Origin of the sequence: Pseudoroseicyclus tamaricis (assembly GCF_012070395.1) — a bacterium.
Classification (GTDB): Bacteria; Pseudomonadota; Alphaproteobacteria; order Rhodobacterales; family Rhodobacteraceae; genus Pseudoroseicyclus_A; species Pseudoroseicyclus_A tamaricis.
The window spans coordinates 547,100-602,950 of record NZ_JAAFYS010000001.1; the positions used below are offsets into that span (position 1 = coordinate 547,100).

Below are 55,851 nucleotides of genomic sequence, written 5' to 3' on the forward strand. Positions count from 1 at the left end.
GCACGACGATCTTGTCGGCGAGGGTCATCGCCTCGACCTGGTCGTGGGTGACGTAGATCATCGTGGAATCGAGCTGCTGGTGCAGGCCCGCCAGTTCGGCGCGCATGTCCATCCGCAGGGCGGCGTCGAGGTTGGAGAGCGGCTCGTCGAAGAGGAAGACGTCGGGGTCGCGCACGATGGCGCGGCCGATGGCGACGCGCTGGCGCTGGCCGCCGGAGAGCTGGGCGGGCTTGCGGTCGAGCAGCGGCTCCATCTGCAGGATGCGGGCCGCCTCGCCCACCGCCTGCTCGCGCTGCGCCTTGGGCACCTTGGCGAGGCGCAGGCCGAAGCCGACGTTCTCGCGCACCGTCATGTGCGGGTAGAGCGCGTAGGACTGGAAGACCATTGCCACGCCGCGGTCGCGCGGCTCGACATCGTTGACCAGCCGGCCGCCGATCTCGATGTCGCCGGAGGTGATGTCCTCCAGCCCGGCGATGAGGCGGAGAAGGGTCGACTTGCCGCAGCCGGAGGGGCCGACGAAGACGACGAACTCGCCGTCCAAGATGTCGAGGTCGACGCCCTTGATCACCTCGGTCTGGCCATAGGATTTGCGCACGTCGCGCAGCTTGAGGTCTGCCATCTGTCTTATCCTTTGACCGCGCCCTGCAGGAGGGCGGCGACGAACTGGCGCTGGAAGATCAGGAAGAGGATCACCGTCGGCGCCAGGATGATGAGGGAGCCCGCGCAGAGGAGCGGGATGTCGGTGCCCCACTGGCCCTGGAAGGCGCCGAGCGCCCCGGCCATGGTGCGGCGGTTGGGTTCCTGCACGAGCACGACGGGCAGGAGGAACTGGTTCCATGTCCACAGGAACAGAAGGATGCCGAGGGACATGATCGCGGGGCGCGCGAGCGGCACCTGCACCATCCAGAACTCCTGCCAGCGCCGCGCGCCGTCGAGCTGCGAGGCCTCGGAGAGGTCGTTCGGGATCGACATGAAATGCGCCCGCATCCAGAAGACCGAGAACGGCATGTAGAGCCCGATCAGCGGCAGGATGATGGCGCCGCGGGTGTTGAGCAGGCCGATCTCGCGGATCTCGAAGTAGAGCGGCGTGATCACCGCCTCGAAGGGCAGGGTCAGGCCGATGACGAAGACGAGGTAGAACCACGCCGAGCGCGGTGTCGTCAGCTTGGCGAGGCCGAAGCCCGCCATGGTGGCGAAGAGCACCGCCGCCGGCACGGTGCCGAGCACGATGAGGATGGAGGAGAGCAGCAGCTCGTCCATGTTCGCCACCTGCCACGCCTTGGCGAAGTTGCCCCATTGCGGGTCCGCCGGCCATTCAAGGCCCGAGGGGTAGGTGCCCGAGGGCGCGAGGGCTGCCGAGAGCATCGACAGGAACGGCAGCAGCGTCACCACCATGAGGAGGATGATGAGGCCGCGGGCGAAGAGCGGGCTGGTGCGGATGCGCGGGAATGTCATTGCTTGCGCTCCCTCAGCGCCCACTGGATCGGCAGCACGCAGGCGAGGACGAGGATCATCAGCACGATCGCCAGCGCCGAGGCGAGCCCGACCTGCCGGTGGGCGAAGGCGAGGCGGTAGATCTCCAGGCCCGGCACGGTCGTCTCGATGCCCGGGCCGCCGGCGGTGGCGACATAGACGATGTCGAAGGACGACAGCGCCTGGATGATGGTGACGGTCACGCAGATGCCGATCTCGTTCTTGAGGCCGGGCAGTGTGACGAAGCGGAACTCGTGCCGGGGGCGCGCGCCATCGAGCTTGGCGGCCTCGTAGAGAGAGCCGTCGATGCGGGCGATGCCGGTGACGAGGAGCATGGTGCAGAGGCCGAGGAGGACCCAGGCGCCGATGATGCCGACGGCGGGCAGCGCGTAGGTGAAGTCGCCGAGCCAGCCGCGCGTCCAGCTTTCAAGCCCGATCAGCGAGAGGAACTGGTTCACGACGCCATTGCGGTCGTACATCCAGCTCCAGGCGATGCCGGCGGCCACCAGCGGGATGACCTGCGGCAGGAAGAGGATGGTACGCGTCGCGGTGCCGAAGCGCCCGGCCATCTGGCTGCGGATCGCCGAGGCGACAGCAAGGCCGAGGACGACGGGCGGAATGGTGAACCACGCCGCGAGCTGGAAGGCGTTGCCGATGATCTGCAGCAGATCGTCGTCGGTTAGCACCTCGATGTAATTCTTCAGGCCATAGAAGGTGGCGCCGGAGATCGGCCCGATCCCGTCCCAGCGGAGCAGGGAGTAATAGACCGACATGCCGAGCGGCACGATCACGAAGGCCGCGTAGATCAGGAACGCCGGCCCGATGAACATGACCGCATCGCGCCGGCGGCGGCGCGCACGCCGCGTCGCCGCCGGACGAGGTGCCGGAGCCTTTGGGGCTCCGGCGGTTGCATTTTCAAGATGGGTCATCCGACCTCCTGAAAGGGGCTTGGGTTAGCGGGAGAGCTGGTCTTCGTACTCTTCCTGCACGTCGTCGAGCAGACCTTCGGGGTCCTGCACGCCGCCGACCATCTTCTGCAGCTCCGGCGTCCAGCCGGCGGCGAAGATGGCGCCCGTCGCGTTGGCGATGAAGTCCATCGCGCCGTTGTCGGCACCGATGACCTGGCCGGCCGCGAGGGTCTGCGCGATCAGCGAGCCCTCTTCCTGCGGCGGGATCTCCATGTCGGCGGGGCCGCCGGGGTTGGAGCCGCCGACGGCCACGTTGATCTCGCGGGCGGTCTCGTTGGTGGCAACCCAGTCGAGGAAGAACGCGGCGCAGTCCGGGTTCTCGGCATTGGCGCCGATGCCGAAGGTCAGCGGCGACGACATGGTGGCGTGACGGCCGCTCTCGGGGTTCGGCGGCATCAGGAAGAAGCCGACGCTGTCGCCCATGGCATTCTGCAGGTTGGCCGATTCCCAGTCGCCGTTGAACATGAAGAGGCCCTCACCGCCGGTGAAGCGGCTCATCATGGTGAAGTAATCCACCGCGTTGGCGTCTTCGGGGAAGTAGCCGGCTTCAATCCAGCCGTTGAGGTGCTGGGCGGCTTCGAGGTTCTCGGGCGTGTCGATCGTGGCGCCTTCCTGCTGGAAGATCCACGCGTTGATCGGCTCGGGGTCGCCATAGACACCCATCAGGTTCTGCAGCGGGAAGGCGAGACCGGCGGTGTCCTTGTTCCACTGGATGATCGGCAGGATGCCGGCCTCTTCGGCGGCGGCCAGCGCGTCATCGAGCTCGGCGAGGGTCGTCGGCGTCTCGGTCATCCCGATCTGCTCGGCGAGGTCCTTGTTATAGAAGATGCCGGTCGTCGAGTAGTTCAGACCCATCGCGTAGAGCGAGCCCACGCCGCGGGGGCGGCCCGACTCGTCGATGCGCAGCTGCACGAGGTTGCCTTCGGGGAACGAATCCCAGCCGAAATCCTCGTAATAGCCGTCGAGGTTCATCAGCAGGCCGTTGGTCACGAGATCCGAGATCGAGGGCAGGCGGACGAGGTCCGGCGCGTTTTCCTGGGAGAGCAGGCGCGGCGTGTTCTCCATCAGGTTGGCGAACTGGTCCTCGCGGATGTCGAAGGTGACATTCGGGAACTGGTTGGTGAACTCGGTGGCGAGCTCGGTGGGCAGCGGGAAGCCCGTCTCGAAATAGGCGTTCAGCGTCACCGGGTCGCTGCCGCATTCCTGCGCGGCGGCGGCCGTGGCCAGCACCGAGGTGCCAAGCGCGAAGCCGGCGATGAGTTTGGTGGTCGTCATGTCGTTTCCTCCACTGTGGTCCGGCAGGTGCCGGGGCTCGCGGGCGCGCGTCTAAAGCGCGTCCCGCAATTCTTCGATGATCCGGGTGGCGCGGTCGTCGCCCGCGCCCTCCATCCAGTTGGTGACGAAGGCAAAGCCGATGCCGGCCTCGCTGTCGGCGAAGGCGCATTGCCCGCCGGCGCCGTCATGGCCGAAGCTGGTGGGGCCGAGGTAGCGGCGCGCCTCGCTGTCGAGCTGCACGCCCATGCCCCAGGCCGCGAAGGGGCCGGGCCCCTCGAAGACATGCGGGCCTTCGGATTGTGTTTGCGTGGCGAGGGCCAGCGTCTCGTCGGTGAGCAGGCGCGTGCCGCCGGTCGGACGAACGGTGGCCGACCAGATGCGGGCCAGCCCGTCGGCGGTGGCGATGGCGCCGGCGCCGGGGATGACGGCGCGCTGCAGCATCGGGTCGTTCCAGCCGCCGTCCTCGGTGACGAGATCGGCGGGCAGGGCGGCACCGAAGGTCATGGAGCGATAGGGCCAGTAGGGCGCCTCGGGGCTGTCCTTCTTGGCCTCTTCAACCCAGGCCTCGCTGAGGGCGGGGTGCACGCGGACATGCGCGACGCGGGGCGCTTCCGCCTCCGGCAGGCCGAACCAGACATCGGCACCGAGCGGCGCGGCGATGCGGGCGGCGAAGGCCTCGGCCGGCGGCTGGCCCGAGGCGCGGCGGGCGATCTCGCCCGTCAGCCAGCCATGGGTCAGCGCGTGATAGGCGTGGCCCGTGCCCGGCTCCCACAGCGGCTTCTGCGCGGCGAGGCGGGCGGCCATGCCGTCGAAATCGGCGATCTGCTCCGGCGAGGTCAGCCAGTCGCGCACCGCGGAGAGGCCGGCGCGGTGCGAGATGGCCTCGGCGACGCTGGTCTCACCCTTGCCCTCGGCGGCATAGTCCGGCCAGAGGCTGGCGACCTTGGCGGCATAGTCGAGCCGGCCCTCCTGCACGAGCTGGGCCAGCAGGACGGACATCATGCCCTTGGAGCAGGAGAAGACCGGCGTCGCTGTCTGCGCCGTCCATGGCGCACCGCTGCGGGCATCGGCGACACCGCCGTGCAGGGAGATGACCGGGGTGCCATCGCGGTAGATGACGAGGCTCGCGCCCATCTCGGGGCGGCCCTCGAAGGCGTCGTGGAAGGCCAAGGCGACAGTGTTGAAGCCGGGGGCGACCTGCCCGTCGATGGTCAGCGCGTCGGCCTTCATGCCGCATTCTCCAGTGTCAGGCGGGGCAGGGCGCCGCTGGTATCTACCGTCAGGGGGCGCGGATCGGCGATGCCGCCCTTGAACTCAACGCCGCCCCGGTTGTCGAAGCCCATGAGCTGCGCCTTGCCGGCGCGGTCGATGACCACGCGGCCGGCGTAGAGATCCTGGTTCACGATCAGGCTCGCCTCGGCGACGGGCCAGCTGCCGTCGCGCTCCGCCACGGCCCAGATGCCGCCGGTCTCGCCGGTGCGGGCGCCGCCGAGCTTGGCCGTGTCGCAGGAGAAGATCAGGAAGCGGTGACCCTCGACCTCGACGATCTGGAATACCTCCAGATGCCCGAAGCCGGCGCCGGGGGCGCTGAGCGGCGGCTGGACCTGCCAGCTGTGAAGATCGTCGGAGGTCGCCAGCGCGATGACGCCGCGGTCGTCATCCGGGCCGTCGTTGGCGCGTCCGGTGATGAGCATATTCCACGGGCCGAAGCCGTCGCGGTAGACCCACGGGTCGCGCCAGGCTTCCTCCGGCCAGGAGGAACTCCCCAGCGTCTCGTACCAGCGCGGATCGGCGGTGCAGACGGGGCCGGGCCGCTTGACCCAGGCGTGCAGGTCCTCGGAGACAGCGTGGCCGATGGTCTCGACATTCTCGTGGTGCGAGGCGTCCGCCGGGTCTGTGAAGCGGGTGCCGGTGTAGAACAGGTGCCAGAGCCCGTCGTCGCCCCGGATGACGCTGCCCGTCCAGGTGCAGGTGGCGTCGAAGTCCTCGGGCGCGCCGGCGTCGAAGATGCGGCCGTGGTCCTGCCAGTCCCTGAGGTCGGCGGAGGTGGCGTGGCCGATGCGGGCGTTCCGGTGGCGCAGGTCCGGATGGCCGACGCTGCGGGGGGCGTGAAGGTAGAACATGTGGAAGAGATCGCCGTCGTCGGCGAACCACATGTCCCACACCCAATGATCGGCCTTGTCGAAGCCCATGCTGTCGTCACTCCTCCCGAGCAGTCTTGCTAAAACGATTTACCTATTTGGCATCGGAACTCAATCCCCCTAGTAAAACGATTGAGCAAAGGGAGGGGCCATGGGCCGCGGCAGAACGACGATGGCCGACGTGGCGAAGCGGGCGGGGGTCTCCTCCGCCACCGTATCGATGATCCTATCCGGCCGTCCCGACACGCGTTTTTCGCAGGAGACGCACCAGCGCGTCCACGAGGCGGCGGCAGCCCTGAGCTACCGCCCCAACGTCGCGGCCCGGGCGCTGCGCACCGACCGCAGCCACGCCATCGCCTTCATCTCCGACCACGTCGCCACGACGCGCTTCGCCAACGGCTTGATTCGCGGCGCCCTGCGCGCCTCGGCGAGCGAGGGGCAGACGCTGATGGTGATGGAGACGGGCGGCGAGCCGGGGCGCGAGGCGCGCACCATCGACGCCGCGCTCGACCGGCAGGTGGACGGCATCATCATCGCCTCGATGCGCGCCCGCGAGATCACGCTGTCGAAGACGCCGCCCGGCATCCCGATGGTGGTGCTCAACGGCACGTCCCGGCAATGCCCCGCCTCCGTCCTGCCCGACGAGGAGCGCGGCGGGCGCGACGCGGTGGCGCGGCTGGATGCGGCGGGGCTCCTCGGCTCCGTCGCGCTGGTCGGCCACGAGGCGGCGGCGGAGGAGGGGCTCTTCCGCTCGCTGCCGATCCAGCGGCGGCTGGACGGCATCCGCTCCGGCATGGAGGCGAGGGGTGCGACCTTCGCGCGCGAGCTGTCGATCTGGGAGTGGGAGCCGTCGAACGGCTACGCGGCGGCGATGGAGCTGCTGCAGGGGGCGGACCGGCCGCGTGCGCTGCTCTGCCTCAACGACCGGCTGGCCTTTGGCGCCTACCAGGCCTGCATGGAGCTGGGGCTGCGCATCCCCGAGGAGGTGTCGCTGATGTCCTTCGACAACGACGAGCTGGCGGCCTACCTGCGCCCCGGCCTGACGACCATCGCCCTGCCGCACGACGAGATGGGCGCCCGCGCCGTCGCCCGCGTCGTCCGCCCCGAAGAGGGCGAGGAGCTGGTGACGATGCCGCTGATCGAGCGAGGGTCGATCCGGGCGGCTCGGTAGGGGCGCTCGCACCGTCGCTGTGGTCTCTGCCTGACGGCGGACTTGACCGGGTGGGCCCAGCCTCCTCTTTCTTAAGGTCTGGGTTTCTGAGCTCCAGGCCATCAGGCATAGCGTGCAACGGCCGGGTGGTCTCGGAAGGTCAGACACGCCTGCCCAAACGTTCCTCCATGAGATCGCCGGCGGCCAGTCTGATCCGGGCGGGACGCCCGCCGAGGTCAGCCCGCCGCTTTCCCGGGCCCCACTCAATTAAGCTTGCGCGATAAAAGTCATACTATATTACTTATCTCGGGCAGCCGGCTCGCTAGGGTCGATCATGCCTCCGGCAGAGGGTCGTGACCGCTCGGTCGGACAAGGGAGGAGCGGCGCCGCCTCGTGCGCCGACACGTCTAAGGAGGACGATCACGTGAGACTGACCCGCCGTGCGGCCCTGGCCATGAGCCTGGCCACCGCCACCCTCGCCGCCGTTCCAGCTTTCGCGCAGGACATGGGCACCATCGGAATCGCGATGCCGACCCAATCCTCGGCCCGCTGGATTTCCGACGGCAATTCGATGGTCGAGCAATTCGAGGCCGCCGGATACGACACGATCCTGCAATATGCCGAGGACGATATCCCGACGCAGCTCGCCCAGGTCGAGAACATGATCACCCAGGGCGTCGACGCGCTGGTGATTGCCGCCATCGACGGCACCACGCTGTCGAACGCGCTGGAGAACGCGGCCGCCAGCGGCATCCCGGTCATCGCCTATGACCGGCTGATCCGCGACAGCGCCAACGTCAACTACTACGCCACCTTCGACAACTTCCAGGTCGGCGTGCAGCAGGCGGAAAGCCTCGTCGCCGGCCTCGAGGAGCGCTTCCCCGATGTCGAGCCGTGGAACGTCGAGCTCTTCGGCGGCAGCCCGGACGACAACAACGCCTACTTCTTCTACGACGGCGCCATGAGCGTGCTGCAGCCGCTCATCGATGACGGCAGCGTCAACGTCGTCTCCGGCCAGTCGGGGATGGACGTCGTCGGCACGCTGCGCTGGGACGGCGCGGTGGCGCAGGCGCGCATGGATAACCTGCTCTCCGCCAATTACGGCGACCAGCAGATCCACGGCGTGCTGTCGCCCTATGACGGGCTGTCCATCGGCATCCTCTCCTCGCTCAAGGGCGTGGGCTACGGCTCGGGCGACATGCCCATGCCGATCGTCACCGGGCAGGACGCCGAGATCCCCTCCGTCAAGTCGATGCAGGCCGGGGAGCAGTACTCCACCGTCTTCAAGGACACGCGCGAGCTGGCGCGGGTCACCGTCGGCATGGTGCAGGCGCTGCTGGAAGGCGGCGAGCCGGAGATCAACGACACCGAGACCTACGACAACGGCGTGATGGTCGTGCCGTCCTACCTGCTCGAGCCGGTGTCGGTGGACAGCTCGAACTATGAGGACGTGCTCCTCGGGTCCGGCTACTACACCGAAGACCAGCTGCAGTGAGCCAATGGCGGGGCCCCCGAGCCGGGGCCCCGCCGCGCGACAGGGGGGCACGCACATGGCCGCACTGCTGGAGATGCAGGCGATCACAAAGACATTTCCGGGGGTCCGCGCGCTCGACGAGGTGAGCTTCACCGTCGAGGAGGGCGAGGTCCACGCGCTGGTGGGCGAGAACGGCGCCGGCAAGTCCACCCTCATGAAGGTGCTGTCGGGGGTCTATCCGCATGGCAGCTACGAGGGGCAGATCCTCTACGACGGCGCCGAGGCGCGCTTCCGCGACATCGCCGACAGCGAGGCGGCGGGGATCGTCATCATCCACCAGGAGTTGGCGCTGGTGCCGCTGCTGTCGATCGCCGAGAACCTGTTTCTCGGCAACGAGCAGGCCCGCGGCGGCGTGGTGAACTGGCCGGCCACCTACCGGCGCACGGAGGAGCTGCTCGCCAAGGTTGGCCTCAGCGATCCGCCGACGCGGTTGGTCGGCAAGATCGGCGTCGGCAAGCAGCAGCTGGTGGAGATCGCCAAGGCGCTGGCCAAGGACGTGCGCCTGCTCATCCTCGACGAGCCGACGGCGGCCCTGCAGGAGCAGGACAGCGCCAAGCTGCTCGATCTCATCCTGGAGCTGAAGGCGCAGGGCGTCACCTCCATCATCATCAGCCACAAGCTCAACGAAGTGCGCAAGGTCGCTGACCGGGTGACCGTCCTGCGTGACGGCGCCACGGTGGGCACCATGCCCAACGCCGACCTCACCGAGGACAGGATCATCCGCGACATGGTCGGCCGCGACATGGCGCATCGCTACCCGCAGCGCACGCCGAAGATCGGCGAGACGCTGATGGAGGTGAAAGACTGGACGGTCTGGCACCCCGAGCAGGCCGACCGCAAGGTGATCGACGGGGTGGACCTGACCGTCCGCGCCGGGGAGATCGTCGGCATTGCCGGGCTGATGGGCGCCGGCCGTACCGAGCTGGCGATGAGCATCTTCGGCCGCTCCTACGGCACCAACATCAGCGGCGAGGTGCGCATGAAGGGCCGGCCCGTCGATACCTCGACGGTGCCGCGCGTCATCCAGGCCGGGCTCGCCTACGTGACGGAGGACCGCAAGGAGCTGGGCCTCATCCTCGAAGAGCCCATCGTGCGCAACATCACGCTCGCCAACCTTGCCGGCGTCTCGAACGGCGGTGTCCTCAGCAGCGGCGAGGAGCAGCAGGTGGCCGAGCGCTACCGGAGCGCGATGAACATCCGCACGCCCAATGTGCACCAGAAGGTGGTGAACCTCTCCGGAGGCAACCAGCAGAAGGTGGTGCTGTCGAAATGGCTCTTCGCCGAGCCGGAGGTGCTGATCCTCGACGAGCCGACGCGCGGCATCGACGTGGGCGCGAAGTTCGAGATCTACGGCATCATGAACGACCTCGCGGCGCAGGGCAGAGGGGTCGTCATGATCTCCTCCGAGATGCCCGAGCTGCTCGGCATGTGCGACCGCATCTACGTGATGAACCAGGGCCGGATCGTGGGCGAGCTCGCCGCATCCGAGGCGAGCCAGGAGGCGATCATGGGCCGCATCCTGGCCGATGAATGAGGGGGCAATAGGCAAGACATGAGCACCAGCGAACCCAATACCGGCGTGGCCGACGAGCGCCCCGCCGAGCATCCCAGCGGCATCGGCGCCTTCCTCGGCAGCCACCTGCGCGAATACGGGATGCTCTTCGCCCTCATCGCGATCATGGCTTTCTTCCAGATCGCCACGGACGGCACCCTCTTGAAGCCGGTGAACATCACCAACCTCTTCCTGCAGAACAGCTACATCATCATCATGGCGCTGGGCATGCTGCTGGTCATCGTGGCCGGGCATATCGATCTGTCGGTCGGCTCCGTCGTCGGCTTCGTCGGGGCGCTGGCGGCGGTGATGATGGTCAACTGGGACTGGGCGGTCTGGATCACCATCCCGGCCTGCCTGCTCGTCGGCGCCGCCATCGGCGCGGCGCAGGGCTACTGGGTGGCCTACTGGCGCATCCCCTCCTTCATCGTGACGCTGGCGGGGATGCTCGTCTTCCGCGGCGCCTCGCTCTGGCTGCTGGAGGGGCAGTCGGTCGGCCCGTTTGAGCGGTCCTTCCAGTCGCTCTCCACCGGGTTCATCCCCGACCTGCTGCCCTTCGTGAAGACATTCCTCGGCATGGAGCGGCTCAACGGCTTCGCGGTCGTCGTCGGCGTTCTCCTCGCCGCGGCGCTGGTGCTGAGCGGCCTGCGCACCCGCCGGCAATCGGCGCGCTACGGCATGGATATCGAGCCGATGGCCTTCTTCGCGCTGCGCAACGTGCTGGTGGCCGGGGCAATCGTCTTCATCGCGTGGAAGCTGGCGACCTTCCGCGGCCTGCCCAACGTGCTCATCACCATGGGCGTGCTGATCGTGCTCTACGCCTTCATGACGGAGAACACGACGCTGGGCCGGCGCATCTATGCGGTGGGGGGCAACCTCAAGGCCTCCAAGCTCTCGGGCATCAAGGCCGAGCGGCTGACCTTCCTGACATTCGTCAACATGGGGATGCTGGCGGCGCTGGCGGGGCTGATCTTCGCGGCCCGCCTCAACACGGCGACGCCCAAGGCCGGCAATGCCTTCGAGCTCGACGTGATCGCCGCCGTCTTCATCGGCGGGGCCTCGATGTCGGGCGGCGTCGGGCGGATCGTGGGAGCCGTGGTGGGCGCCTTCATCATGGGGGTCATGAACAACGGCATGTCGATCCTCGGCATCGGCATCGACTACCAGCAGGTCATCAAGGGCCTCGTGCTGCTCGCCGCCGTGATCTTCGACGTCTACAACAAGAACAAGTAGGGCAGGGCCCCTTGGCGGACGGCGCCGGACCCGGGAGGCGGGTGCGGCGCCGTTCCTGTCTGCGGGGGCCTCAGCCCGCCGCGCGGGCGCGCCCAAGTTGCGGCAGGGCCAGAGCGAGGAGCAGCAGCGCGACGGCGACGAAGACCAGCGCCCCGGCCCGCTCGTAGCCCCAGACACCCGCCACCCCGCCGAGGAGGAACGCCCCGAGCGTGGCGCCATGCAGCTTCAGCCGCGGGCGGACCTGCGCGGAATCGGCGCGGCCGGTGAGCAGCGCGAGGGCGATGCCGATGTCCGTCGCGACACCGGAGACATGGGTGCTGCGGACGCGGGCGTCGGAGATATGGGTGGTTGCCGCGTTCTGCAGGCCCATCAGCAGGCTGAGGCCGAGCAGCATCGTCCACCGCCCGATCTGCGGCGGCAGCGCGATGTCGAGGAGGGCGAGGGCGAGGAGGAGCAGCGCCTCCAGCAGGATGCTGAAGGCGTAGATCCCGAGGATCCGCCGGCGCCGCCCCGCCTCGATCAGCAGCGTCGAGACGAAGGCGCCGAGGATGAAGGCCGCGAGTAGCGCAGCGACGAGCAGCGCCGGGCGCCAAGTGCCCAGCGCGATCATGTCGGAGAGCGTCGAGACGTTGCCCGTCATGTTGGCGGAGAAGTAGCCCAGCGACCGGAAACCGGCGGCATTGATCGCCCCCGCCGCCAGTGCCAGCCAGGCCGCCAGCCGCAGGTCGATCGCGACCGTCCGCTCCCCTCCGACATGTATCAGCATCCCGCGCCCCCTTTGCCGGCAACCTAGGGGGCCGCTGCGCCGGGCGGCAAGGCCGGCGGGCGCGACATCTCCGCCGGAAGGGACGGGGCCCCGCCTCAGCGGGCGCAGTAGAGCCGGTGCAGCGTCTCGAGGATGGCGATGACCTCCTCCCCGGCGAGCCGGTAGTAGATGGTCTGCGCCTCGCGCCGCGCCTCGACCAGCCCGGCCTCCTTCAGCCGCTTGAGCTGCTGGGACATCGTCGGCTGCGGGATGTCGCACAGGCGCGCCAGCTCCCCCACCGATTGCTCCCTCTCGAGGAGGCGGCAGAGGATCCGCAGCCGCGTCTCCGACGAGAGCAGCCCCATCAGGGTGGCGGCGCCCTTGATGTCTCCCTGAAGGAGCGCGTCAGCTTCCATATATGCGGCCTCTTGTATATTCTGAATGATGCATATATTGGGCCTGTCAGTCGAGGCAAGCGCCGCGACCAATTATTGTTAGCACGGAGCGATGAGATGGAAACCGCCTTCACCCCCCTGGCCTCGCTCGGGGGCGGCCTGATGATCGGCGCGTCGGCCCTGCTGCTGATGGCCACCAACGGGCGCATCGCCGGGATCAGCGGGCTGACCTCGCGCATCTTCGCCCGCGCCACCGATGGCGAGGCGCGGGGCGTCTCGGCCCTGTTCATCCTCGGCCTGCTGCTCGCCGCGCCGCTGTGGTGGCTCGTCTCCGGCGGCTGGCCGGAGCAACGGGTGCCGTCCAGCCCGCTCCTGATGGCGGTCGCCGGCCTGCTCGTCGGCTTCGGCGCCATCCTCGGCGGCGGCTGCACCTCCGGCCACGGGGTCTGCGGAATCTCGCGCGGCTCGGCCCGCTCGATCGTCGCCACCGTGACCTTCATGACGGCGGCGGTGCTGACCGTCCTCGTCACCCGCCACCTGATCTGAGGCGCCCTCGCATGAAACAACTCTTCGCTCTCCTCTCGGGCCTGCTCTTCGGCGCCGGGCTGATCCTGTCGGGCATGTCCGATCCGGCCAAGGTGCTGAACTTCCTCGACATCTTCGGGTCGTGGGACCCGAGCCTCGCCTTCGTCATGGGCGGCGCCATCCTCGTCACCGCGCCGGGCTACGCCCTGCTCACCCGGGCCCGCAGCCGGCCGCTCTTCGACACCGCCTTCCGCATCCCCACCCGCCGGGACCTCGACGCGCGGCTGATCTCGGGCGCCGTGATCTTCGGCGTCGGCTGGGGGCTCGGCGGCTTCTGCCCCGGCCCGGCCCTCACCGCGCTGCCCCTCGCGGCGAGCGGGACGCTGATCTTCGTGCCCTTCATGCTCGCCGGCATGTGGGCGGCCCGCCGTGTCCCGGACCTCAGCCTGACCGCGAAAGGAGCGACCCGATGAGCGCCCCCCTCAAGACCCGTGTCGTCCGCCATTCCCCCTCGACGGGGGCGGGCAGCCCCGATGTCTGGGGCATCTACGAGCCCGATACCGGCTCCATCCAGTACATCTGCGCCGACCCGCCGACGAAGAAGGCGGCGCTGATCGACGTCGCGTGGAACTTCGATCCGAAGAACTACCGCTTCTCGACCGGCAGCATGGACCAGGTGCTTGATCTGGTGCGCGAGCAGGGGCTGACGGTGGACTGGGTGCTCGACACCCACCCCCATGCCGACCACGTCATGGCCTCGGCCCATCTGAAGGAGCGGACGGGCGCGCCCAACGCCATCGGGGCGCTCGTGCCCGACATCGCCGACATCTGGGCCGGCCTCTACAACCTGCCCGGCGCCTTCGCGCCGGAGCGGGATTTCGACCGGCTCTTCGAGGAGGGCGAGACCTTCCGCCTCGGCGAGCTGGAGATGAGCGTCATGCTCTCCCCCGGCCACACGCTCGGCTCGATCACCTATGTCTGCGGCGACGCGGCCTTCGTGCATGACACGTTGATGCAGCCCGATGTCGGCACCTCGCGGTCCGATTTTCCGGGCGGCAAGACCTCCGAGCTCTGGGACTCGATCCAGGCGATCCTCGCGCTGCCGGGGGAGACGCGGCTCTTCGTCGGCCATGACTACGGCGCCGAGGGGCGGGACGAGCCGCAATGGGAGGCGACGGTGGCCGAGCACCGGGCCGGCAACCGGCACGTGAAGAACGGCACTAGGCGCGGGGCCTACATCCGGCGCCGGCAGGAGCGGGATGCGACGCTGCCGCTGCCGGACCGCATCCTCGCGGCGCTGCAGATCAACCTGCGCGGCGGGCGGCTGCCGCCGGCGGAGGCGGATGGCCACCATTACCTCAAGCTGCCCGTGAACCGCTTCGAGTGACGCCCCGGGGGCGGCCTCCGCCCTCCTCTCCCAGCCCCGGAGTCCCCGCCATGTCCCTGCCGCAGCTGTCGCGCTACCTGCCGATCCTCGACTGGGGCCGGCGCTACGACCGGGCGGCCTTCACCGGGGATGCGGTGGCGGCGGTGATCGTGACGATCATGCTGATCCCGCAATCGCTGGCCTATGCCCTTCTGGCGGGGCTGCCGCCGGAGGCGGGGATCTACGCCTCCATCGCGCCGATCCTGCTCTACGCGCTCTTCGGCACCTCCCGCGCGCTCGCCGTCGGCCCCGTCGCCGTCGTCTCGCTGATGACGGCGACGGCAGTGGGCGGCGTCGCCGAGAGCGGCACGGCCGGCTACATGGCGGCGGCGCTGACGCTGGCGCTGCTCTCGGGGGCGATGCTGCTGGCGCTGGGGCTCTTCCGGCTGGGCTTTCTGGCCAACTTCCTCTCCCACCCCGTCATCGCCGGCTTCATCACCGCCTCCGGCATCCTCATCGCGGCGAGCCAGCTGCACCACATCCTCGGCATCGAGGGCGAGGGGGACACGCTGCCGGAGATCGTCGCCGGGCTCTGGGCGCATATCGGTGAGACCAACCCGGTCACGCTGGCGCTGGGCGTGGCGGCCACGGCCTTCCTCTACTGGGTGCGGGGCGGGCTGAAGCCGCTGCTGCGTCGGCTCGGCCTCGGCCCCCGCATGGCGGACCTCGGGGCGCGCACGGGGCCGGTCGTCGCAATCGTGGCGACGACGCTGGCGGTCTGGGGCTTCGACCTCGGCGCGCGGGGCGTGGCCATCGTGGGCGAGGTGCCGCAGAGCCTGCCGCCGCTGACGCTGCCGTCGCTGTCGCCGGCGCTCATCTCGGAGCTGGCGGTCCCGGCGCTGCTGATCTCCATCATCGGCTTCGTGGAATCGATCTCCGTCGCGCAGACGCTCGCGGCCCGCACCCGGCAGCGGATCGACCCGGATCAGGAGCTGATCGGCCTCGGCGCGGCGAACATCGGCGCGGCGATGACCGGCGGCTTCCCGGTGACGGGGGGCTTCTCCCGCTCCGTCGTCAATTACGACGCGGGGGCGGAGACGCCGGCCGCCGGGGCCTTCACCGCCCTCGGCCTCGCGCTGGCGGCGCTCTACCTGACGCCGCTGATCCACTTCCTTCCCAAGGCGACGCTGGCGGCGACGATCATCGTGGCGGTGCTGAGCCTCGTCGACCTGTCGATCCTGCGGCGGGCCTGGGCCTTCAGCCGGACGGACTTCGCCGCCGTCTCGGTGACCATCCTGCTGACGCTGCTGGCGGGGGTTGAGATCGGGGTGATGGCCGGGGCGCTCACCTCGATCCTCGTGCACCTCTACAAGACGTCGCGCCCCCACATGGCGGTCGTCGGGCGGGTGCCGGGGACGGAGCACTTCCGCAACGTGCTGCGCCATGACGTCGAGACGCAGCCGCACGTGCTGTCGCTGCGGGTGGACGAGAGCCTCTACTTCCCCAACGCCCGCTTCCTGGAGGACCGGCTGGCCGCCTTCGTGGCGGAGAAGCCGGAGCTGACGGATGTGGTGCTGATGTTCCCCGCGGTGAACGAGATCGACCTCTCGGCGCTGGAATCGCTGGAGGCGATCAATGCGCGCCTGCGGGAGGCGGGGATCCGGCTGCACCTGAGCGAGGTGAAAGGCCCGGTGATGGACCGCCTGAAGCGCTGCAAGCTGCTGGAGGAGCTGACCGGCGAGGTCTTCCTCAGCCAGCACGAGGCCGTCTGCCGGCTGGCGGAGGGCCGGCCGAGCCGCCCGGGCTGACGCCCCCCGCGCCAATCGGAGGACGCGCCGGCTTGGCAGGCGCGGTGGATGCCGTATCCTTGGCCGATGCAGAGCGTCATTCGGCCCATCTCCCTCTCCCGCCCGTCGCGGCTGACGCCGGCGGCGACGCTCGTCGCGGCGCTGCTCGTCGCGCTGGTGCTGGGGGCGGCGGCGCTTCTGGCCGTGCAGGGGGTGCTTCGCGACCGGGCGGCGGACGACGCCGCCTCCATCCTCGCGCGGACGGAAGGCACGGTGACCGGCTGGCTCGCCCGCCACCGCGCGCTCCCCAGCCTCTATGCCGAGGATCCGCGGGTGCGCGCCACGCTGACGCCCGACGTCACGCCGGCAGAGCTCATCGCCCTAGGCGAGGTCCTGAAGGAGTGGAACGACATTGCCGGCACGTCGGACACCTACGTCATGGGCCCCGACGGGACGACGCTGGCCGCCTCCAACCAGTTCGGCGAGGTCAGCTTCGTCGGGCGTAACTTCTCCTTCCGCCCCTATTTCACCGAGGCGATCGCCGGTCAGTCCGGGCGCTTCTTCGGGCTGGGGACCACCTCGGGCCTGCGGGGCTACTACGTCTCCGCCCCCATCCGCGACGGGGAGACGATCCTCGGCGTCATCGCCGTCAAGATCTCCCCCGACGTTCTGGAGGCGGCGCTGGCCGACGCCGCCAACCCGCTCTTCGTGACGGATGATGCCGGCGTCGTCATCCTCTCCGGCCTGCCGGAGCTGCGGCTGACGGCACTGCGCCCCGCCCCGGCGGAGGCGCAGGCGCGGGTGGAGGAGACGCGGCGCTACGACCTCGGCGCCATCGCGCCGGCCCCCGTCGCCACCGCCGGCGACTGGGCGAGCCTGCCCACCGTCACCGGCCCGGCGACGACGGAAGGCGGGCGCCCGCGCGACTACATCCGCTTCGATGCGCCGGTGCCGGGCGAGAGCTGGCAGATGCACCTGCTCTATGACACCGCCGCGCTCCGCAGCCAGATGCGCACCGCCCTCGCCGCCGTCATCGCCGCCCTCGTCGCCGCCGGCGCCCTCGCCGGACTGGCCATGCAGCGCCGCCGCCGGCTGGAGGACAGGCTGGCGGAGCGGGAGCGGGCGAGGGTGGAGCTGGCGCGCAAGGTGGAGGCGCGGACGGCGGAGCTCTCCGCCTCCAACCGCAGGCTGGAGGCCGAGGTGTCGGAGCGGATCGCGGCCGAGGCCTCGCTGCGCCAGACGCAAGGAGAGCTGGTGCAGGCTGGCAAGCTGGCGGCGCTGGGGCAGATGTCCGCCGCGCTGAGCCACGAGTTCAACCAGCCGCTGACCGCCATCCGCACCTATGCCGAGAATGCCCGCGCCTTCTACGACGCCGGCCGCAGCGAGCGGGCGGAGGACAACCTGCGCCGCATCCTGCGCCTGACCGAGCGGATGGCGCAGCTCTCCAAGCACCTCACCCGCTTCGCCCGCCGCTCGGACGGGGAGACGGGGGCGGTGGCGCTGGACGGCGTCATCGCCGAGGCGCTGGCCCTCCTCTCCGGCCGCATCACCCGGCGGGGCGCGGAGGTGCGGGTGGAGGGGGAAGGCGGGCTGGCGGTCATGGGCGGCGCGGTGCGGCTGCAGCACGTGGTGATGAACCTCGTCGGCAACGCGATGGAGGCGGTGCCGGAGGAGCGGGTGCCCCAGATCGCCATCCGCTGCGCGGTGGAGGGCGAGCGGGTGACGATGGTGGTGGAGGACAATGGCGAGGGCATCCCCGAGGAGGTGCTGCCCAAGGTGTTCGATCCCTTCTTCACCACCAAGGAGGTCGGCTCCGGCCTCGGCCTCGGCCTGTCGATCTGCTACAACATCGTCCGCGATTTCGGCGGCGAGATGCGCGCCGAGCCGCGCGGGGCAGGGGGTGCGCGCTTCGTCGTCACGCTCGCCCGTGCGGCCGAGGCGCCGCAGGTGGCCGCCCAGTGAGCCGCCGATGAGCGCCGCGCCCGAGCCCGACGTGCTGCTCGTCGACGACGACGAGGATATCCGCGCCTCCCTGTCGCAGACGCTGGAGCTGGCGGGCCTCACCGTCGCCGCCTTCGCGCGGGCGGAGACGGCGCTGGAGCGGCTGGGGCCCGATTTCGCCGGCGCCGTCGTCTCCGACATCCGGATGCCGCGCATGGACGGGCTGGCCTTCCTGCAGGCGGCGCTGCAGCGCGACGCCGAGCTGCCGGTGATCCTCATCACCGGGCATGGCGACGTGCCGCTGGCGGTCGATGCGCTCCGCCGCGGGGCGTGGGACTTCATCGAGAAGCCCTTCCCCTCGGAACGGCTGACCCATGCCATCGCCCGCGCGCTGGAGCGGCGGCGCATGAGCATGGAGCTGCGGGCGCTGCGCCGCACGCCGCCGCCGGATGCAGCGCTGGATGCGCTGGTGCTGGGGCAGAGCCCGGCGATCCAGGAGATCAAGCGCAAGCTGCCCACCATCGCCGCCAGCCCGCTCGACGTGCTTATCGTCGGCCCCACCGGCACGGGCAAGGAGCATGTGGCCCGCGCCATCCATGCCCTCGGCGGCGATCCGCGCCGGCCCTTCGCCACCATCAACCTCGCCGCCCTGCCGGCCGAGCAGGTGGAGGCGGAGCTCTTCGGCCATGTCGCCGGCGCCGGGCCGGGCACGGCGCGGGCGCGCACCGGCCGGCTGGAGCATGGGCGCGGCGGGACGATCTTCCTCGACGAGATCAGCTCGGCGCCGCTGCCCCTGCAGGCCAAGCTCCTGCGCGTGCTGGAGGACCGCGCCATCCTGCCCCTCGGCGCGCAGGAGCCGGTGCCGCTGGGCGCGCGCTTCATCGCCTCCAGCCGCGTGCCGCTGGAGGAGCGGGTGGCGGAGGGCGCCTTCCGCGACGACCTCCTCTACCGCATCAACCCGGTGACGCTCCGCCTGCCGCCGCTGGCCGAGCGGGGCAGCGACGTGCCGCGCCTCTTTGCCACCTTCGTGGCGCTGGCGGCGCGGGAGGTGGACAGGCCGGCGCCGGAGGTGACGCCCGAGCAGCTCATGCGCATCGCCGCCCGCGACTGGCCGGGCAACCTGCGCGAGCTGCGCAACGCCGCCGACCTTTTCGTGCTCGGCCTCTCCGACGAGCCCCTGCCGGAGCCGCCGGGCGTGACGCTCGCCGAGCAGGTGGAGCGCTTCGAGCGGGACGTCCTCGCGCGGACGCTGGCGGCCAACGACGGCAGCGTGAAGGCGACCTACGAATCCCTCGGGCTGGCCCGGAAGACGCTTTACGAAAAGATGCAGAAGCACGGCCTGCGCCGCGAGGACTTCAAGGACTAGGCGCCCGAGGGGTGGTCTGCCACCCACGCGAACGGCATCGCGGGTGGCGGCGGGAACATCCGGCCGCTTTTCTGCCCGGCAAGGCTTGCATGGCTGCCTTGAGCGGCTTGCATGGCGGCCTGCCCCCGTGGCCTTCCTTCGCCCAACCGGTCGGCCGCCGCCCCTCTCGCGGCGGACTGCCGGTCCCAACGGAGGAGAAGACCATGAAATTCACAGCCATTTCCGCCATCTCGCTCGCCGTCGTCCTGACCGGCGGCGCCGCCGTCGCGCAGGACCGCGAGGGCTGGCCCGACAGCTTCACCGTCGGCACCGCCAGCCAGGGCGGCACCTACTTCGCCTACGGCTCCGGCTGGGCGAACCTCGTGGCCGACGAGCTGGGCATCTCCGGCGGCGGTGAAGTCACCGGCGGCCCGATGCAGAACATGGCGCTCGTCCATACCGGCGACGCCGCCTTCGGGATGACGACGATGGGCCCCGCCGCCGAGTCCCTCGCCGGCACCAACCCCATCGCGCCGGGCCTCGAGATGACGGGCGCCTGCGCCATCTTCCCGATGTACCAGACGCCCTTCTCGGTGACGGCGCTGGCCTCCTCGGGGATCGAGAGCGTCTCCGACATCCCCGACGGCGCCCGCATCGGCTTCGGCCCCGCCGGCTCCACCTCCGACACCTACTTCCCGCAGATGATGGACACGCTCGGCGTCAACTACGACCGCCGCAACGGCGGCTGGTCCGACCTCGGCGGGCAGCTGCAGGACGGCCTCTTGGACGTCATCGCCTTCGCCGCCGGCGTGCCGGTGCCGGCCGTCAGCCAGCTGGAGGTGCAGACCGACGTGAACATCATCGAGTTCACCGAGGAAGAGCAGGCGCAGTTGCTGGAGGCCTTCCCCGTCTCCTCCTTCGAGATCGCGGCCGACACCTATTCCACGCTGGAAGAGCCGGCCCGCTCCGTCTCGATGTGGAACTTCGCCATCGCCGGCTGCGACCTGCCGGAGGACTTCATCTACGAGGTCGTGGACATCGTGATGTCCGACAACGAGCGGATGGTGAACATCCACCGCGCCGCCACTTCCACGCTGCCGGAGAACTGGGACAAGAACACCGTCCTGCCCTGGCACCCCGGCGCGGCGCGCTGGTTCGAGGAGAATGCCGGCGCCGACATCGCCGATGACATGATCGGCGGCTGAGGCGCGGCTGCGGGCCGCGCCCCTCACCGGCGCGGCCCGCCCATCGGGTGACACGGGCGCCCCGTGAGTTGTGGGCGCGACAACAGGGGGAGGGGAGAAAGACATGAGCGAGCGCAGGGACGAGACGATGGAGCCCATCGTCGCCGATGGGGTCGACGATGAGGTGATCGAGACCAACCGCCGCATCTTCGCCGGCTGGCGGTTCACGGCCGTGGGCCTTCTGGCGACGTTCTACGCCGCCTTCCACATGGCGGCGCTCAACGGGCTGTCGATCTACGAGATCACCGGCATCCGCATCCCCTTCCTGCCCACCTTCCCGATGGAGACGTGGAACTTCCGCATCGTGCACGTGGCCGGCGCGCTGTTCCTCGGCTTCATCCTCTTCGCCTCCGGCCCCTTCGGCGACGAGGAGGAGGACAGGCGGCCGATGATCGGGCGCATGGCGATGGTGTTGATGATCCCGGCGCTCATCGCCCTCGGCGCGGCCATCTGGTTCGCCACGCAGATCGCCGGCGGCGTGATGTGGAACGGCGTCGACGAGGCCATCCGCTCCCGCGAGATCTGGGCCTTCGGGGTGCCGCTGCTCATCGCCACCGGCGGGGCGATCCTGCTCTCATGGGCGCATCGGGGGCCGCGCGCGGGCGTGTCGCCGGCGGATTTCGTCCTCGGCGTCTGCGGTATCGCCGTCGCGGCCTATCTCATCACGATCTACGGCACGCTCATGCGCAACTCGACGGGCACGCCGTTTGCGCCCATCGGCATCTCCATCGCCGCCGTCGCCGGCGTGGCGCTGATCATGGAACTGACGCGCCGCGTCGCCGGGATCGCGCTCGTCATCATCTCCGCCGTCTTCCTCGCCTATGTCTTCCTCGGGCCGTTCCTGCCCGGCTTCCTGACGGCGCCGGCGATCAGCTGGCAGCGCTTCTTCAGCCAGGTCTACACGGATGCCGGCATCCTCGGGCCGACGACGGCCGTCTCCTCGACCTATATCATCCTCTTCATCATCTTCGCCGCCTTCCTGCAGGCCTCGAAGGTGGGGGACTACTTCGTCAACTTCGCCTTCGCCGTCGCCGGCCGGGCGCGGGGCGGGCCGGCCAAGGTGGCGATCTTCGCCTCCGGCCTGATGGGGATGATCAACGGCACCTCGGCGGGCAACGTTGTCGCCACCGGCTCGCTGACCATCCCGCTGATGAAGAAGGTCGGCTACCACAAGAAGACCGCCGGCGCCGTCGAGGCCGCCGCCTCCACCGGCGGGCAGATCATGCCGCCGATCATGGGCGCCGGGGCCTTCATCATGGCCGAGATCACCGGCATCCCCTACACCGAGATCGCCATCGCGGCGATCATCCCGGCGGTGCTCTACTTCGCCTCCGTCTACTTCATGGTGGATTTCGAGGCCGCCAAGCTGGGCATGCGCGGCATGCGCAGCGACGAGCTGCCGAAGGTCGGCGTCATGGCGCGGCGGGCCTTCCTCTTCCTGCCCATCGTCATCCTGATCGTGGCGCTGTTCATGGGCTATTCCGTCATCCGCGCCGGCACGCTGGCGACGCTCGCCGCCGCCGTGGTCAGCTGGCTGACGCCCTACCGGATGGGGCCGCGCTCCATCGTCAAGGCCTTCGACCTTGCCGGCATCATGTCCATCCAGATCATCGCCGTCTGCGCCTGCGCGGGGATCATCGTCGGCGTCATCTCCCTCACCGGGGTCGGCGCGCGCTTCTCCAACCTGCTGCTCGGGCTGGCGGAGGCGAGCCAGCTGCTCGCCCTCTTCTTCGCCATGTGCATCGCCATCCTGCTGGGCATGGGGATGCCCACCACGGCCGCCTATGCCGTCGCTGCCTCCGTCGTCGCCCCCGGCCTCGTCGAACTCGGCATCCCGCAGCTGACGGCGCATTTCTTCGTCTTCTACTTCGCGGTGCTCTCGGCGATCACCCCGCCCGTGGCGCTCGCCTCCTACGCGGCGGCGGGGATCTCGGGCGCCAACCCGATGGAGACCTCCGTCACCTCCTTCAAGATCGGCATCGCCGCCTTCGTGGTGCCCTTCATGTTCTTCTACAACAGCGCCCTCCTGATGGACGGCACGTGGATGGAGGTGCTGCGCGCCGGCCTGACGGCGACGATCGGGGTCTTCCTGCTCTCCTCCGGGGTGCAGGGCTGGTTCCTCGGGGAACGGACGGCCTGGTACATGCGGGTGGGGCTGCTCGTCTCGGCGCTGTTCATGATCGAGGGCGGGCTGATGACGGACCTCGTGGGCCTCGGCATCGCGGCGGTCGTCTACCTCGTCCGCCGCTTCGTCAACCCGGACCCGGATGCGCCGCTGGTGGTGAAGGGGGCGGACTGAGGGCGGGGCCAGCCGCCGACGGGGCCGCCTGAAGAGAATCCCTCTCGCAGATCTTCTGCGGGAGGGATTGTCATGTGGGGTTTGGGGAGCGTTGGCTTCGGACGTCTCCGACGGCCGGGGGCCTCGGCGCCGGTCATAGCAGCGTCTTCAGATCCTGCTCCGCCCGGTCCAGCCGGTCCGTCAGACCCGGTTCGCTCTTCTCCAGCCAATCCACGGTGACGTGGGCGAAGACGGCCATCCCGATCTGCGCGGCGAACGCGGCCCTGTCATCCGGCACGCCGCGCGCGCGCAAGGCCTGCGCCAGGGCCGCGGCGAGAGCGGCCGTCTTCGCCAGTTCGCGTTCCTGCAGAGCCGGCGTCGCCGAGATCACCGCCTGCCGGGGCTCGGAGAAGGGTCGGTTGGCGTCGAGGAGCGGACAGACCGACCGGAAGGCGCGGAACAGGGTGCCCAGCGGCGGCGCATCCGGCGGGATGTCGTCGATCGCGGCAAGCAGCGCCTCCAGAAGCACCGCCTGCCCGTCGAACAGGACTTCGCGCTTGTCGGCGAAATGCCGGAAGAAGGTGCGCTCCGTGACGCCGGCACGGGCGGCGATCTCGGCGGCGGTGGTGCTGTCGAACCCCCGTTCGCCGAACAAGTCTACCGCCGCCTGCTGCAGCCGCGTCCGCGCCGTATCCGCCAAAACTCCGATCTCCCCTGTCAGTCACTGACGTTCTTGCTTGTCAGTCACTGACATCGGCTCTATGTCAGTGACTGACAGGGATCATAGGATCCCCGCCACCATGTGCAAGGAGATCAATCATGCATGTCTTTCTGACAGGGGCGAGCGGCTGGATCGGCTCGATGATCGCGGCCGACCTGCTGGCCGCGGGCCATACCGTCACCGGGCTGACGAGCGTGCCGGCCAAGGCCGCCGCGCTGAGCGCCGCGGGTGTGACACCGCTCGTCGGGACGCTTCAGGATATCGACGTCCTGCGCCGCGGCGCCGAAGAGGCGGACGGGATCATCCACACGGCCTTCGGGCTCGATGTCTCGAAAATCGCCGAACTGGCTGCCGAAGACAGCGCCGCCATCGAAACCTACGGCGAGGTGTTCGCGGGATCGGCGCGGCCCATCATCGTCACGGACGGCTTCCTCCACCTGACGGGCGAAAAGGCGAAGGAAACGGACCGGCCCGAGGTGATGCCGGCGTTCCCCCGTGCCTCGCAGCAGACGGCGTTCGCGCTGGCGGACCGCGGCATCCACGCCAGCGTCATCCGCAATCCGCGGTCGGTGCATGGCAAGGGGGAGAAGCACGGTTTCGTGCCGATGCTGGCCGCCGTCGCGCGTGAGAAGGGCGTCTCCGCCTATATCGGCGAGGGGCCGAACATGTGGCCCTCTGTCCACCGCCTCGACGCCGCGCGCGTCTACCGGCTGGCACTGGAGCGCGGCGCCCAGGGCGAGGCCTATCACGCCGTCGCGGAGGAGGGCGTGCCGTTCAGGGACATCGCCGAGGCGCTCGGCCGCCAGCTCGGCCTGCCGGCCGTGTCGCTGACGCCCGAGGAGGCCGAGGCGCATTTCGGGCCGCTGGCGATCTGGGTCGGCAACGACGGCCCCGCCTCCAACGAATGGACCCGGGACACGCTCGGCTGGCAGCCCGAACAGCCCGGCATCGTGGCCGATATCGAGCAGCCGGATTATCAGGGGTAACGACCGTCCGGGATGCCGACGACCCAGAGATCCGGCAGGGGGCGGCGCAGTTCGCGCCGCCCCGTTTGCCGTCACTTTGAAAGCAGCACGGGCAGGGTGGCGCCCTCGACGAGGTGCCGCGTGACCGCGCCGACGACGAAGTCGTAGGTGCGCGAGTGGCCATAGGCGCCCGTCGCCACCAGCTCCGCCTCCGTCTCCAGCGCGGCGGAGAGGAGGGTCTTCGCCGTCTCGCCCGCCGGCGCCTCGCGGTCGACGAGGCTGACGGCGTAGCCCTGCCTATCGAGCGCGGCGGCGAGGTCGTGGCGGGAATCGAGGGCGAGCGCCGAGGGCGTGGCGTGGTTGTGGACGCGCAGAAGGTCGATCGTCGCGCCCGGAGCCGCCAGCGCCAGCGCGTCATGGGCGGCGCGCGTCGCCTCCCGCGTCGGGCTCCAGCCGATCATCAGGCGGCGCACGGGGGCGGGGAGGCCGCGGCCCTCGGGCAGCATCAGCACGGGGCGCCCGCCATGGCGGATCGCCGCCTCCTGCGCCCACTTGTCCTCCGGGCGCATCGCGGCCGGGTCGGCGCGGCCCAGCACCACCAGATCGGCGGCGCGCAGCGTCTCCAGCAGCCACTCGCGGGCGGAGATGGCACCGGGGCCCTGCGAGCGGAATTCGGCGCCGAAGCTCTCGCCCCGGGTCGCCGCCTCGAAGCTGGTGCGGATCGCGGCGCTCTCCTCCAGCTGCCAGTCGAGGAGCGTCGGCTCGAAGAGCGGGCCGTAGGGCGCGCCCATGGCGGAATAGGGGATGACCGCCTGCGCCGGGTGCACGCCCGTGAGGTGCGCGCCGTGGCTGCGGGCGACCTCGCAGGCGAGCGGGATCAGCCACGAGGCTTCATGGGCAGAGAAGAGGCCGAGGGCGATGGTCTTGATACTCATGGGAAGCGTCTCCGGTTGGCCGGGGCCGGCCCGGCACTGGAAGTCTGCCACTGCGCGCGGTGCGCGTCCTTGACCGGGATCAAGTGTCGCCGCCCGAGCCCGCACTGGACGCGGCGGAAGGGAGCGGCGCAGAATGGGGCGGGGCGGGCGGTGCCGGCCCGCTGGTTTGTACGAGTTGAGGGGCGCCATGAGCCGCGACGTGGCGATCATCTTTGGCCTGAAGGTGCTGGCGGTCGGCCTGAACGCGCTGGGGCTGGCGGCGCTGGCGAGCGCCTCCAGCGTGGCGGCCTTCGGCGCCTTCGCAGCGCTCTTCAGCGCGGGAATGCTGATCTCCATCCCCGCCATGGCCGGGCTCAACCTCTCGCTGGTGCGCCACACGAGCGGCGCGGGCCCGGGCCGGCTGGCGCTGGCACGCCATGGGCTGGGGAGGCTGGCCGGCGGGCTGGCGGCGGCAGGGGTGCTGGGCGGCGTGGTGCTCCTGCTGGCAATGCGGGAGGCGGCGGCGGGGCCCCTCGCCGCTCTGCTCTTCGGGCTCACCTACGGCTTCTCGGAGGTGCTGCAGAGCACTGCGCGCGCCTTCGACGGGCCGGTGCGCGCCTTTGTCTGGCGGGAGATCGCCTGGCGGGCCGCCTTCTTCCTCACCGCGCTGGCGGCGGCGCTGGCGGGCGGGTTGCCGGCGCCGGCGATGCTGGGGCTGCTGACGCTGGCGCTGCTGCTCGTCACTGCCCTGCAGGCGCGGCTGAGCGCCCTCTGGCCGCTGCGCGCGCCGCGGGTGGCGGAGGCGGGGCGGCTCTGGCGGCATGCGCCCGGCTTCATGGGCGTGTCGCTGCTGTCGACGGCGGCGCAGCACCTCGTCGTCCTCCTCGCCGGGGTGACGCTGAGCCTCGAGGCCGCGGCCTATTTCTTCGCGGCGTTAAAGGTGGTGCAGATTCTCTCACTCAGCGTTGTCGCTGTAAACTTTGTCTTAACCACTCACCTGAGAGACTTCAGGAAAGGAAAGACAGGAGAGACGGATACCAAAACGCTCACCGCGATCTGCGCCACGGCGGCGTGGGGAAATCTCCTCTTCTGGGGCGCAGGAATGGCGGCATTGCTGGTCTTCGGCCGGCTGATCCTGTCGCTCTTCGGCGCGGCCTATGAAAGCGGAGGTGTGTATCTGGCCATTCTCGGTGTTGCGGCCGGGCTGAATGCGGGCACGGGGCCGGCGGGCTTCGTGCTGGTGATGTTCGACCGGCAGAGACAGTTCAACCTGGTGTCGGCCTTGGCGGCATCAGGCGGGGCGGGTTTGTGCCTCCTCCTCGGGGGGGCGTTCGGTCTTGTAGGGTTTTGTTGGGGTTACGTGTGTTGGATCGGTCTGCAGAATACGGGCGCCGCGTGGATGGCCTGGCGGACTCTCGGCATCAACCCGACCGCCCTCGCCCGGCCCGACTGGCGACTCCTGCGGCGCTGAGACGGACGATTCTGGCGCCCGTCGGGGCGTTCCTGCATCTCGCCCGCCGCATTGGCCGGCGGGCCGTGGCGGAATATCAGGCGGGGCAGATCGCGCGATATACGGGAGCGCCTTCGCTGGCGGGCCCGGGATATATCACCGGCCTCAATCGGCTGCAGATCGGGGGAAATGTCCATATCGGGGCCGATTTCCTCATCCGCGCCGAGGGCGGCCTCGCGATCGGCGAGAACGCCCATATCAGCCACCGGCTGACGGTCTACACGATCAACCACGTCTACGAGGGCAATCGCCTCCCCTATGACGAGCGGCTGGCGGAGCGGCCCGTCGCCATCGGGCGCAACGTCTGGATCGGCGTCGGCGTGACGCTGCTGCCCGGCGCCCGCATAGGCGAGGGCGCGATCATCGGCGCCGGCGCCGTCGTGGCGGGGCAGGTGGCGCCGGGCGCCATCGTCGGCGCGGCGCGGGCGAGGCCCCTCAAGACGCGGAACGCGGAACATTACGCGGCGCTCGACGCCGCCGGGGCCTTTGGCGGCGCCGGCGGGCAGGCGCTGCAGCGAACTTCCTGGTGGGACAGGTGACGGGGTGAGCAGTGACATGGTGAAGAGTGATGGTCATTACCCTATCCAAGGCCGGCCTCGAGACCGAGGCCCGCAGGCTCGCCCGCCGGGTGCGTCTCGACGGTTACGTTCCTCAGCTGGTCGTCGGCATCCGGCGGGGCGGCGAACACGTCGCCCGCATGGCGATGGAGGAGTTCCCCGAAGGCCGGCTGGCGCTCGTCAATCGCCAGCGCCCCGGCACGAAGATCAAGGGCGGGCTGCGGCTCGGCGCCGTGCTGCCGCATCTGCCATACACGGTGACGGACAGCATGCGCCGGCTGGAGCATCGCGTCCGCTTCAGGCGCCACGCGCGCAGGCCGGCCGGGGCCGACACCGGGCGCCACGCCGAGCCGGAGGGGCACGGGCTGGGCGCCGGCAACTTCGACGAGCGGCGCATCCTGGTCATAGATGACGCGGTCGATAGCGGGGAGACGATGACGGATGTCGTCTCCTACCTCGGCGAGCGCTTCCCGCGGGCCGAGATCCGCACCTTCGCCATCGCCCACACGATGCCGCACTCGGTGCTGCGCCCCGATTACGCGGCCTTCGCCTGCGGCAACCTCGTGCGGTTCTTCTGGTCGGAGGATTACCATGCCCGGGCTTGAGCGGGGGGACCTCTTGGTCCTCGATCTCGACGGTACGCTCCTGCCCGGCAACAGCTTTCACCGCTGGCTGGCGGAGCTGCTGCTGCGCGCGCCGGCGGGGCTGAAGCTGGTGGTGCTGCGGGCGGTGGCGGGCCGGGTGGCCGGGCGGTGGAGCCATGCGCGGATGAAGCAGGAGGTCATGCGCGGGTGGGACGATTTCTCCGCCCGCGCGCCGGGGCGGGCGGAGGCGCTCGTGGCGCGCTTCGCCGCGGGCCTGCGCGCCCGCTTCCGGCCGGAGCTGACGGAGCTAATGGCGGAGGCGCGGGCGCTGGGCGTGCCGAGCCTCCTCGCCACCGCCGCGCCGGAGGATTACGCGGCGGCGCTGGGGCAGGGGACGAGCGGCGTCATCGCCAGCCGCCTCGCCGGCGGGACCCTCGTCGAGACGAAGGGCGAGGCGAAGCGCGCGGCGGTCGCGGCGCAGATGGCGGCGCGCGGCTGGCGCGGGCGGTCCATCGTGCTGGCGACGGATCATGCCGATGACGCGCCGCTCTGCGCCGTCGCCCGGCATGTCCTCTGGTACGGCCCGGTGCCCCCCGCCCCGACGCTGGTGCTGGAGGCGCGGGCATGAGCCGCGCCTCGCACGTCTTCGTCCTCTCCGCCGGGCGGACGGGGACGACCACCTTCGCCCGCGCCGCCGCCGCCCTGCCGGGCTTCACCGCCGGGCACGAGAGCCGGGCGGAGGCGCATCTGGCCGAGCGGCTGGACTACCCGGACCGGCATATCGAGGCGGACAACCGGCTGGTCTTCTTCCTGCCGCAGCTCGAGGCCCGGTTCGGCCCGCGCGCCCACTACGTCTACCTGCGGCGCGAGCCGGCGGAAATCGCGGCGAGCTACGCGCGGCGCTGGCATCTCACCGTCTCCATCCCCCGGGCCTTCACGCAAGGCGTGCGGATGCGCCCGCGCACCCGCCGGGGGGAGGTGACGGCGGCCTGCCGCGACTATGCCGACTGGGTGGACAGCACCGTCTCGCTCTTCCTCGCCAGCCAGCGTCACGCGATGGTGGTCGATCTGGCGGAGGCGGAGGCCGGCTTCGCCCGCGTCGCCGAATGGATCGGCGCGGGGGAGGTGCCGCAGGCGGCTCGCGACGCCTGGGGCGAGCGGCACAACGCCACCCCGCCGCGCCGGCTGGGGCGGGGCCTGCGCCATCAGCTTCGCCTTCTGGTGCCGTGAGCCATGCGCATCTCGGTCGTCATTCCCAGCTACAACCGCGCCGGCAGCCTGCCCTCCGCCCTCCTCTCCGCTGCGCACCAGACGCGGCCACCGGAGGAGATCATCCTCGTCGATGACGGCTCCACCGACGGCACGGAGGCGGTGGTGGCGCGGCTCGGCCTGCCGGGGCTGCGCTACATCCGGCAGGGCAATGCCGGCGGCGGCGCGGCGCGCAATGCCGGCGTGGCGGCGGCGCGGGGCGACTGGATCGCCTTCCACGACAGCGACGATGTCTGGCTGCCCCACAAGCTGGAGAGGCTGGCGGCGGCGCGCGAGCGCCATGCGGCGGCGGCGCCGGAGGTGATCTTCTCCGCCTTCAGCCTCTTCGACCCGGCGCGCCGGCGGCTCCGCCTGATGCCGGAGGCGCTGGCGCGGCGGAGGGGGGCGTCGCTCCTCCTCGAAGAGCCGCTGCGCGAGGCGCGGGCGCTGACGGCGAACCCGATCAGCACGCAGACGCTGCTCGTCTCCCGCGCCGCCTTCGCCCGCGCCGGCGGGTTCGACCCGGCGCTCCGCCGCTTCCAGGACTGGGATCTGGCGCTCCGCCTCGCAGGTGAGGCGCCCTGGGCCTACGTGCCCGAGCCGCTGGTGCACGTGGCGCTCTCCCCCAACTCCGTCACCCGCGACCATGCCGCCGGCCTCGCTGCGCGGCGCCGGCTGCTCGACGCCCATGCCGGGCTCTATGCCCGGGCGGGAGGGGCGCTCTGGCGGGCGCGGGCGGATTTGTGGCTGCGCCGGCTTGCCGGGGCGCTGGGCCGGGCGGGCGCATGAGGCGCAAGAGCCTTCTGTTCAACCCGCCGGCGGTGTTCATCGCCACATGGGCGATGATCGCGCTGCTCTTCGAGCTGCGGCTGAGCAGCCGCCTCGCGGCACCGTCGGAGGAGATCCAGCGGCTGCTCTTCGTCATCCTCGGCGGTTACCTCATCGGCGCCGCCGGCTCGCTGCTCTTCGCGCAGAAGGTGGCGTTGCGCCTGCGCCGCAGGCTCTCCCGCCGGCAATGGCGGGGGGCGGTCGGGCTGCTCTGCGCGCTCCTCGCGCTCGCGGCGGCGGAGGCGGCCATCGAGGGGTTCGTGCCGGCGGTGGCGCTCCTTCAGGGGCGGCAGATCAGCCATTTCGACTTCGGCATCCCCAGCGTGCACGGGCTGGTCATTGCCGGGCTCTGCGCGCTGGGCTCCTTCTTCTTCGCCGTGCATTGCTTCACCGGCAGCCGGTTGGCGCTGATCCTCGCGCTTTTGCCGCTGATCTACGCGGCGGCCTTCGTGCACCGGAAAATGTTCACTGTCTGCTTCCTGCAATACGCGGTGATCTTCTTCTACAGCCGGCCGCTGCGCCTGCGCACGATCCTCGCGGGGGCGCTGGCGCTGCCCGCCTTCGTCTATGCCTTCGGGGCCTTCGGAGACCTGCGCGGGCGGACGGAGGTGATCGAGCGGTTCGGCGGCTTCGCGGAGGAGTTCGTATTCCCCGGCGATACCGGGGTGAAGTGGGTCTATCTCTACCTGACGACGCCGATCGACAACCTCAGCTTCACGACCCGCGAGTTCCCCGCCGAGCAGAACACCGACCTGCAGCGCACGCTCGGCCCGATCGTGCCGAGCGCCCTCAGCCGGCTCGCCGCGGCGCCGGTGGAGGCGGCGGCGGGTCGCTTCCAGGCGGCTGCGGAGGAGCGGTACTGGCTGCAGAGCCCGATGTTCAACGTCTCCACCGGGTTCAACCCCGCCTACCTCGACCTCGGCATCCCCGGCATCGTGGGCTTCGCCGCCGTCATCGGCTTCCTGACCACCTTCGCCTATTGCCGTTTCCGGGGCGAGCTGGGGACGGCGACCTACGCGGCTTTGCTGACGGGGGCGCTGCTGACAGTGTTCTCCAACAGCTTTTCCAACCTCAACTACGTGGGGCAGGCGCTCTTCTTGCTGATGGTGCGCTACCCGGTGGTCCTGCGGCGCTTCGGCTGAGGGCTCAGACGGCGCGGGGGCGCAGCCAGAGGTAGTCGTGCGGGGCCATGATCAGCCCTTCGAGCTCGATGGTCGGGCCGGCCTGATCGTCGGCCGCCAGCTCCACCTTGGCGCGCCCCGGCTCCAGCGACAGCTCCACCGCGCCCTCGCCGAAATTGGCGAGGACGAGGAGGCGCCGCTGACCCAGCCGGTAGTCGAGGCCGAGGACGGTCTCGGGCAGGCCTTCGATGAGGCTCCACTGGCCGGCGCCGATCTCCGGGCAGCAGCGGCGGGCGCGGACCATGCCCTGCACGCGGCGCAGCAGCGAGCGGGGCGTGCGCTCCTGCTCCTCGACGTTGATCGTCCGGTAGCCATAGGCGCCGCTGGAGATGACGGGTACGGGCAGCTCGCCCTCGGCGGCGGAGAAGCCGCCGTTCGGCTCGCCGGACCATTGCATGGGGGTGCGGACGGACCAGCGCTCATCGAGGGAGAGGTCCTCGCCCATGCCGATCTCGTCGCCGTACCAGAGCACCGGGGTGCCCGGCAGGCCGAAGAGCAGCGCCTGCGCCAGCGCGACGCGGGCCGTGTCGCCGCCCAGCATCGGCGCCAGCCGGCGGCGGACGCCGCGGCCGTAGATCTTCATCCCCTCCTCGGGGGCCAGCGCCGCGAAGGCCTCCTGCTGCTCTTCCTTGGTCAGCTTGTCGAGGCTGAGCTCGTCGTGGTTGCGCAGAAAGGTCGCCCATTGCCCGCCATCGGGCAGCTCGGGGGGCCGGCTCTTCAGCGCCTCGATGACGGGGGCGGCGCTCTTGCGCACGAAGCCGAGCCACATGTCCTGGTTGAGCGGGAAGTCGAAGAGCATGTGCATCCGCTCGTCGGCATCGTGCACCCGCCCGCCGAAGTAATCGGGCGCCGTCTCGCGCGGCACGTTCGCCTCGGCCAGCATCACGGCGCCTTGCGAGCGCCAGTCGAGGAAGTCGCGCATCTCGGAGAGGAGGAGCAGGGGATCACGGTCGGGCTCTTCCTTGAGGCCCTTGAACTCCACGAGGAAGGGCACGGCATCGATGCGGAAGCCCGAGACGCCGAGCGCCAGCCAGAAGCCCATGATCTTGAGGATCTCCTCGCGGACCTTGGGGTTGGCGATGTTGAGATCGGCCTGATGGGCGTAGAAGCGGTGCATGTACCACGCCTGCGCCTTGCGCGAGTAGGTCCAGACGGCATCCTGCACGCCGGGGAAGATGATGCCTTCGGAGATGTCCTTGGGCTTCTCCTTCGACCAGACGTACCAGTCGCGGTAGGGGGAGGTCGCGCTCTCGCAGGCGGACTGGAACCACGGATGGTCGATGGAGGTGTGGTTGACGACGAGGTCGATGATCACCCGGATGCCACGGTTTCGGGCGCCCTGCATGAACTCCACGAAGTCGCCCAGATGGCCAAGGCGGGTGTCGACGCCGTAGAAATCGGAGATGTCGTAGCCGTTGTCGCGATTGGGCGTGGGGTAGAAGGGGTTGAGCCAGATGACGTTGACGCCCAGCGCCTCGAGGTAGTCGAGCGTCTCGATGGCGCCGGAGAAGTCGCCGACCCCGTCGCCGTTGCCATCGCGGAAGGTCTCGATGTCGAGGCAGTAGATGACGGCGTTCTTGTACCAGAGGTCGATCATGGCGGCAGGCTCCCGGGAGGCGGTCCTAGCGCAGGTAGGGCGGCGGAAGGGGTGGGCCAGCGGTCACGGTGTCGCGGGACGGGGGCGGCGCTCGCCTGCGGCAATCGCCCCGCCCACCGTCCCGCACGCCCCTCATGCGCCGTGGTTCGTCGACGTCGCGATCAACTCCACCGCCCATGCGGGGATCATCGTCGACGGCGTGCATGTCGCCGACGAGATGGTCGCCCTCGCCCTGCGTGCCCGCCCGGTGGCGGACCGGACGTTCCGCGTCTCCGGCGCCATGCCCGCCATCGGCGGACCGGAGCGCTTCTCCCTCTACGGTGCGGAGATCCGCGTGCAGGAGGGGCAACTGGTCAACCTCGAGGGCTCTCTCGCCGGCGCCCATGTCACTATCGCCGAGAGCCTCGCCCGGCTGATCGGCGTGATCGGGCTGGCGCCCGAGGCGGCGCTGCGCATGGCGGTGACCATCCCGGCGGAGCTGATCGGCCAGCCGGCCCTCGCCCGGCCGGAGGGGCGGCCGGCGGACGAGGCGCTGGTGCTCGGCGACGGCTGGCACGCCACCGGACACCTGGGTGAGATTGCCGCAGATACCGCCCCCAGCGCCGCGGGGCGATGACAAGCCAGCCCCTTTGCCCTAAAACGCCGGGGGGAATGGGAAAAGAAATGCCACAAGACATGGCCGGAAGCGGCGCCATGGGCGCCAGGACGGATCTGCCGGGCTGGGAGCCCTACGGCCGCGAGCCTCTGCCCCCGGGCGAGGACGCGGCCAATGGCGCTGGCCCCGCCGGCCGCAGCGGCGGCGTCCTGCCGGCCGACATCGCCGGTGACGAGAGCGAGTCTGTCGGTGGCGTCTGCGTGCAGGAGCTGGAGGAGGTCCTCTCCTCCCTCGCCCCGCCCTGGGCCGCTGTCGCCGCCGTCCCCATCGCCGCCGCCGAGCCTCTGCTGCCCGAGGAGACGAGCTTCGTCGCCCGCGCCGTCGCCTCGCGGCGGGCGGAGTTTGGCGCCGGGCGCACCGCGGCGCGCAAGGCGATGGCGCGGCTCGGCGTCGGCCCCTTCTCCATCCCCGTCGGCCGGCACCGCGCGCCCGTCTGGCCCGTGGGCATCATCGGATCGATCACCCATGCCGAGGGTTGGGCCGCCGCCATCGTGGGCCCCGCCGCCCCCGGCCGGGCGCTGGGCCTCGATATCGAGCGGAACGGGCGGGTGACGGAGGAGATCGCCGAGACGATCCGCGCCGCGGGGGAGGGGATGCGCCCCGAGGAGGCGGCGAGCCTCGTCCCCACGGGGCTCGAGCCCGACACGCTGCGCTTCGCCGCCAAGGAGGCCGCCTTCAAGGCCTACTGGCCCGTCAACCGCCACTTCGTCGGCTTCTCCGACGCGCGGGTGACCTTCGCGCCGCCCCGCATCATGCTCTCCCTCGGCGCCATGCCGCTGCACGGCGCGCGGGCGCTGCCCTTCGCCCATGCCCGCGTCGGCACGCTGGCCGTGGCGCTGGTGGGGATCGGCTAGACCTCCAGCCGCACCGGCGTGCCCTTGTAGGCCGGCGTTTGCGAGTTCTTCTCGTGGTAGCTCAGCGGCACCAGCGGGTTCAGCTCCGGGTAGTAGCCGGCGACACAGCCCGGCGGCAGGTCGTAGGGCGTCACCGCCAGCCCCTCCACCCGCCGGATCACGCCGTCGTCCAGCGCGCAGACGAGCGCCACCCGCTGCCCCTCGGTGAGGCCGAGCCGCTCGATCTCGTCCTGGTTGAGAAGCAGCACCATCCGGTCGCCCTTCAGCCCGCGCAGCCGGTCGGAATAGCCGTAGATCGTGGTGTTGAACTGATCGTTCGAGCGCAGGGTGATCAGCGTCATCCGCTCGTCGCCGGTGGTGTTCTCCCCCAGCGCGGAGAGCATCGTCGGCGCCGTGAAGGTCGCCTTGCCGGTCTCGGTGTTCCACTTGCGCTCGCGCGCCGCGTTGCCCCGGTAGAAGCCGCCGGGTGTGAAGAGGCGATCGTTGAAGTCGTGGAAGGCCTCGGGGAAGGTCTCGGCGATCAGGTCGCGCACCAGCCCGTAATCGGCCGTCCACTCGTCCCACCGCAGGCGCGGGCTCTCCGGCAGCGTCTCCTTCGCGATCCCCGCCACGATGGCCAGCTCGGAGCGCAGATGCTCCGACGGCGGCGTGCCGTGGCCGATGGAGCCGTAGATGTGGCTGAGGCTGTCCTCCATGGAGACGGCCTGCGGCCCGCTCGCCTGGATATCCTCGTCCGTCCGCCCGAGGCAGGGCAGGAGATAGGAGACCTCGCCGGGCACGAGGTGCGAGCGATTGAGCTTGGTGGCGATGGAGACGGAGAGGCGTAGCGTCGGGAAGGCGCCCTCCATCCGCTCCCTGTCGGGCAGGGCCCGCACAAGGTTGCCGCCGAGGGAAATCAGCGCCTTCACCTTGCCATCGAGGATACCCTGGCTGGCGGCGACGACGTTCATCCCCTCCTCGGTCGGCACGTCGATGCCGAAGAGCTCTTCGAGCTTCTCCGCCGGCATGTGCTTGGGCTTCTCGCCGATGCCCACCGTCCTCTGGCCCTGCACGTTGGAATGCCCGCGCACGGGGGAGATGCCGGCACCGCGCCGGCCGATGTTGCCGCGCAGCAGAAGCAGGTTCACGAGCATCCCGAGGTTCAGCCAGCCGTTCACGTGCTGCGTCAGGCCCATCCCGTAGATGCCGATGACGTTCCTGGCGGAGAGGTACACCTCCGCCGCGTCCTCGATCATCGCCCGCGTCAGCCCCGACTCGCGCTCGATCTCCTCCCACGGCGCCGCCTCGACGGCGGCCTGCATCTCCTCCAGCCCCTCCGTGTGCTCGGCGATGAAGGCGTGATCGAGCACCTCGCCGGGCCGCTCCGCCTCCGCCGCGAAGATGCGCTTCATCATGCCCGCGAGGACAGCGACGTCCCCCCCGGGGCGGACCTGGTAGAACGCCTCGGAGATCTTCGTCGTCGGCCCCACCGTCATCTGCTTGGCGTTCTGCGGGCTGGCGAATTCGATCAGCCCGCGCTCGCGCACCGGGTTGAAGGTGACGATCCGGCAGCCTCGCTCCACCGCCGCCTGCAGCTGGTGCAGGAAGCGCGGCGAGTTGGAGCCGGTGTTCTGGCCGAAGAAGAAGATGGCGTCGCAATGCTCGAAATCGTCGAGCGTGCAGGTGCCGACGGGCACGCCGATGGTGCTGGCGAGGTTCACCGAGGTCGTCTCGTGGCACATGTTGCTGCTCTGCGGCAGGTTCATGTGCCCGAAGGCACGCGCGAAGAGGGCGTAGAGGTACGACGTCTCCAGCCCCGCATGGCCGGAGGAGTAGAAGACGCTCGCCTCCGGCCCGATCTCCGTCAGCTCGCGCCCAATCTCGGCATAGGCCTCGGGCCACGTCGTCTCCTCCCAGTGCCCCGTGGCGTGGTTGAATCGCATCGGGTGGGTCAGGCGGCCGGCGGCCTCGAGATCATGATCGGGCCATGTCTTCAGCTCCTCGGCGGAGTGTTTGGCGAAGAACTCCGGCCCGACGCGCTTGCGCGTCATCTCCCAGACGGTGGCCTTGGCGCCGTTCTCGCAGAATTCGAAGAGGTGGGGCTGCGCGGGCTTGGCCCAGGCGCAGGAGGTGCACATGACCCCCTTGGTCTTGTTCTGACGCCAGAGCGTTCGCAGCGCATCGGGCGACGGCTGCGCTTCCCCCAGTGCCTTGGCGATCCCCTCCAGCGAGCCCCAGCCCCCGGTGGGGCCGCCATATTCCGGGGTGCCCGCGTCATGGCCGACGGGAGAATGGCGGGGGGCAGGGGTGCGGGGAAGATCGTCGGCCATGGGGCAGCTCCGTCGGAAGGGGACGGAGCATCAACGGGAGCGGGAGGGTTCTGTTCCGGCGGCCGAGAGAACGTGATGGCGCGAGCCGCGCAGCGAGTGCTGCGGATGGGGTGTGGGAGCGATTGTCAGGGGAAAACCAGTGGCAGCCCGTAGGGGATTCACACGTGCGCAGAAAGCCCAAGAAATAAGGGGCGAGGTGTCCCACGCTGCCCGCCAAGTCGGCCTATGGGAAACAACGGCTTAGCGGCAGCGTGTCCCACGGTCTCTGCAAGGCAAGGACTGCTTCTCTGCCCGCCGGTTCCTTCTCCAGCTTAGGCCTGAGGGCGTCGAAGACGGCCGTGAAGTTGCACATAGGCCGCCATAAGCACCGCATTCGCGGCGGAAGCTCGCCGGTCGAAGAATACGAGAATCAGCTGGTTTCTGACACTGCGAGCTGAACCTCGAAAGCGTCTTTGAAGGCCTTTCGCCGCGTCGGTTCCGCACCGAAGAATGGCAGCCCCCGGATTTCGTGGGGCTCTGGCGCCGCAAGATCTCCACCATTGTCGGCATCCCAACCGATGGCCTCCAAGAACTTGCTCTTCCAAGCCTCGCTGTCCCAGCCTCGATCTCCCTTGGGTTCAATGAAAACCTGCCGGCAGAGGGGAGCGCTCCCTTTTCGACGCATGAGCAGGATGTAGTCTGGCTCGGTTGCCCTGTCGCCGCCGATCTCGTGCAGCTTGATCATCTTCTCGTTGCGAATGACGAAAAACTCATCGAAGGCCTTGGCGATATCGCTCTGCATGCTGGCGATGAAGGCGACAAACTCCTTTTCCTCGCTTGTGCCATAGCAATCGTCGAAGACGTGCCAATCCGCGTTGGCCAGATTGACGCCGCGAGTCGACGCGACGTCGGACTCCTGCCAAGACTTCATCGTTTCTCCTGGAACGGAGAGCTTCAGGACACGATCCTTTAAGATTCCGGAGATGCGCTTCGGGAAGAACTCCTTCGACCCTTGGTGCGTAGCTTGTGCGCGACGCACATCGTTGGCAATGGCAGATAGAACCGCTCTGGCTACATGCAGCGCATCTGAGGGCGATAGACGGCTCAGTCGCTCCTGTGGGCCCCTAACAGTGATCTTGAGTTCTCCCAAGCCGTCGGCGTCAAGAAGGAACCTCCTAAGTGACTGGAGTTTCGGGAATGCCTGCCGAAGCTCGGCCAGTCTGAAGCTTTCGATCTCGTCACAAGCTCGACGCAGCACCGGATAGCCAATTTCGGAAAGTTTGAGCTCGTCCTCTGCTGCGGATGCGTCCAAAACTGGTCCCTTGGCGTCACCCTCGGCGTCAAACGCCCCTGTCTCCATGGCTCGCCCGGAATAGCCAGAGGGCAGATCAACGAAGAACGTGCGTTCGGAGAGAACGTCGCTCACACTTCGCGTCGCCTTGTCGACCGGCACGCGCTTGTTCGCCCAAAGGCAGTAGCCCTGAAATACTTCAGTGTCCTTGAAGCTTTGCTTCACCTTCAGCTCGACGACCTTTTCGCCTTCGGTCAACGCGCCTGTGATGACGAGGGCCTTCTTCAGGTCGGAGACGTATTTTAGCTCGTGGGTGCAATGATAATGCATCTGCTCCAGCAGTCGCAGCTGAGAGCCATGATCATCGTCATACTTGCGCAGCCCGGCAGGCTTCTCGTCATCCTCGGGGTCAGCGAATGGAAAGTAGCGTGCACCACGGCCTATCAGCTGTGCCTCGCGCATCGTCGTCTCGGACGGTTTCTTGCCAGAGCCCGCTTTCTCGCTCAGCCTCACCACGTCGAATAGGTTGAGAACGTCCCAGCCTTCATCCAGCTTGTTCACCGCGAAGATGCACCGGATCGGATTGCCAGGGTCCTCCAGGCTGTTCAGCAGGATCTGCTGTCTCCCGAGGTCGTCCGGTTCGTTCACGTTCGTCGTTCGCGCCTCGCTGAACTGCGATCGAAGAGCGAGAACCAAATTTTCGTAGGTGTCAGCCGGGGCAAGCGCATCGAAGGCGTTGATCAGTGTTTGATCAACCGGATCGGCTCCTGTGGCTGACGTGTAGAGCTCTTGCAAGCGATCAGCTTGCAGATGATCAATCAAGTCTCGGAAGGTTTCCTGATTGACCTTCGACTCCTTTATGGTCGCTGACTTCATCAGCACCACCGGCTTCCAGTCTTCGCCCAGGAGATCTCGCGCAAGTGCACGCCGGTATTCGCTGAGCACGATGGCCTGGAGCATTCGGTCTTCGACAGAAACTTCAGCCTGTCGCAGCTCGATGTCTTTGGAATACCCGTCCGCCCGGAAGGAACGGAGGGGGTAATCGATGATCATCTTGTCGGAATACTTGGCTGCGATGCCGGAGTGGTCCATGTCCACAGTGGCACTGAACTCCAGCAGGACGTTCTCCGGGTGCTGGCGAAGGACCTTGCGGACCGTATGCTCCCAGCTCTTCTCTTCCTCTTCCTCGGTCTGGGTCAGTCGGCTCTTCGTCAAGGCGTTGATGTGGTGAGCTTCGTCGGAGATCATGACGACCCGGCGCTCTTCGAAATCCTCGAATGTCAGGCCGTTTTCCTTGGGGTTGTTCAGGACCGTGTGCAGTCCCTGGATCGTTGTAAAGACGATATTGATCGCATCCGGAACGGCGGCGTCGAAGTTGGTCACATCCTGCACAGGAATGTTGTCATCACCCATTCGCACAGCCGGTGCGAAGAGATACTTGCTGGAAGCCGAGTTGATGAAATTCGCCTTCGTCTTCTCGACGATCTGGGACGAATTCACGAAGAAGAGGAAGTTGCGATAGCCTTGCGTCCAGAGGTGTAGCATGGCGGAGGCCATGATGACTGTCTTCCCGGAACCGGTCGCCATGTGAAACAGAAGGTGCTCCGGCCCTGTGCGTTCGCGTGACATCTTCCATACGAAGCGCGAGATCGCCTGTCGCTGATACGGACGCAGGCCAATACCTGGTGAAAGGTTGTCGGCGACATGGCTCGGAACGTCGACCTCGAGCATTCCGTCCTTCTCGTATTCGGCCAGCTTCTCATGGAGGATCATTCAGCGGCCTCCGGCATGTTGTAGAAGGTGCGGGTTAGCTTGCGGTCGCGCTCGCTCAGGCCGTGCATCTCGTCGTCCATGTCGCCAACGTTGACGTAGAGATGGTCAGCGGCCACCGCCTCGCGCAGTGTGCGGCGCTTCACAGTCGGGGACAGTTCGGACCAGTCGGGCGATGTCAATCCGCCTGGCTCGATGTCATGTCGGAGGAAGGGGGCCCCCGTCAGCTCGTCACGCAAGCCGTCGAGTGCCTCGTCCTCCGCTGCGTCGAGCCTCGCGACGAAGTCCTGTCCCTCCGATGCAATTTCGGCATAGAGCAGTGCTCTCGAGTCATCTTCTTGATCTTCTGGTTCGGAGAGCACCTTCTTTACTCGTTCCAAGGTCGTTCCCCGGACGTAATCCATCTGCTCGACCAAAATAAAGCGGCGGTTCCCACCGAGCCGGCGATTCATTTCCACGGTAGCATGTCCTGTTGTGCCGCTTCCCGCAAAGAAGTCGAGTATGAGAGCAGAAGGACGATTAGCTGTAATCGCATGCAAACAATCGTAGACAGTCCAGAGCGACTTCGGAAAGCTGAAGGTGGTGTCTGGGACCATTTCGGCTAAGAGCTGCTTGCCATAGGCGTTCGAGTCGTATTTCGTGTCGGTCCAGACCGTCTTCACAGGTCGGTCGTTCTTTCCGATTTGAATGTCATACGTGTCGCCGGATTTTACCGGGCGGATGACGTCCATTATGTCTTTAATGCCCTCAATTGAGTAACGCCATTTCCTCTCAACGTCGTTTCGGTCGATAGGATAGATGTGGTGAACTCCGGCTTCGTCCACGAAATTGCGGGGGTGCTCATCATCGGGTGTCCGCTCTCCCACTCCGACAATCTTGCCATCCTTAACCAAAATTGGATAGAAACAGTTTTTCGCATGATGACGCTCAGATTCGCCGCCCCAGTTTCGGAGCGGAGACCAGTCAACTTCCTCCTCCGAGCAAGGTTGCCGATTTATCATTTTTTCTCCGCTCGGCAGAACGAATAGGGCAAACTCGTTTGTATAGGAAAAATTGGTCCCCTGCACTCCGCGAGGATTGTGAACAACGGTTATGCAGTGAACGTCGTATCCGGTAAATATCTCTTCAACTAAGGCGCCAAGATAGAAAAGCTCATTTTCATCTATCGCGATTATCAATGCGCCATCATGTTTCAGTAGCTTTTTTGAGGCCTCCAAGCGATTCTTCATGAACGTCAGCCATGTCGATCGCTTGAACCTGTTGTTGTAGCTGAAGGGATCTTCTGCCGATCCAGTATTATACGGAGGGTCGATGTAGATACAGTCCACAGCACCGGCAAAGCGATTTTGCAATGAATGCAGAGCGAGAAGGTTGTTGCCCTTGATGAGGAGGTTCTCATTGCCCGTGATTTCGTTCACCTCGGCCGGCTTACCTGCTGCCACGGCATCGGCATCCCAGCGCTCCCATCCCCGGATCGCCTTTGGTTCCTCCAGCCGGATTACCTCATCCGGGGCTACTATGCGGTTCACAAACCGCTCCGAGCCGCCGCGATCCTCGCGCGTCATACCTCCGGCCAGAACGCAATCCTTGTAGGGCCAGTCGAGAACCACCTCGCGACCCTTGCGGAGCGCCTCGCCGGCCACTGACAGCCCGATCTTGTTGCCGAAGGCGGTGAAGCTGTCAGGCAAGAAGTCTCGCATGGTCACGGTCTGCATGAACCGCACCTTGTCGAACACGAGCGTTCCTCCCACGTCCTCGAAGAAGGCTTCTCGGAGGCTGTCATTGCCTGCCAGCACGGCCAGAAGGTCCGGCTGCATGTTCAGCGCACGATCCTCAACACGCGATCGGATGAGTTCCCCGCTTTCATTCAGAAGGTCGGGGAGGCCAGCGAGGGCGACTTTCAGTTCGGTAAGCAGGGAGGTCATCTCTGTCCTTTGGCGGGAATCTCAGTTTTTTCCGCAACATCGCGGAATCTCGACAGCTTCACAACGACTTCGTCGCGACACGAACCAGAGCGTGCTTCCGGACTCGGACGTTCAAACCAATCTTCTTCCTACCGTCCCATGGTGGGGCGGTAATACCCGGTAAGATTGCTACCGGGCATTACACCACGACCGGAGAGTAACCATGTCGAAGCACGAGACTACCTTCAATCCCGCGGACGATATCAAGCCGGACCTGCTGCGCCGGACCGAGGCGGCGATCCTCGACTTCATGTCGAAGAACGACGGCAGGATGCCGACACAGCACGAGTTGAACGAGACGGTGAAGACCTCGTTCACTCGCCTCGGACCGGCGGCTCGAGCCGTCAAGGAACGTCTGCTGGCCACGCAGACGAAGCTCGCCAACATGCCGGAAATCCCCGAGGATCTTCGCCTCCTGCACGAGCAGATGCTAAAGGACCTATGGGCGCGGACACGGGACCTCCAGAACGGCGAGATTGTCGACCTGCGCCGGACACAGGCCGCCAAGGACGAGAGCCATCGCCAAGAAGTTCTGGAGATGCAAGAAGTAGTGGCATTTCTTGAGGCGGCCCGTGATCGGGAGACGGCGAGGGCGGATGCCGCCGAGGCCGAGGGCGCCGAGCTTCGTGACCAGCTCAAGGCGACGACGACAGAACTTGCCGCGGCCGATGCCCGACTGGCAGAGCGCGATGCCATTTTCGCGATGCTCGCCCCGAAGCCAAAGCCTGAAGATAAGCCGGATGAGGAGGCCAACACCCGGAAAGGCGCGCGGCGGTCTCGTCTCGCGGAAGGGCCCGAAACTGGCGATCTCCCCATGGAGACGGCTGCGACCAAAGCCTCCGGTGGCGGCGAAGGATGAGAGGCTGCCGCGGCAGCGGTCCTGCCGCAGAGGATGTTGCCTCAGCCTCGTTGCAGCGTGTGATCGTATCGAACGACCCGTATCGCGATCGGCGGAGAGTCGGTGTGGAGTCTCGCACGCTTCGGGTCAGTCGCCTTCGACGGATGATGTTCACGCAGCTCCACATTGAGGCCGCGCCTCTCGGCCTCTTTCAGAAGGTGATGCAGACCGGCCTTGTATTCGACCTGCATCTCGCTGTGTTCGGTGAAATCCCGCGCATCCCGGGTTGGCGCATAGGCATCGCAGATCGCGGTGTTCGTCATGGCGGCAAGGTGCTTATCGATCTGCTCCGCTGTCATTTCCTTGGGTAGGGCCCAGGCGTTCGGGATCGAGAGCTGCTCTCCGGGGACGGCGCCAGCCTCTTTGATCAAATCGAGCATTGTCTGGGGCGGCTCGCGGCCGTGCCGGGTCTCGGCCTCAATGACTGCCCGCGCGCGCGCCTCTTGTTCAGCGAGGGCAGCGTCCCGCTGCTGCCGAAAACCGAAGATGGATCGAGCGAAACCGACGAGCCAATCGCGGGCCGGCTTGATCTTCTCGGAGAGCCAGGCGCGGCGCTCTTTGCTCTCAGGCTTGTTTCGGCCCCAAGTAAGCCCCTCAGCTGTTTTCTCGGTCGGAGGTGCATAGGTAAGCTCTTCGGCAATGATCGCCTGCGTCCCGATGCGCAGCGACTCCTCCCTTGCCGCCAGCGCGGCGCGCTCCTCCTTCGCCGACCGCAGCTCCTGTGCCGCAGTCTTCCGTGACGCCTTCGCGTCTTCCAAGGCTTGCGCGGTTTCCTTGCGCAGATCGCTCGCGGCCAGCGCATCGCGCTCGGCGGCGGCTTTTTCGACGGCCGCTGCCTCTCTGTCTTTCGAGGCCTCGGCAGCTTTGATCGCAGCGATCTCGCGTCCACGGGAAGGCGAAATGTTATTGCGCTTCGTGACCTCCTCGCCCGCCTGCCGCTGGATGCGCTCCTGTGCCGCCCTCCGCTCCCCGCGAACAAAATCGAGACCGTGGGCCTGCGCGTAGTCGGCCACACGGTCCTGGAGGAGCTCATAGCTTCGGCGCGTGAGCGTGGGGTCGGGTTCTTCGTCGTCGAAGAGCGACTGAACTTCTTCCATTCCGAAGAGACGGTGCTGCCGGTGGCTCAGCTCCCGACGCTTGGTCTTCCGGTTTTCATGCTCCGGCGCGATCAGGAACGAAAGATGCGGCGTCTTCTCATCGAGATCGAGGCGGGCGTAGAGAACCTCGTCGCCGAATTCCTCCGCCAGGTATCCGAGCGCGAAGTGCCGGAAGGTATCCACCTTGGCCTCATCGATCTGGCCGTTGCCGTCGAGAAACCACTCATGGGAGACCGACAGGATGCCTTCGGTGAAGGGGTGCACGTTCTTCGGGTCCCAGGGCCAGCCTATGACTTCCGCCAGCGCATTGGGATCGTCACCGGCCACCTCGAGCGCCGCGTCAAGGTCCTCGATGTCGGTCCTGCGCCGGCGACGCTTCAGCGACGCACGCTTTCGCCCGACGTTGTCCAACTGCATCTGGACGATGTGCGCATCGACGATCTCGCGGAGGTCCGCGTTCCCGATTGGGAATTCGTTGAGGTGCGTGCGTGTGGAGTCGATGTTCGGCAGGCCCTCGCCCAAACGCTTTCCATGCGCTTCAATGCCACCGACCCCATGGTAGGTGACACGCTCGTAACGCAGGACAATGAGGTTCGCGGGCTCCTTCATTTCAGGGAATTACGCCCCAGTGGCGGGTGTCCCTAACGATCAGGACCAGGGCCGCCTTCGGCGGCCCTTAGTGAGCGCATCCATGGATGCGCTCAGGTGTTTACTCACTATGGAGCAGAGCGCACCGGCCGTTGGCCTATGCGCTCTGCTCCCCGTTCGCCCGGGGCGCTGCCCCGGGACCCCGCGCCTCCGGCGGGGCGCCTGCGCGGCGGGCGGTCCTGGGCGGACGGCCGACAGGAGCCCGTATTTCGCGCTCCTGCGCCTCCGGCGGCCGGGGAGCGTCGTTCCGCACTCCTCCCCGAACCCCACCTGCTCGGGCCTCCCCGGCCCCGGCGAGGAGGGGGCAAGCCCTCTCCTCGACCTCTCCCATTCCAGCCGGCGCCTCCGTAGCCTTGGAACTCGTTTGCGCTGCCTGCGGCCGGGAACAGATTGGAGCCGGTGGGCCGACAGCCCTCCCTTCGGGTCCGACGCCTCACTGTGAGCGCCGGACCCGAAGGGAGACTGAACGGTCAGGAGAGGCGGGGATGAGGAGACGACGGCGTAGCCGTCGCCACACGCGGCCTCGCGGCGCGCCGCAGAAGATCAACGGTCGACCATCAAACCCGCATCGTGGAGGACGTCTCGGCGGATCGATTATGCATAAGGATCGCCAGTGATCCCGGCGGCGATCCACGCCGTGGGCGCCGTGTCAGTCATCACCGCAAGAAGGGATCATCGGCATGCACAAAGGATGGCATCGCGTCAGCATCATTTCGAACATCGAGACCCGTGTGCTCGAAGCCTGGCTCGGCGGTGCTCACCTGTGGTCGACGTTGCCACAGGAGCCCGGCAGCGCCGATGAAGTCGCCGAGTTTTTTACGGTCACCCTGATCCGGCTCCTCGAGGTCGTAGAAGGGATGTCGGCGCATGAGCGCATGCACCTTCTTGCAAGGATAGCCGCATCCTGCACAGCCCAGGATGACTTGCCGCCACATGATGTCCTTGGTCCTTTCCCTGCCTGATGCCCCTATCGGAGGGCCGGTGGCACATGCGCCGACGATCCTGTCCGCCGACAAGGCAGGAAAGAGTTGGAATGGCAGGGCAGCGCTGCGTCCCTCGGCGTCGGCTCTTCCAGGTGAGAGCCGCCACCGAGAGACGCACCGCGTGGCCCTGGGCGAAGACACAAGGTGGTCGAACACCTGCTTGACCCGGACATCGATCCGGAAAACTCCGATAACGGGAGAAATCATGTTCGACACCACGACAGACGCCGGCTTTTTCGGCGTAGCCCCTGCAAGCCCGCTCGACGAGCTTCGCTCGTTCACGGGCGAATACCAAGACGCGCTGCTCGATGCGGCCGGCCTGCTTGGCGGAAGCCGAAGCATCCGGCTCGCTCAGAACGCCCTCGACGGGCTGATGGGATCTGGGGCGCCGTCGCGCAGCACGATGCGGACGTTGGACGAGCTCCTGGACCTGCTTATGCTCGAGCACGTCCACGACCCGTCCCGCGTCGAAGCAGCGCTCTTTGCTGCGATCGACCCTGCCAACGCTTGCGTCGAGGAAATCTGCCTGCTGGCGGATCAGCTGGGCGACCTGCTCGGCGCCTGTCGCAAGGCCGAAATCGGTAACGGCGAGTGCGTTGATCGGAGGGCTGCGGCATGAAGACAGGAGTTCGCGCACTGCCTCGCCTGTTCGATCTCGTCGACGGCGCCGAAATGACCCCAGATATGGTCACGCGGCTCGCAGCGCTGGCGATCATGCAGGCGCACATTGTCGCTGACGAGCTGCACGAGATCGTCATCCCGCTGCTTCCGCCGGCGCGCAGGACCCACGCTGCCAGCATCGCTCGGCGCATCGAACGCGGGGAGTTTCTGGAGGAAGACGTTCTGAGCGATGTTCAGACCTTCAACGCCAATCTCGCGCAGCAGATCGCCCTCGGAACGCACGTTTATTGGCAAGGCGACGACAACCATGTTCGGGGGGGCTATGAAGCCGTCTACCGCGAGCCAGAAGCTTGCGAATTGGCTGAGGTCGCTGGCGAGCTGGCACTGCTCGCCGACATGATCCTCGCCACGCTGTCGGCCGCCCGCGCTGTGCGTGAAACCGCAACCCTGATCGACGGCTGAAAATAGCGGCGCCCCTCTACGGGGTGCCGCACGCTTGAGGGTCGCGAAGACCCGTGCCCGCGGCCGGATCACCGCAGGCAGACGCGCCGGATTTGCTCCGACTGCTGCTCCCCATCGGCGCGTCATTGACCAATGCATGCAAAAAGAATGGATCGAGATCAATGGCTTGAACTTGATCGTCGGCGGTTTCAGCACTTTTCTTCTGTTTCCCGCGACTGGCCGCGAAGGGATCAACCCACTCTTCTTCCGTCAACGGAAGTGAAGACCATGCCTGCTGCTCAACCATCCAGATCCTCGGTATCGAACGTAATCAGCGCGATTATCGCTGCGGGCCTTCAACCGGGTGTAGTTCGCGTCAACCCCGACGGGTCTTTCAGTGTCGATGTTGCAGGCAATGCCAACGAGATGCCCACCGAGCACGGCGAAGCCACGACCGGTCCGCGGTCGAGCGCAAACGCGGATGAGGCCCCAACCTGGGACGATGGAAAATGAAGATATCGAAGACCTACGAAGGCCTGTGCGAGGAAAAGACGCCAGCGGGGACGACCCGCTGGCGCGTTCGCATAGAGGGGCAGAAGAAAAAGAAAATCACGATCCCCGTCGATCCCGAGCACAACGACTTCGAAGAGCATTACCTCGCCGCACGGGCTGGCGTGAAGCTGACCATGGAGCCGAAACCGAAGGCGGGCAAGAATACTCTCGACGAGCTGTGCGAGAAGTTCCTGGAGTGGATGAAATTTCAGGTGGAAGCGGGAAACCTCAAGCAGCCGACACTCAACAGCCGCATCACCGGGCTAACCCAGGCCCGCGCCTGCCTTTCGCCCAATAAGAAGCTGCGCATGGGCGAAATGTCCGCAGCTCTGCCGCGGGAGGCATTTGCCCACATTCGAGATTCCTTCGGAGCCCACACCGGCGCGGCGCACACGTGCCTGAAGGCACTGCGGGCCGCCTATCGGTGGGGTGAAGACTACGGTTATCCCGTCGACAGCCCAGTGCACAAGATCAAGAGCAACCATGTCGAGAAGGGCGGCGCGGAACCTTGGAGTGACGCCGATGCCGAGAGATTTCTTGCGCATCACGGACCGGGCACCATGGCGCGTCGGTGGTTCCTCCTGGCCGAGGCCACGGCGGGCCGCATTGGCGATATGCATCTCCTTGGACCGGATCATGAATTGACCCGGAACGAGCGTCTCTACATCCGGTATCAACCGTCCAAGAAGGGCTCGTCCGAAGTCCAGCTACCGCTGCCTTGGAACTTCATGCTCGAGGTCGCCAGCCTGCCAGTGGGCGCGCCTGCCTACCTGCTGACGGAAAAAGGCACACCGTTCGCTTCGTCCGGCTCTCTCGACAACGCGGTCCGCAAATGGATCATTGCGGCCGGATTGAGCGAGCCGGTTCTGGACGCTGACGGAAATCAGTTGGTCGACAAGAAGGGCAAGCCGAAGATCCGCGCAACGCGGTCGCAGCACGGAATTCGCAAGCGTCGCGCCGAGCAGATCGCCGAAGCGTCCGGCTCGGTCTACGAGGTCATGGCGCACCTCTCGCACAGCGATCCAAAGACCGCTGCAATTTACACCAAGCGGGTCGACCGCGCGCGTCTCGCCGAGCGTGCCGCGCTGCGTGCCGAAGCCGCCGCAGGAGTGCAGGGTGTCCCACGGCCGGAAAATCGTGGGACACTGGACGACTCAGCGCCCAGTAAAACAACGGAAAATGAGGAAAGGTGGCAGCCCGTAGGGGAATCGAACCCCTCTTTCCAGGTTGAAAACCTGGCGTCCTAACCGATAGACGAACGGGCCGCTCTTGGCGTGCGGCGTCAGATAGCCAAAGCACTTTTCCTCCGCAAGAGGTTTTTCGCCGAAATCTGCCGGGCCCGTCTCGGCAGGGCGCGAGGGCAGGGCGCCCTCAGGCCGGGGCGGCGTCGTCGAGCATCAGCTGGGCGCTGGTGCGGCCGTTCCAGTGGTTCAGGTCGAGCCGCCCGGCGAGGTGGAAGCGCTTGCCGGCGTGCCGGAGCAGGGCGAGGCCGAGGTCGCTCTCCACCAGCCCGAAGCCGATGCAGCCGAGCCGGCAGGTGCCGTCGCCGATGGTCAGCTTCAGGTGCCCGTCACCCACCGGCCGCGCATCGAGGATGCGGCAGTCGGGCAGGGCGAAGCGCGGGGCCGGGGCCGAGGCGCCGAAGGGGCCGGCGGCGGAGAGGCGGGCGACGAGCTCCGGCGTCGCCGCGGGGGGCAGGACCATGCCGTCGAGCTTCAGCGCCCGGGGGCCGAAGCTGCCGGCGCCCTGCGTGGCCAGCAGTTCCTCCAGCCGCGCCATCGCCGGCTCCAGCTGCTCGCGCGAGAGGGTGAGCCCCGCCGCCATCCGGTGCCCGCCGCCGCGCTCGATCAGCCCCTCGTGGGCCAGCCGCTGCATGGCGGCGCCGATGTCGACGCCGGGGACGGAGCGGGCGGAACCCTTGCCCACGTCGCCATCGAACCCGATGACCACGGCCGGCCGGTCCGCGGCCTCCTTCAGCCGCGCGGCGACGATGCCGACGACGCCCGGGTGCCAGCCCTCGCCCGCCGCCCAGGCGAGAGGTGCCTCCAGCCCGCGCGCTTCAGCCTGCGCCAGCGCGGCGGCGCGCACGGCGGCCTCGATCTCCCGCCGCTCGCGGTTCAGCCCGTCGAGACGCTCGGCGAGGGACTGCGCCTCGCCGGCGTCTTCGGTGGAGAGGAGGCGGGCGCCGAGATCGGCCCGCCCGACGCGGCCGCCTGCGTTGATGCGCGGGCCGAGCACGTAGCCGAGGTGGTAATCCGTCGGCGCCGTCGTCAGCCCTGCCGCGTCGCAGAGCGCCGCCAGCCCCGGCCGCCCGCGCCGCGCCATCACCTGCAGCCCGGTGCGCACGAAGGCGCGGTTGACCCCGACGAGCGGCGAGACATCGGCGACGGTCGCCAGCGCCACGAGGTCGAGGCTCATCATCAGGTCGGGCCCCGCCGGCAGGCCCGCCTCGCGCCGCTGCCGCCTTGCCTCGACCAGCATCAGGAAGGTGACGCCGGCGGCGCAGAGATGGCCGAGGTCGCCGCTCTCGTCCTGCCGGTTGGGGTTCACCACCGCCACCGCCTCGGGCAGCGTCTCGCCGCCGAGGTGGTGGTCGAGGATCACCACGTCTGCCCCACGCGCCGCCGCGACCGGCTCATGCGAAAGCGTGCCGCAATCAACGCAGACGATCAGGTCATGCGCGCGCGCCAGCTGCTCCATCGCCGGCACGTTGGGCCCGTAGCCCTCGTCGATCCGGTCGGGGATGTAGAGCGTCGGCTCGCGCCCCAGCGCCCTGAGCCAGGTGAGGAGCAGCGCGGCGGAGGCGCCGCCGTCGACGTCATAATCGGCGAAGACGGCGATCCGCTCGCCCTCGGCCACGGCGCGGTTCACGCGGGCCGCCGCCGCCTCCATGTCCCGCAGCTGGCGCGGGTCGGGCATCAGGTCCCGCAGCTTCGGCTCGAGGTACCCCGGCACCTCCTCGGCCAGCACCTTCGAGCGGGCGAGGATCGCGGCCAGCGGCAGGGGCAGGGCGTGGGCCTGGGCGATGGCCTCGGCGGCCCGGCGTGACATCTCGTCCGGCCCGGCCCAGGGCCGGCCGGTCAGCGACGACGACACTCCGAGAAAGGCGTCCATGGCGCCTATCTACGCCGCCCGCCCCCACGCGCAACCCCGCCCGCTGCCAGGCGCAACCTCGCCTCCTTCTTCTCCGGCCACATCTCCCGTCCGCCCCCGGCGCGCCCCCCTCTCAACCGGTCCCCCTTGTCTTTGGTCCCAAAAATCCCGGGGGGGCGCCATTGGCGCGCCATTGGTCCGAGCGACAATGGCGACGGGGCTGGCCCCCGGTCCTGCCCTCTCCACCCACCCCGTGCGCCTGCCTCAGGGCCTTCCCCCCTCTTCGGCCACACCTCTCGTCCGCCCCCGGCGCGCCCCCCTCTCAATCGTCCCCCTGTCTTTGGTCCCGAAAATCCCGGGGGTCCGGGGGCTGGCCCCCGGTCCCGCACCCTCCACCCACCCCGGCGCCCGCCTCAGCGCGCTTCCGCCCGCCCTCTGGCCAGCCCATCGCCCCGGCGTTAAGACGCGCGGAGCCTTGAGGAATCGCCCTATGACCGCCCGTCCGCAGCCCGGCCTGATGGAGATCGCCCTCTACCAGGGGGGCGCCAGCGCCATTGCGGGCCATGACGAGGTGCTCAAGCTCTCCTCGAACGAGAACCCGCTCGGCCCTCCGCCCTCGGCTCAGGCGGCCATCGTCGCCGCCGCCGCCCGGGCGCACATCTACCCGCCGACTGATCATGCCGCCCTGCGCGCCGCCATCGCCGAGGTCCATGGCCTCGATCCCGACCGCATCATCTGCGGCGTCGGCTCCGACGAGGTGCTGCAATTTGTCACGCAGGCCTATGCCGGCCCGGGGGATGAGATCATCCACACCGAGCACGGCTTCTCGATGTACCCGATCCTCGCCCACATGGCCGGCGCTACCCCCGTGCGCGTGCTGGAGCGGGAGCGGCGGGTGGACATCTCCAACATCCTCGCCGCCGTCACGCCGCGCACCCGGCTGGTGCTGCTCACCAACCCCGGCAACCCCACCGGCACGCTTCTGCCGGAGGCGGAGCTGGCCGAGCTGGCGGACGCCCTGCCGCAGGACGTCATCCTCGTCCTCGACGCCGCCTATATCGAGTTCTCCGGCGGCCATGACGGCGGCCTCTCCCTCGCCGCAAGCCGCCCGAACGTGCTCGTCACGCGCACCTTCTCCAAGCTCTACGGGCTCGGCGGGCTGCGCATCGGCTGGGGCTACGCGGCGGCGGAGATGATCGACGTGCTCACCCGCATCCGCCAGCCCTTCAACCTCTCCGGCATCCAGCTCGCCGCCGCCGAGGCGGCCGTGCGTGACACCGGCTGGGTAGAGACCTGCCTCTCCCTCAACGCCGACCAGCGCGCCCGTCTCACCGGTGCCCTCCGCCAGCTGGGCCTCTCGGTGGACGACAGCCACGCCAACTTCGTCCTCGCCCGCTTCGCCGGCCCGGAGGAGGCGGCCGCCGCCGACGCCGCCCTGCAGGCCGCCGGCATCATCGTGCGCCGCGTGGCGGGCTACGGCTTCCCCGAGGCCCTGCGCATCACGGTGGGCGACGCGGACGGCACCGGCCGCGTCATCGAGGCGCTGACCTCATGGAGGCAGGCATGAGCGCGCCGATCTACGACAAGGTCGCCCTCATCGGGCTCGGCCTCATCGCCGGCTCCATGGCCCATGCCATGCGCCGCGGCGGCCTCGCCGGCACCATCTCCGGCTTCGCCCGCTCGGCGGAGACGCGCGGCACCGCCCGGGAGATCGGCCTCGTCGACGAGGTGGCCGAGACGGCGGCGGAGGCGGCGGAGGGCGCTGACCTCGTCATCCTCGCCGTGCCCGTCGGCGCCATGGGAGCCGTGGCGGCGGAGATCGCCCCGGTCCTGAAACCCGGCGCCACCGTCTCCGATGTCGGCTCCGTCAAGCAGGCGGTGATCGCCGCCGTCGGCCCGCATATCCCCGACGGCGTGCACTTCGTCCCCGCCCACCCGCTGGCGGGCACCGAGCATTCCGGCCCCCGCGCCGGCTTCGCCGAGCTCTTCGACAACCGCTGGACGATCCTCGTCCCCGAGGGTGCCGACCGCGCCGCGGCGGCGCGGCTGGAGCGGTTCTGGACGGGCCTCGGCGCCAATGTCGAGGAGATGGACGCCGCCCACCACGACCTGGTGCTGGCGGTGACGAGCCACGCGCCGCACCTGATCGCCTACACGATGGTCGGCGTGGCGGACGACCTCTCCCGCGTCACGGACAGCGAGGTCATCAAGTTCTCCGCCGCCGGCTTCCGCGATTTCACGCGGATCGCGGCGAGCGACCCCACGATGTGGCGCGACGTGTTCCTGACGAACAAGGAGGCGACGCTGGAGATCCTCGGCCGCTTCACGGAGGAGCTCTTCGCCCTTCAGCGGGCCATCCGCACCGGCGACGGCGAGCAGCTCTTCGACTACTTCACCCGCACCCGCGCCATCCGCCGCGGCATCATCGATGCCGGGCAGGACACGGCGGCGCCGGACTTCGGCCGCAGCGGGCGCACGGGCGGGCAGAAATGAGAGCCCGCGCGCTCCTCCTCGCGCTCGTGCTGGCCGCCCCGGCCGCCGCGCAGGAGGCCCCCGACGCCGCCCTCCGCCCGCTCCTGCGCCCCGTGCCGGAGGCCCCCGGTCGCCCTGTGGCCCGCGCGCCCGAAGAGGCCGGCCCACCGGCCGATGAGGCCGCTGCCCCGCAAGCGGACCCCGCCGAGCCAGCCACCCGTCCAGAGCCCGACACGGAGGAGGAGCAACCGCCCCTTCAGGCCAACCCCTCCGCGAATCCTGCCACCGACCCGGCCCTCCTCGCCGATGTCCCCGTCCCGGCCCCCGCCCAGCTGGCGGCGGAGATGGAGTTCTACGACGAGCCGGCGGCGGAGGATCTCGCCCACGGCGTCGGCAACGTGGAGCCTGTCCAGCTCCGCCAGACCTTCTTCGCCCCCACCGGGGACCTCGCCCCGCTCCCGGAGCTGACTCCGGAGGCACCCGTCCCCGCCTCCGCCCCGCCTGCAGACGCACCCCTTACCGTCCCGGCGGAAGTCCTCGCCGCCCTCGCCCCTCCGCCCGCCGCCGAGCCGCCGCAGACCCCGGTCCTCGAGGAGCTGGCGGAGGTCATCGCCCCCGGCCTCGAGGAGGTGCCCTTCGGCCCCCGCCGCCGCCCCTCCACCGCCGCGCAGCCCATGGCCTCCGCCCCCGAGCGGCCGCAGCCGCGCCCGGCCTATGCCCTCGCCGCCGTGCCTCTGCCCGACCCGGACATGCCGGCCGAGCTGCCCAACGGCGCCCCGGCCCCCGCGATGCCGGAGCTCTCGCCGCTCGCCGTTGCCCTCGCGTTCCGCCCGCCCGAGCGGCCGGATGAGATCACCCGCGCCGCCATCGAACGCCAGCGCCTGCGCGAGCGCGGCGCCGTCTGCGGCAATGTCGACATTCAGGGCGAGCGACTGGGCAACGTCCCCGGCCCCGGCTCCTGCGGGGTGGAGGATGCCGTCTCCGTCCGCTCCATCGGCGGCATCCGCCTGTCCTATCCCTCGACGATGGATTGCCGCACCGCCGAGGCGCTCAACGCCTGGGTCCAGCGTGTCGCCATCCCCACCTTCTCCGGCACTGGCGGCGGCCTCTCCGGCATCCGCGTCATGGGCGACTACTCCTGCCGCGGCCGCAACGGCGACCCCAGCGCCCGCCTGTCGGAGCATTCCTTCGGCCACGCCATCGACATCGGCGGCTTCACCCTGCGCGACGGCTCCTCCGTCTCGGTGCTGCGCGACTGGGGCGGCGGCTCCTACGGCGCCGCGCTGCGGGCGCTGCACCGCGATGCCTGCGGCATCTTCGGCACCGTCCTCGGCCCCACTGCCAACGCCGCCCACCGCGACCACTTCCACTTCGACACCGCCCGCTACCGCTCCGGCAGCTACTGCCGCTGAACGCGCCGGCTCCCCGTTCATCTGGCCGAAATTACCTCGGGGTGTGGGGCAGAGCCCCACGCAGGCCCGCCTCCCGCGCCTCCCTATCCCATGGACAGCCGCGCCCCCTCGCGCGATGATGCTCCGCCGGAAGGGGAGAGCGAATGCGCAAGTTCCTTGTCATACTCGACGACAGCCGCGAGTGCCTCAACGCCATGCGCTTCGCCGCCATGCGCGCCGCGCACACGGGCGGCGGCGTGACGATTCTCTCGGTGATTCCGCCGGAGGAATTCGCCCACTGGGTCGGCGTGGGGGAGATCATGCGCGCCGAGGCCCGCGAGCGGATCGAGGTGCATTTCGAGGTCTACGCCAAGTGGATGCGCGACAAGCAGCGGGTCGATCCCGAGCTGGTGATCCGCGAGGGGGAGCTGGTGCCGGAGATCGTCGCCCATGTCAGCGAGGATACCGACATCGGCGTCGTCGTCCTCGGCGCCGCGCCCGACAAGAAGGGCCCGGGGCCGCTCATCAGCCAGCTGACCCGCGCCTCCGGCTCGCTGCCGGTGCCGCTGACGATCGTGCCGGGCGGCCTCTCCAAGGAACGGCTGGAAGAGATCACATGAGCCGCCTCGGCCTCGTCGCGCTGGTGGTGCCGGAGTACGACGCCGCGATCCGCCATTATGTCGATGACCTCGGCTTCGAACTGGTCGAGGATATCGACCAGGGCCACAAGCGCTGGGTCGTCGTCCGCCCGCCGGGCGGCGAGACGGGGCTCCTGCTCGCCCGCGCCAGCGGGCCGGAACAGGCGGCGGCGATCGGCAACCAGACGGGCGGGCGAGTGTTTCTCTTCCTCCAGACGGAGACCTTCGACGCCGATCATGCCCGGATGCAGGCCGCCGGCGTCACGTTCATGGAGGACCCGCGGGACGAGCCCTACGGCCGCGTCGCCGTCTTCCGCGACGCCTTCGGCAACCTGTGGGATCTCCTTCAGCTACGCTGAGCCTTCGAGCACCACGAGATTGCCGGAGGGATCGACCAGCCGCACATGCGAGGCGCCCGGCGCCTTCTCCACCTTGCCGGCGCGGATGCCGGCCTCGACGATGCGTTTGCGCTCCGCCGCGACGTCGGCGACCCGCAGCGTCATCTTGCCGGAGCCGGCGCGATCACGATCCTCCAGCAGCTGCAGGCAGCCCTGCCGCTCGTCATGCCATTCCATGACGTTGTACTGCGGGCGTGCGTCCGGCGCGCGGCCGATGAGGGTGGTGTACCACGCCTCTGCCACGTCGAGCCGGGCGATGGCGATATTTGCGAACACGTCCGACGGTCTCATGGCGGGTCCTCCCGAACCACGAATGCCCGAGGGCGCTCAGGAGTTCCCGGAAAAGTTGCGTTGCTGGCGGTTAATAATTGCTTAACGACGAGACGGCGCGAGACCTGCACCCCGGCTCCGCCGCTTTCGCCCGCCGGCCAGCTTAGAATCATTCCAGATCACTTGACCCGAGGGGGGCGAGGGCGCATATCGAGGCCAACCCTCGGAAGGGAGCCGCCCGATGTTCATCCAGACTGAATCCACGCCGAACCCGGCGACACTGAAGTTCCTGCCCGGTCAGGAGGTCATGTCCAGCGGCACGGCCGATTTCGCCAGTGCCGAAGCCGCGCAGGCCTCGCCGCTCGCCAGCTCGATCTTCGGCATCGGCGGTGTCACGGGCGTCTTCTTCGGCAACGACTTCGTCACGGTGACCAAGGCCGAGGGCGTGGAATGGGATCACATCAAACCCG

50 protein-coding genes and 1 tRNA gene (2 of these 51 only partly in view) are annotated in these 55,851 nt (G+C 68.7%); 32 read left to right on the top strand and 19 right to left on the bottom strand.

Translation table 11 applies throughout. From position 1 onward, the window contains the following. The 6 genes from GY170_RS02520 to GY170_RS02545 all read right to left on the bottom strand — a co-directional run. On the bottom strand, positions 1-619 hold the 5' portion of the coding sequence (locus GY170_RS02520; protein WP_163889663.1) for an ABC transporter ATP-binding protein. 458 nt of this gene lie to the left of the window's left edge; only the first 619 of its 1,077 coding nucleotides appear in the window; the start codon lies at positions 617-619; the stop codon falls past the left edge of the window. 5 nt (positions 620-624) lie between these two features. Then, a complete protein-coding gene (locus tag GY170_RS02525) occupies positions 625-1,455 on the bottom strand; it encodes a carbohydrate ABC transporter permease (RefSeq protein WP_163889665.1) in 831 nt (276 codons plus the stop codon). Then, complete coding sequence (locus GY170_RS02530) at positions 1,452-2,303, bottom strand: carbohydrate ABC transporter permease (protein WP_163889667.1); 852 nt, start codon at positions 2,301-2,303, stop codon at positions 1,452-1,454. The genes GY170_RS02525 and GY170_RS02530 overlap by 4 nt, the downstream gene beginning before the upstream one ends. A 123-nt stretch (positions 2,304-2,426) precedes the next feature. Beyond that, positions 2,427-3,716 (bottom strand): ABC transporter substrate-binding protein, encoded by a 1,290-nt coding sequence (locus GY170_RS02535; RefSeq protein ID WP_163889669.1) that lies wholly within the window; start codon positions 3,714-3,716, stop codon positions 2,427-2,429. Between the two features lie 51 nt (positions 3,717-3,767). Continuing rightward, the gene (locus GY170_RS02540) at positions 3,768-4,946 is read right to left on the bottom strand and encodes a serine hydrolase domain-containing protein (protein ID WP_203531143.1); all 1,179 of its coding nucleotides are present in this window, start codon (positions 4,944-4,946) and stop codon (positions 3,768-3,770) included. Continuing rightward, positions 4,943-5,908 carry a glycoside hydrolase family protein gene (locus tag GY170_RS02545; RefSeq protein WP_163889671.1) on the bottom strand — a complete coding sequence of 322 codons (966 nt, stop codon included), beginning with the start codon at positions 5,906-5,908 and terminating at the stop codon, positions 4,943-4,945. Before GY170_RS02545 ends, GY170_RS02540 begins: the two co-directional genes overlap by 4 nt. 100 nt (positions 5,909-6,008) lie before the next feature. On the opposite strand from GY170_RS02545, the gene GY170_RS02550 reads away from it, so the two are divergent. From GY170_RS02550 to mmsB, 4 genes are all read left to right on the top strand, one after another. After that, on the top strand, positions 6,009-7,028 hold the full coding sequence (locus GY170_RS02550) for a LacI family DNA-binding transcriptional regulator (protein ID WP_163889673.1): 1,020 nt from the start codon (positions 6,009-6,011) through the stop codon (positions 7,026-7,028). Between the two features lie 433 nt (positions 7,029-7,461). Then, positions 7,462-8,502: a multiple monosaccharide ABC transporter substrate-binding protein gene (chvE, locus tag GY170_RS02555; RefSeq protein WP_163891115.1), complete on the top strand. Its 1,041-nt coding sequence runs from the start codon at positions 7,462-7,464 to the stop codon at positions 8,500-8,502. 55 nt (positions 8,503-8,557) lie between these two features. Further along, complete coding sequence (gene mmsA, locus GY170_RS02560; protein WP_163889675.1) at positions 8,558-10,075, top strand: multiple monosaccharide ABC transporter ATP-binding protein; 1,518 nt, start codon at positions 8,558-8,560, stop codon at positions 10,073-10,075. Between the two features lie 18 nt (positions 10,076-10,093). After that, the gene (gene mmsB, locus GY170_RS02565; RefSeq protein WP_163889677.1) at positions 10,094-11,326 is read left to right on the top strand and encodes a multiple monosaccharide ABC transporter permease; all 1,233 of its coding nucleotides are present in this window, start codon (positions 10,094-10,096) and stop codon (positions 11,324-11,326) included. Between the two features lie 70 nt (positions 11,327-11,396). Here mmsB and GY170_RS02570 read toward each other — a convergent pair whose 3' ends face one another. Together GY170_RS02570 and GY170_RS02575 are read right to left on the bottom strand one after the other, a co-directional pair. Then, complete coding sequence (locus tag GY170_RS02570; protein WP_163889679.1) at positions 11,397-12,092, bottom strand: YoaK family protein; 696 nt, start codon at positions 12,090-12,092, stop codon at positions 11,397-11,399. 95 nt (positions 12,093-12,187) lie between these two features. Continuing rightward, positions 12,188-12,487: an ArsR/SmtB family transcription factor gene (locus GY170_RS02575; RefSeq protein WP_163889681.1), complete on the bottom strand. Its 300-nt coding sequence runs from the start codon at positions 12,485-12,487 to the stop codon at positions 12,188-12,190. 96 nt (positions 12,488-12,583) lie between these two features. Between GY170_RS02575 and GY170_RS02580 the strand changes: the two genes are divergently transcribed. From GY170_RS02580 to GY170_RS02615, 8 genes are all read left to right on the top strand, one after another. Next, positions 12,584-13,012, top strand: coding sequence for a YeeE/YedE family protein (locus tag GY170_RS02580; protein WP_163889683.1), 429 nt, complete (start codon positions 12,584-12,586; stop codon positions 13,010-13,012). Positions 13,013-13,023: 11 nt separating this feature from the next. After that, positions 13,024-13,464, top strand: a complete 441-nt coding sequence (locus GY170_RS02585) for a YeeE/YedE family protein (RefSeq protein WP_163889685.1) — start codon at positions 13,024-13,026, stop codon at positions 13,462-13,464. Further along, positions 13,461-14,378 (top strand): MBL fold metallo-hydrolase, encoded by a 918-nt coding sequence (locus GY170_RS02590; protein ID WP_163889687.1) that lies wholly within the window; start codon positions 13,461-13,463, stop codon positions 14,376-14,378. Before GY170_RS02585 ends, GY170_RS02590 begins: the two co-directional genes overlap by 4 nt. A 50-nt stretch (positions 14,379-14,428) precedes the next feature. Further along, a complete protein-coding gene (locus GY170_RS02595; RefSeq protein ID WP_163889689.1) occupies positions 14,429-16,165 on the top strand; it encodes a SulP family inorganic anion transporter in 1,737 nt (578 codons plus the stop codon). A gap of 66 nt (positions 16,166-16,231) precedes the next feature. Further along, entirely contained in the window at positions 16,232-18,106 is a 1,875-nt protein-coding gene (locus GY170_RS02600; protein WP_163889691.1) for an ATP-binding protein, read from the top strand. A gap of 7 nt (positions 18,107-18,113) precedes the next feature. Further along, a complete protein-coding gene (locus tag GY170_RS02605) occupies positions 18,114-19,451 on the top strand; it encodes a sigma-54-dependent transcriptional regulator (protein ID WP_163889693.1) in 1,338 nt (445 codons plus the stop codon). 203 nt (positions 19,452-19,654) lie between these two features. Further along, positions 19,655-20,635 (top strand): TAXI family TRAP transporter solute-binding subunit, encoded by a 981-nt coding sequence (locus GY170_RS02610; protein WP_163889695.1) that lies wholly within the window; start codon positions 19,655-19,657, stop codon positions 20,633-20,635. Positions 20,636-20,738: 103 nt separating this feature from the next. After that, positions 20,739-22,973 carry a TRAP transporter permease gene (locus GY170_RS02615; RefSeq protein ID WP_163889697.1) on the top strand — a complete coding sequence of 745 codons (2,235 nt, stop codon included), beginning with the start codon at positions 20,739-20,741 and terminating at the stop codon, positions 22,971-22,973. Positions 22,974-23,106: 133 nt separating this feature from the next. On the opposite strand, the gene GY170_RS02620 is transcribed toward GY170_RS02615, so the two are convergent. Continuing rightward, positions 23,107-23,652 (bottom strand): TetR family transcriptional regulator, encoded by a 546-nt coding sequence (locus GY170_RS02620; RefSeq protein ID WP_203531144.1) that lies wholly within the window; start codon positions 23,650-23,652, stop codon positions 23,107-23,109. A gap of 119 nt (positions 23,653-23,771) precedes the next feature. On the opposite strand from GY170_RS02620, the gene GY170_RS02625 reads away from it, so the two are divergent. After that, positions 23,772-24,659: an SDR family oxidoreductase gene (locus GY170_RS02625; protein WP_163889699.1), complete on the top strand. Its 888-nt coding sequence runs from the start codon at positions 23,772-23,774 to the stop codon at positions 24,657-24,659. Between the two features lie 71 nt (positions 24,660-24,730). Here GY170_RS02625 and GY170_RS02630 read toward each other — a convergent pair whose 3' ends face one another. Next, positions 24,731-25,573 carry a universal stress protein gene (locus tag GY170_RS02630; RefSeq protein WP_163889701.1) on the bottom strand — a complete coding sequence of 281 codons (843 nt, stop codon included), beginning with the start codon at positions 25,571-25,573 and terminating at the stop codon, positions 24,731-24,733. A gap of 187 nt (positions 25,574-25,760) precedes the next feature. Between GY170_RS02630 and GY170_RS02635 the strand changes: the two genes are divergently transcribed. The 7 genes from GY170_RS02635 to GY170_RS02665 all read left to right on the top strand — a co-directional run bounded on the left by GY170_RS02635 (position 25,761) and on the right by GY170_RS02665 (position 31,421). Then, positions 25,761-27,023: a lipopolysaccharide biosynthesis protein gene (locus GY170_RS02635; protein WP_163889703.1), complete on the top strand. Its 1,263-nt coding sequence runs from the start codon at positions 25,761-25,763 to the stop codon at positions 27,021-27,023. Between the two features lie 65 nt (positions 27,024-27,088). Beyond that, complete coding sequence (locus GY170_RS02640) at positions 27,089-27,601, top strand: acyltransferase (protein WP_163889705.1); 513 nt, start codon at positions 27,089-27,091, stop codon at positions 27,599-27,601. 29 nt (positions 27,602-27,630) lie between these two features. Beyond that, complete coding sequence (locus GY170_RS02645; RefSeq protein ID WP_163889707.1) at positions 27,631-28,224, top strand: phosphoribosyltransferase; 594 nt, start codon at positions 27,631-27,633, stop codon at positions 28,222-28,224. After that, complete coding sequence (locus GY170_RS02650) at positions 28,211-28,831, top strand: HAD family hydrolase (protein WP_163889709.1); 621 nt, start codon at positions 28,211-28,213, stop codon at positions 28,829-28,831. The genes GY170_RS02645 and GY170_RS02650 overlap by 14 nt, the downstream gene beginning before the upstream one ends. Then, the gene (locus tag GY170_RS02655) at positions 28,828-29,433 is read left to right on the top strand and encodes a hypothetical protein (protein WP_163889711.1); all 606 of its coding nucleotides are present in this window, start codon (positions 28,828-28,830) and stop codon (positions 29,431-29,433) included. The genes GY170_RS02650 and GY170_RS02655 overlap by 4 nt, the downstream gene beginning before the upstream one ends. A 3-nt stretch (positions 29,434-29,436) precedes the next feature. Continuing rightward, positions 29,437-30,240 carry a glycosyltransferase family 2 protein gene (locus GY170_RS02660; RefSeq protein WP_163889713.1) on the top strand — a complete coding sequence of 268 codons (804 nt, stop codon included), beginning with the start codon at positions 29,437-29,439 and terminating at the stop codon, positions 30,238-30,240. Next, the gene (locus GY170_RS02665; protein ID WP_163889714.1) at positions 30,237-31,421 is read left to right on the top strand and encodes an oligosaccharide repeat unit polymerase; all 1,185 of its coding nucleotides are present in this window, start codon (positions 30,237-30,239) and stop codon (positions 31,419-31,421) included. The genes GY170_RS02660 and GY170_RS02665 overlap by 4 nt, the downstream gene beginning before the upstream one ends. Before the next feature lie 4 nt (positions 31,422-31,425). Here GY170_RS02665 and GY170_RS02670 read toward each other — a convergent pair whose 3' ends face one another. Further along, positions 31,426-33,057, bottom strand: a complete 1,632-nt coding sequence (locus GY170_RS02670) for an alpha-amylase family protein (RefSeq protein ID WP_163889716.1) — start codon at positions 33,055-33,057, stop codon at positions 31,426-31,428. Between GY170_RS02670 and GY170_RS18335 the strand changes: the two genes are divergently transcribed. Together GY170_RS18335 and GY170_RS02680 are read left to right on the top strand one after the other, a co-directional pair. After that, positions 33,056-33,673: a hypothetical protein gene (locus GY170_RS18335; protein ID WP_203531145.1), complete on the top strand. Its 618-nt coding sequence runs from the start codon at positions 33,056-33,058 to the stop codon at positions 33,671-33,673. The genes GY170_RS02670 and GY170_RS18335 overlap by 2 nt on opposite strands. 77 nt (positions 33,674-33,750) lie before the next feature. After that, on the top strand, positions 33,751-34,566 hold the full coding sequence (locus GY170_RS02680; protein WP_167803283.1) for a 4'-phosphopantetheinyl transferase family protein: 816 nt from the start codon (positions 33,751-33,753) through the stop codon (positions 34,564-34,566). Here the strand turns inward: GY170_RS02680 and GY170_RS02685 are convergent. The 3 genes from GY170_RS02685 to GY170_RS02695 form a co-directional block, all read right to left on the bottom strand. Then, positions 34,563-36,875, bottom strand: coding sequence for an FdhF/YdeP family oxidoreductase (locus GY170_RS02685; RefSeq protein WP_163889720.1), 2,313 nt, complete (start codon positions 36,873-36,875; stop codon positions 34,563-34,565). The genes GY170_RS02680 and GY170_RS02685 overlap by 4 nt on opposite strands. Before the next feature lie 409 nt (positions 36,876-37,284). Continuing rightward, positions 37,285-39,918, bottom strand: a complete 2,634-nt coding sequence (locus GY170_RS02690; RefSeq protein WP_163889722.1) for a DEAD/DEAH box helicase family protein — start codon at positions 39,916-39,918, stop codon at positions 37,285-37,287. Beyond that, positions 39,915-41,840 carry a DNA methyltransferase gene (locus GY170_RS02695; protein WP_163889724.1) on the bottom strand — a complete coding sequence of 642 codons (1,926 nt, stop codon included), beginning with the start codon at positions 41,838-41,840 and terminating at the stop codon, positions 39,915-39,917. Before GY170_RS02695 ends, GY170_RS02690 begins: the two co-directional genes overlap by 4 nt. A gap of 202 nt (positions 41,841-42,042) precedes the next feature. Here GY170_RS02695 and GY170_RS02700 point away from each other — a divergent pair, with 202 nt between their 5' ends. Further along, positions 42,043-42,738: a hypothetical protein gene (locus GY170_RS02700; RefSeq protein WP_163889726.1), complete on the top strand. Its 696-nt coding sequence runs from the start codon at positions 42,043-42,045 to the stop codon at positions 42,736-42,738. A gap of 41 nt (positions 42,739-42,779) precedes the next feature. On the opposite strand, the gene GY170_RS02705 is transcribed toward GY170_RS02700, so the two are convergent. Next, positions 42,780-44,483, bottom strand: coding sequence for a plasmid recombination protein (locus GY170_RS02705; RefSeq protein WP_163889728.1), 1,704 nt, complete (start codon positions 44,481-44,483; stop codon positions 42,780-42,782). Positions 44,484-45,202: 719 nt separating this feature from the next. On the opposite strand from GY170_RS02705, the gene GY170_RS02710 reads away from it, so the two are divergent. The 3 genes from GY170_RS02710 to GY170_RS02720 all read left to right on the top strand — a co-directional run bounded on the left by GY170_RS02710 (position 45,203) and on the right by GY170_RS02720 (position 46,588). Next, positions 45,203-45,484: a hypothetical protein gene (locus tag GY170_RS02710; protein ID WP_163889730.1), complete on the top strand. Its 282-nt coding sequence runs from the start codon at positions 45,203-45,205 to the stop codon at positions 45,482-45,484. Between the two features lie 226 nt (positions 45,485-45,710). Further along, complete coding sequence (locus tag GY170_RS02715; protein WP_163889732.1) at positions 45,711-46,124, top strand: hypothetical protein; 414 nt, start codon at positions 45,711-45,713, stop codon at positions 46,122-46,124. Next, positions 46,121-46,588: a hypothetical protein gene (locus GY170_RS02720; protein ID WP_163889734.1), complete on the top strand. Its 468-nt coding sequence runs from the start codon at positions 46,121-46,123 to the stop codon at positions 46,586-46,588. The genes GY170_RS02715 and GY170_RS02720 overlap by 4 nt, the downstream gene beginning before the upstream one ends. Before the next feature lie 16 nt (positions 46,589-46,604). Here GY170_RS02720 and GY170_RS02725 read toward each other — a convergent pair whose 3' ends face one another. From GY170_RS02725 to recJ, 3 genes are all read right to left on the bottom strand, one after another. After that, positions 46,605-46,874 carry a hypothetical protein gene (locus tag GY170_RS02725; RefSeq protein WP_163889736.1) on the bottom strand — a complete coding sequence of 90 codons (270 nt, stop codon included), beginning with the start codon at positions 46,872-46,874 and terminating at the stop codon, positions 46,605-46,607. A 1,435-nt stretch (positions 46,875-48,309) separates the two neighbouring features. Further along, positions 48,310-48,384: transfer RNA gene (locus tag GY170_RS02730), tRNA-Glu, on the bottom strand. Positions 48,385-48,490: 106 nt separating this feature from the next. After that, on the bottom strand, positions 48,491-50,233 hold the full coding sequence (gene recJ, locus GY170_RS02735) for a single-stranded-DNA-specific exonuclease RecJ (RefSeq protein WP_163889738.1): 1,743 nt from the start codon (positions 50,231-50,233) through the stop codon (positions 48,491-48,493). Between the two features lie 469 nt (positions 50,234-50,702). Here recJ and hisC point away from each other — a divergent pair, with 469 nt between their 5' ends. The 5 genes from hisC (at position 50,703) to GY170_RS02760 (ending at position 55,072) form a co-directional block, all read left to right on the top strand. Beyond that, positions 50,703-51,779, top strand: a complete 1,077-nt coding sequence (gene hisC, locus GY170_RS02740; RefSeq protein WP_163889740.1) for a histidinol-phosphate transaminase — start codon at positions 50,703-50,705, stop codon at positions 51,777-51,779. Further along, complete coding sequence (locus GY170_RS02745; RefSeq protein ID WP_163889742.1) at positions 51,776-52,705, top strand: prephenate/arogenate dehydrogenase family protein; 930 nt, start codon at positions 51,776-51,778, stop codon at positions 52,703-52,705. The genes hisC and GY170_RS02745 overlap by 4 nt, the downstream gene beginning before the upstream one ends. Next, positions 52,702-54,096 carry an extensin-like domain-containing protein gene (locus GY170_RS02750; RefSeq protein ID WP_163889744.1) on the top strand — a complete coding sequence of 465 codons (1,395 nt, stop codon included), beginning with the start codon at positions 52,702-52,704 and terminating at the stop codon, positions 54,094-54,096. Before GY170_RS02745 ends, GY170_RS02750 begins: the two co-directional genes overlap by 4 nt. Positions 54,097-54,239: 143 nt before the next feature. Then, a complete protein-coding gene (locus tag GY170_RS02755; RefSeq protein WP_163889746.1) occupies positions 54,240-54,695 on the top strand; it encodes a universal stress protein in 456 nt (151 codons plus the stop codon). Beyond that, positions 54,692-55,072, top strand: a complete 381-nt coding sequence (locus tag GY170_RS02760; RefSeq protein ID WP_163889748.1) for a VOC family protein — start codon at positions 54,692-54,694, stop codon at positions 55,070-55,072. Before GY170_RS02755 ends, GY170_RS02760 begins: the two co-directional genes overlap by 4 nt. On the opposite strand, the gene GY170_RS02765 is transcribed toward GY170_RS02760, so the two are convergent. Further along, on the bottom strand, positions 55,064-55,402 hold the full coding sequence (locus GY170_RS02765) for a VOC family protein (RefSeq protein WP_163889750.1): 339 nt from the start codon (positions 55,400-55,402) through the stop codon (positions 55,064-55,066). The genes GY170_RS02760 and GY170_RS02765 overlap by 9 nt on opposite strands. Positions 55,403-55,622: 220 nt before the next feature. Between GY170_RS02765 and GY170_RS02770 the strand changes: the two genes are divergently transcribed. After that, on the top strand, positions 55,623-55,851 hold the start of the coding sequence (locus GY170_RS02770) for a NifU family protein (RefSeq protein WP_163889752.1). The gene runs 335 nt beyond the window's last position; 229 of the gene's 564 nt are visible here — the first part of the coding sequence; it begins with the start codon at positions 55,623-55,625; its stop codon lies beyond the right edge, outside the window.

Bases quoted from the DNA above. Each gene is read 5' to 3' on its own strand.
- GY170_RS02525 (WP_163889665.1), bottom strand. From the start codon at position 1,455: ATGACATTCCCGCGCATCCGCACCAGCCCGCTCTTCGCCCGCGGCCTC.
- GY170_RS02530 (WP_163889667.1), bottom strand. From the start codon at position 2,303: ATGTTCATCGGGCCGGCGTTCCTGATCTACGCGGCCTTCGTGATCGTG.
- GY170_RS02535 (WP_163889669.1), bottom strand. From the start codon at position 3,716: ATGACGACCACCAAACTCATCGCCGGCTTCGCGCTTGGCACCTCGGTG.
- GY170_RS02540 (WP_203531143.1), bottom strand. From the start codon at position 4,946: ATGAAGGCCGACGCGCTGACCATCGACGGGCAGGTCGCCCCCGGCTTC.
- GY170_RS02545 (WP_163889671.1), bottom strand. From the start codon at position 5,908: ATGGGCTTCGACAAGGCCGATCATTGGGTGTGGGACATGTGGTTCGCC.
- GY170_RS02550 (WP_163889673.1), top strand. From the start codon at position 6,009: ATGGGCCGCGGCAGAACGACGATGGCCGACGTGGCGAAGCGGGCGGGG.
- chvE (WP_163891115.1), top strand. From the start codon at position 7,462: ATGAGCCTGGCCACCGCCACCCTCGCCGCCGTTCCAGCTTTCGCGCAG.
- mmsA (WP_163889675.1), top strand. From the start codon at position 8,558: ATGGCCGCACTGCTGGAGATGCAGGCGATCACAAAGACATTTCCGGGG.
- mmsB (WP_163889677.1), top strand. From the start codon at position 10,094: ATGAGCACCAGCGAACCCAATACCGGCGTGGCCGACGAGCGCCCCGCC.
- GY170_RS02570 (WP_163889679.1), bottom strand. From the start codon at position 12,092: ATGCTGATACATGTCGGAGGGGAGCGGACGGTCGCGATCGACCTGCGG.
- GY170_RS02575 (WP_163889681.1), bottom strand. From the start codon at position 12,487: ATGGAAGCTGACGCGCTCCTTCAGGGAGACATCAAGGGCGCCGCCACC.
- GY170_RS02580 (WP_163889683.1), top strand. From the start codon at position 12,584: ATGGAAACCGCCTTCACCCCCCTGGCCTCGCTCGGGGGCGGCCTGATG.
- GY170_RS02585 (WP_163889685.1), top strand. From the start codon at position 13,024: ATGAAACAACTCTTCGCTCTCCTCTCGGGCCTGCTCTTCGGCGCCGGG.
- GY170_RS02590 (WP_163889687.1), top strand. From the start codon at position 13,461: ATGAGCGCCCCCCTCAAGACCCGTGTCGTCCGCCATTCCCCCTCGACG.
- GY170_RS02595 (WP_163889689.1), top strand. From the start codon at position 14,429: ATGTCCCTGCCGCAGCTGTCGCGCTACCTGCCGATCCTCGACTGGGGC.
- GY170_RS02600 (WP_163889691.1), top strand. From the start codon at position 16,232: ATGCAGAGCGTCATTCGGCCCATCTCCCTCTCCCGCCCGTCGCGGCTG.
- GY170_RS02605 (WP_163889693.1), top strand. From the start codon at position 18,114: ATGAGCGCCGCGCCCGAGCCCGACGTGCTGCTCGTCGACGACGACGAG.
- GY170_RS02610 (WP_163889695.1), top strand. From the start codon at position 19,655: ATGAAATTCACAGCCATTTCCGCCATCTCGCTCGCCGTCGTCCTGACC.
- GY170_RS02615 (WP_163889697.1), top strand. From the start codon at position 20,739: ATGAGCGAGCGCAGGGACGAGACGATGGAGCCCATCGTCGCCGATGGG.
- GY170_RS02625 (WP_163889699.1), top strand. From the start codon at position 23,772: ATGCATGTCTTTCTGACAGGGGCGAGCGGCTGGATCGGCTCGATGATC.
- GY170_RS02630 (WP_163889701.1), bottom strand. From the start codon at position 25,573: ATGAGTATCAAGACCATCGCCCTCGGCCTCTTCTCTGCCCATGAAGCC.
- GY170_RS02635 (WP_163889703.1), top strand. From the start codon at position 25,761: ATGAGCCGCGACGTGGCGATCATCTTTGGCCTGAAGGTGCTGGCGGTC.
- GY170_RS02645 (WP_163889707.1), top strand. From the start codon at position 27,631: ATGGTCATTACCCTATCCAAGGCCGGCCTCGAGACCGAGGCCCGCAGG.
- GY170_RS02650 (WP_163889709.1), top strand. From the start codon at position 28,211: ATGCCCGGGCTTGAGCGGGGGGACCTCTTGGTCCTCGATCTCGACGGT.
- GY170_RS02655 (WP_163889711.1), top strand. From the start codon at position 28,828: ATGAGCCGCGCCTCGCACGTCTTCGTCCTCTCCGCCGGGCGGACGGGG.
- GY170_RS02660 (WP_163889713.1), top strand. From the start codon at position 29,437: ATGCGCATCTCGGTCGTCATTCCCAGCTACAACCGCGCCGGCAGCCTG.
- GY170_RS02665 (WP_163889714.1), top strand. From the start codon at position 30,237: ATGAGGCGCAAGAGCCTTCTGTTCAACCCGCCGGCGGTGTTCATCGCC.
- GY170_RS18335 (WP_203531145.1), top strand. From the start codon at position 33,056: ATGGCGGCAGGCTCCCGGGAGGCGGTCCTAGCGCAGGTAGGGCGGCGG.
- GY170_RS02670 (WP_163889716.1), bottom strand. From the start codon at position 33,057: ATGATCGACCTCTGGTACAAGAACGCCGTCATCTACTGCCTCGACATC.
- GY170_RS02680 (WP_167803283.1), top strand. From the start codon at position 33,751: ATGGGCGCCAGGACGGATCTGCCGGGCTGGGAGCCCTACGGCCGCGAG.
- GY170_RS02685 (WP_163889720.1), bottom strand. From the start codon at position 36,875: ATGGCCGACGATCTTCCCCGCACCCCTGCCCCCCGCCATTCTCCCGTC.
- GY170_RS02690 (WP_163889722.1), bottom strand. From the start codon at position 39,918: ATGATCCTCCATGAGAAGCTGGCCGAATACGAGAAGGACGGAATGCTC.
- GY170_RS02695 (WP_163889724.1), bottom strand. From the start codon at position 41,840: ATGACCTCCCTGCTTACCGAACTGAAAGTCGCCCTCGCTGGCCTCCCC.
- GY170_RS02700 (WP_163889726.1), top strand. From the start codon at position 42,043: ATGTCGAAGCACGAGACTACCTTCAATCCCGCGGACGATATCAAGCCG.
- GY170_RS02705 (WP_163889728.1), bottom strand. From the start codon at position 44,483: ATGAAGGAGCCCGCGAACCTCATTGTCCTGCGTTACGAGCGTGTCACC.
- GY170_RS02710 (WP_163889730.1), top strand. From the start codon at position 45,203: ATGCACAAAGGATGGCATCGCGTCAGCATCATTTCGAACATCGAGACC.
- GY170_RS02715 (WP_163889732.1), top strand. From the start codon at position 45,711: ATGTTCGACACCACGACAGACGCCGGCTTTTTCGGCGTAGCCCCTGCA.
- GY170_RS02720 (WP_163889734.1), top strand. From the start codon at position 46,121: ATGAAGACAGGAGTTCGCGCACTGCCTCGCCTGTTCGATCTCGTCGAC.
- GY170_RS02725 (WP_163889736.1), bottom strand. From the start codon at position 46,874: ATGGTTGAGCAGCAGGCATGGTCTTCACTTCCGTTGACGGAAGAAGAG.
- recJ (WP_163889738.1), bottom strand. From the start codon at position 50,233: ATGGACGCCTTTCTCGGAGTGTCGTCGTCGCTGACCGGCCGGCCCTGG.
- hisC (WP_163889740.1), top strand. From the start codon at position 50,703: ATGACCGCCCGTCCGCAGCCCGGCCTGATGGAGATCGCCCTCTACCAG.
- GY170_RS02745 (WP_163889742.1), top strand. From the start codon at position 51,776: ATGAGCGCGCCGATCTACGACAAGGTCGCCCTCATCGGGCTCGGCCTC.
- GY170_RS02750 (WP_163889744.1), top strand. From the start codon at position 52,702: ATGAGAGCCCGCGCGCTCCTCCTCGCGCTCGTGCTGGCCGCCCCGGCC.
- GY170_RS02755 (WP_163889746.1), top strand. From the start codon at position 54,240: ATGCGCAAGTTCCTTGTCATACTCGACGACAGCCGCGAGTGCCTCAAC.
- GY170_RS02760 (WP_163889748.1), top strand. From the start codon at position 54,692: ATGAGCCGCCTCGGCCTCGTCGCGCTGGTGGTGCCGGAGTACGACGCC.
- GY170_RS02765 (WP_163889750.1), bottom strand. From the start codon at position 55,402: ATGAGACCGTCGGACGTGTTCGCAAATATCGCCATCGCCCGGCTCGAC.